49 protein-coding genes and 1 pseudogene (1 of these 50 running past the window's edge) are annotated in these 57,671 nt (G+C 71.4%); 30 read left to right on the top strand and 20 right to left on the bottom strand.

Annotated features, from left to right (window positions below):
* The 4 genes from Msi02_RS22185 to Msi02_RS22170 all read right to left on the bottom strand — a co-directional run.
* Positions 1-2,260, bottom strand: the 5' portion of a protein-coding gene (locus tag Msi02_RS22185; protein ID WP_204050071.1) for a bifunctional YncE family protein/alkaline phosphatase family protein. 281 nt of this gene lie to the left of the window's left edge; only the first 2,260 of its 2,541 coding nucleotides appear in the window; the start codon lies at positions 2,258-2,260; the stop codon falls past the left edge of the window.
* 120 nt (positions 2,261-2,380) lie between these two features.
* Positions 2,381-3,799, bottom strand: a complete 1,419-nt coding sequence (locus tag Msi02_RS22180; RefSeq protein ID WP_204050070.1) for a pyridoxal phosphate-dependent decarboxylase family protein — start codon at positions 3,797-3,799, stop codon at positions 2,381-2,383.
* An 8-nt stretch (positions 3,800-3,807) separates the two neighbouring features.
* Entirely contained in the window at positions 3,808-5,190 is a 1,383-nt protein-coding gene (locus Msi02_RS22175; protein ID WP_239108599.1) for a sensor histidine kinase, read from the bottom strand.
* Between the two features lie 3 nt (positions 5,191-5,193).
* Positions 5,194-5,868: a response regulator transcription factor gene (locus Msi02_RS22170; protein ID WP_079314548.1), complete on the bottom strand. Its 675-nt coding sequence runs from the start codon at positions 5,866-5,868 to the stop codon at positions 5,194-5,196.
* 134 nt (positions 5,869-6,002) lie between these two features.
* On the opposite strand from Msi02_RS22170, the gene Msi02_RS22165 reads away from it, so the two are divergent.
* From Msi02_RS22165 to Msi02_RS22150, 4 genes are all read left to right on the top strand, one after another.
* Complete coding sequence (locus Msi02_RS22165; protein WP_204050069.1) at positions 6,003-7,160, top strand: LolA family protein; 1,158 nt, start codon at positions 6,003-6,005, stop codon at positions 7,158-7,160.
* Positions 7,157-8,212: an ABC transporter ATP-binding protein gene (locus Msi02_RS22160; protein WP_204050068.1), complete on the top strand. Its 1,056-nt coding sequence runs from the start codon at positions 7,157-7,159 to the stop codon at positions 8,210-8,212. The genes Msi02_RS22165 and Msi02_RS22160 overlap by 4 nt, the downstream gene beginning before the upstream one ends.
* Positions 8,199-9,146 (top strand): ABC transporter permease, encoded by a 948-nt coding sequence (locus Msi02_RS22155; protein WP_204050067.1) that lies wholly within the window; start codon positions 8,199-8,201, stop codon positions 9,144-9,146. The genes Msi02_RS22160 and Msi02_RS22155 overlap by 14 nt, the downstream gene beginning before the upstream one ends.
* Positions 9,147-9,210: 64 nt before the next feature.
* A complete protein-coding gene (locus Msi02_RS22150) occupies positions 9,211-9,684 on the top strand; it encodes a hypothetical protein (protein ID WP_204050066.1) in 474 nt (157 codons plus the stop codon).
* On the opposite strand, the gene Msi02_RS22145 is transcribed toward Msi02_RS22150, so the two are convergent.
* Genes Msi02_RS22145 through Msi02_RS22130 form a run of 4 tightly spaced genes read right to left on the bottom strand, consistent with a single transcriptional unit; the run spans position 9,611 to position 12,338 of the window.
* A complete protein-coding gene (locus Msi02_RS22145) occupies positions 9,611-10,414 on the bottom strand; it encodes an ABC transporter ATP-binding protein (protein WP_204050065.1) in 804 nt (267 codons plus the stop codon). The two genes, Msi02_RS22150 and Msi02_RS22145, sit on opposite strands and share 74 nt — an antisense overlap.
* A gap of 5 nt (positions 10,415-10,419) precedes the next feature.
* Positions 10,420-11,208 (bottom strand): ABC transporter permease, encoded by a 789-nt coding sequence (locus tag Msi02_RS22140; protein WP_204050064.1) that lies wholly within the window; start codon positions 11,206-11,208, stop codon positions 10,420-10,422.
* A 6-nt stretch (positions 11,209-11,214) separates the two neighbouring features.
* Complete coding sequence (locus Msi02_RS22135; RefSeq protein WP_308441823.1) at positions 11,215-12,015, bottom strand: ABC transporter permease; 801 nt, start codon at positions 12,013-12,015, stop codon at positions 11,215-11,217.
* Positions 12,012-12,338: a hypothetical protein gene (locus Msi02_RS22130; protein ID WP_204050063.1), complete on the bottom strand. Its 327-nt coding sequence runs from the start codon at positions 12,336-12,338 to the stop codon at positions 12,012-12,014. The genes Msi02_RS22135 and Msi02_RS22130 overlap by 4 nt, the downstream gene beginning before the upstream one ends.
* A gap of 176 nt (positions 12,339-12,514) precedes the next feature.
* Here Msi02_RS22130 and Msi02_RS22125 point away from each other — a divergent pair, with 176 nt between their 5' ends.
* The 4 genes from Msi02_RS22125 to Msi02_RS22110 all read left to right on the top strand — a co-directional run bounded on the left by Msi02_RS22125 (position 12,515) and on the right by Msi02_RS22110 (position 17,042).
* Positions 12,515-13,495, top strand: coding sequence for an alpha/beta hydrolase (locus Msi02_RS22125; protein ID WP_204050062.1), 981 nt, complete (start codon positions 12,515-12,517; stop codon positions 13,493-13,495).
* A gap of 67 nt (positions 13,496-13,562) precedes the next feature.
* Positions 13,563-14,267 (top strand): type 1 glutamine amidotransferase, encoded by a 705-nt coding sequence (locus tag Msi02_RS22120; RefSeq protein ID WP_239108598.1) that lies wholly within the window; start codon positions 13,563-13,565, stop codon positions 14,265-14,267.
* Between the two features lie 264 nt (positions 14,268-14,531).
* The gene (locus Msi02_RS22115) at positions 14,532-16,193 is read left to right on the top strand and encodes a serine/threonine-protein kinase (protein ID WP_204050060.1); all 1,662 of its coding nucleotides are present in this window, start codon (positions 14,532-14,534) and stop codon (positions 16,191-16,193) included.
* 45 nt (positions 16,194-16,238) lie between these two features.
* Positions 16,239-17,042 (top strand): ABC transporter ATP-binding protein, encoded by an 804-nt coding sequence (locus Msi02_RS22110; RefSeq protein ID WP_079318801.1) that lies wholly within the window; start codon positions 16,239-16,241, stop codon positions 17,040-17,042.
* 111 nt (positions 17,043-17,153) lie between these two features.
* Here the strand turns inward: Msi02_RS22110 and aceA are convergent, their stop codons facing one another.
* A complete protein-coding gene (aceA, locus tag Msi02_RS22105; protein ID WP_204050059.1) occupies positions 17,154-18,446 on the bottom strand; it encodes an isocitrate lyase in 1,293 nt (430 codons plus the stop codon).
* A gap of 244 nt (positions 18,447-18,690) precedes the next feature.
* On the opposite strand from aceA, the gene Msi02_RS22100 reads away from it, so the two are divergent.
* From Msi02_RS22100 to Msi02_RS22090, 3 genes are all read left to right on the top strand, one after another.
* Positions 18,691-20,163 (top strand): helix-turn-helix domain-containing protein, encoded by a 1,473-nt coding sequence (locus Msi02_RS22100; RefSeq protein WP_079318817.1) that lies wholly within the window; start codon positions 18,691-18,693, stop codon positions 20,161-20,163.
* Between the two features lie 132 nt (positions 20,164-20,295).
* A complete protein-coding gene (locus tag Msi02_RS22095; protein ID WP_204050058.1) occupies positions 20,296-21,381 on the top strand; it encodes an LLM class flavin-dependent oxidoreductase in 1,086 nt (361 codons plus the stop codon).
* A 29-nt stretch (positions 21,382-21,410) separates the two neighbouring features.
* Entirely contained in the window at positions 21,411-21,836 is a 426-nt protein-coding gene (locus Msi02_RS22090; RefSeq protein ID WP_204050057.1) for a winged helix-turn-helix transcriptional regulator, read from the top strand.
* A gap of 25 nt (positions 21,837-21,861) precedes the next feature.
* Here Msi02_RS22090 and Msi02_RS22085 read toward each other — a convergent pair whose 3' ends face one another.
* Together Msi02_RS22085 and Msi02_RS22080 are read right to left on the bottom strand one after the other, a co-directional pair.
* On the bottom strand, positions 21,862-22,779 hold the full coding sequence (locus Msi02_RS22085; protein WP_204050056.1) for an NADP-dependent oxidoreductase: 918 nt from the start codon (positions 22,777-22,779) through the stop codon (positions 21,862-21,864).
* Positions 22,780-22,930: 151 nt separating this feature from the next.
* On the bottom strand, positions 22,931-23,530 hold the full coding sequence (locus Msi02_RS22080; protein WP_204050055.1) for a TetR/AcrR family transcriptional regulator: 600 nt from the start codon (positions 23,528-23,530) through the stop codon (positions 22,931-22,933).
* Positions 23,531-23,646: 116 nt separating this feature from the next.
* Here Msi02_RS22080 and Msi02_RS22075 point away from each other — a divergent pair, with 116 nt between their 5' ends.
* The 3 genes from Msi02_RS22075 to Msi02_RS22065 are packed head-to-tail and all read left to right on the top strand — an operon-like array spanning position 23,647 to position 27,119.
* On the top strand, positions 23,647-24,849 hold the full coding sequence (locus Msi02_RS22075; RefSeq protein ID WP_204050054.1) for an MFS transporter: 1,203 nt from the start codon (positions 23,647-23,649) through the stop codon (positions 24,847-24,849).
* Between the two features lie 35 nt (positions 24,850-24,884).
* The gene (locus Msi02_RS22070) at positions 24,885-25,850 is read left to right on the top strand and encodes a glucosyl-3-phosphoglycerate synthase (RefSeq protein ID WP_204050053.1); all 966 of its coding nucleotides are present in this window, start codon (positions 24,885-24,887) and stop codon (positions 25,848-25,850) included.
* A gap of 57 nt (positions 25,851-25,907) precedes the next feature.
* Positions 25,908-27,119 (top strand): acyl-CoA dehydrogenase family protein, encoded by a 1,212-nt coding sequence (locus Msi02_RS22065; RefSeq protein WP_079318831.1) that lies wholly within the window; start codon positions 25,908-25,910, stop codon positions 27,117-27,119.
* Between the two features lie 275 nt (positions 27,120-27,394).
* Here the strand turns inward: Msi02_RS22065 and Msi02_RS22060 are convergent, their stop codons facing one another.
* Entirely contained in the window at positions 27,395-28,249 is an 855-nt protein-coding gene (locus Msi02_RS22060; RefSeq protein ID WP_204050052.1) for a patatin-like phospholipase family protein, read from the bottom strand.
* A gap of 82 nt (positions 28,250-28,331) precedes the next feature.
* Between Msi02_RS22060 and Msi02_RS44565 the strand changes: the two are divergent.
* Both Msi02_RS44565 and Msi02_RS43375 read left to right on the top strand, forming a co-directional pair.
* A pseudogene (locus Msi02_RS44565) lies at positions 28,332-28,454 on the top strand (TetR/AcrR family transcriptional regulator); the annotation flags it as partial.
* Positions 28,455-28,541: 87 nt separating this feature from the next.
* The gene (locus tag Msi02_RS43375) at positions 28,542-28,892 is read left to right on the top strand and encodes a hypothetical protein (protein ID WP_239108597.1); all 351 of its coding nucleotides are present in this window, start codon (positions 28,542-28,544) and stop codon (positions 28,890-28,892) included.
* Positions 28,893-29,210: 318 nt separating this feature from the next.
* Here the strand turns inward: Msi02_RS43375 and Msi02_RS22050 are convergent, their stop codons facing one another.
* Together Msi02_RS22050 and Msi02_RS22045 are read right to left on the bottom strand one after the other, a co-directional pair.
* Complete coding sequence (locus Msi02_RS22050; protein WP_204050050.1) at positions 29,211-29,585, bottom strand: hypothetical protein; 375 nt, start codon at positions 29,583-29,585, stop codon at positions 29,211-29,213.
* 119 nt (positions 29,586-29,704) lie between these two features.
* Entirely contained in the window at positions 29,705-30,178 is a 474-nt protein-coding gene (locus Msi02_RS22045) for a hypothetical protein (RefSeq protein WP_079318851.1), read from the bottom strand.
* 420 nt (positions 30,179-30,598) lie between these two features.
* On the opposite strand from Msi02_RS22045, the gene Msi02_RS22040 reads away from it, so the two are divergent.
* The 3 genes from Msi02_RS22040 (at position 30,599) to Msi02_RS22030 (ending at position 32,693) form a co-directional block, all read left to right on the top strand.
* On the top strand, positions 30,599-31,855 hold the full coding sequence (locus Msi02_RS22040; protein WP_239108596.1) for a hypothetical protein: 1,257 nt from the start codon (positions 30,599-30,601) through the stop codon (positions 31,853-31,855).
* Between the two features lie 57 nt (positions 31,856-31,912).
* Positions 31,913-32,080 carry a hypothetical protein gene (locus Msi02_RS22035; RefSeq protein ID WP_204050049.1) on the top strand — a complete coding sequence of 56 codons (168 nt, stop codon included), beginning with the start codon at positions 31,913-31,915 and terminating at the stop codon, positions 32,078-32,080.
* A 76-nt stretch (positions 32,081-32,156) separates the two neighbouring features.
* A complete protein-coding gene (locus tag Msi02_RS22030) occupies positions 32,157-32,693 on the top strand; it encodes an NUDIX hydrolase family protein (protein ID WP_256863026.1) in 537 nt (178 codons plus the stop codon).
* A 102-nt stretch (positions 32,694-32,795) separates the two neighbouring features.
* On the opposite strand, the gene Msi02_RS22025 is transcribed toward Msi02_RS22030, so the two are convergent.
* Positions 32,796-33,968, bottom strand: coding sequence for an ROK family transcriptional regulator (locus Msi02_RS22025; protein ID WP_204050048.1), 1,173 nt, complete (start codon positions 33,966-33,968; stop codon positions 32,796-32,798).
* A gap of 130 nt (positions 33,969-34,098) precedes the next feature.
* Here Msi02_RS22025 and Msi02_RS22020 point away from each other — a divergent pair, with 130 nt between their 5' ends.
* From Msi02_RS22020 to Msi02_RS21990, 7 genes are all read left to right on the top strand, one after another.
* Complete coding sequence (locus tag Msi02_RS22020; RefSeq protein WP_204050047.1) at positions 34,099-35,226, top strand: Gfo/Idh/MocA family protein; 1,128 nt, start codon at positions 34,099-34,101, stop codon at positions 35,224-35,226.
* Positions 35,223-36,725 (top strand): sugar ABC transporter ATP-binding protein, encoded by a 1,503-nt coding sequence (locus tag Msi02_RS22015; protein ID WP_204050046.1) that lies wholly within the window; start codon positions 35,223-35,225, stop codon positions 36,723-36,725. Before Msi02_RS22020 ends, Msi02_RS22015 begins: the two co-directional genes overlap by 4 nt.
* Complete coding sequence (locus Msi02_RS22010) at positions 36,722-37,747, top strand: ABC transporter permease (protein WP_204050045.1); 1,026 nt, start codon at positions 36,722-36,724, stop codon at positions 37,745-37,747. The genes Msi02_RS22015 and Msi02_RS22010 overlap by 4 nt, the downstream gene beginning before the upstream one ends.
* A complete protein-coding gene (locus tag Msi02_RS22005) occupies positions 37,744-38,751 on the top strand; it encodes an ABC transporter permease (RefSeq protein ID WP_204050044.1) in 1,008 nt (335 codons plus the stop codon). Before Msi02_RS22010 ends, Msi02_RS22005 begins: the two co-directional genes overlap by 4 nt.
* A 31-nt stretch (positions 38,752-38,782) precedes the next feature.
* Positions 38,783-39,982, top strand: a complete 1,200-nt coding sequence (locus Msi02_RS22000; protein ID WP_204050043.1) for a substrate-binding domain-containing protein — start codon at positions 38,783-38,785, stop codon at positions 39,980-39,982.
* Positions 39,979-40,842 carry a sugar phosphate isomerase/epimerase family protein gene (locus tag Msi02_RS21995; RefSeq protein ID WP_204050042.1) on the top strand — a complete coding sequence of 288 codons (864 nt, stop codon included), beginning with the start codon at positions 39,979-39,981 and terminating at the stop codon, positions 40,840-40,842. Before Msi02_RS22000 ends, Msi02_RS21995 begins: the two co-directional genes overlap by 4 nt.
* A gap of 96 nt (positions 40,843-40,938) precedes the next feature.
* A complete protein-coding gene (locus Msi02_RS21990; RefSeq protein ID WP_204050041.1) occupies positions 40,939-46,953 on the top strand; it encodes a ThuA domain-containing protein in 6,015 nt (2,004 codons plus the stop codon).
* Here Msi02_RS21990 and Msi02_RS21985 read toward each other — a convergent pair.
* Positions 46,932-48,200: an MFS transporter gene (locus Msi02_RS21985; protein ID WP_204050040.1), complete on the bottom strand. Its 1,269-nt coding sequence runs from the start codon at positions 48,198-48,200 to the stop codon at positions 46,932-46,934. The genes Msi02_RS21990 and Msi02_RS21985 overlap by 22 nt on opposite strands.
* 124 nt (positions 48,201-48,324) lie before the next feature.
* Between Msi02_RS21985 and Msi02_RS21980 the strand changes: the two genes are divergently transcribed.
* From Msi02_RS21980 to Msi02_RS21965, 4 genes are all read left to right on the top strand, one after another.
* Positions 48,325-49,347, top strand: coding sequence for an ArsR/SmtB family transcription factor (locus Msi02_RS21980; RefSeq protein ID WP_204050039.1), 1,023 nt, complete (start codon positions 48,325-48,327; stop codon positions 49,345-49,347).
* Between the two features lie 150 nt (positions 49,348-49,497).
* On the top strand, positions 49,498-50,484 hold the full coding sequence (locus Msi02_RS21975) for an ABC transporter ATP-binding protein (protein ID WP_239108595.1): 987 nt from the start codon (positions 49,498-49,500) through the stop codon (positions 50,482-50,484).
* Positions 50,484-51,839: an ABC transporter permease gene (locus Msi02_RS21970; protein ID WP_204050038.1), complete on the top strand. Its 1,356-nt coding sequence runs from the start codon at positions 50,484-50,486 to the stop codon at positions 51,837-51,839. The genes Msi02_RS21975 and Msi02_RS21970 overlap by 1 nt, the downstream gene beginning before the upstream one ends.
* A 3-nt stretch (positions 51,840-51,842) precedes the next feature.
* Positions 51,843-54,590: a bifunctional YncE family protein/alkaline phosphatase family protein gene (locus Msi02_RS21965; protein ID WP_204050037.1), complete on the top strand. Its 2,748-nt coding sequence runs from the start codon at positions 51,843-51,845 to the stop codon at positions 54,588-54,590.
* Positions 54,591-54,703: 113 nt separating this feature from the next.
* Here Msi02_RS21965 and Msi02_RS21960 read toward each other — a convergent pair whose 3' ends face one another.
* From Msi02_RS21960 to Msi02_RS21945, 4 genes are all read right to left on the bottom strand, one after another.
* Positions 54,704-55,879 (bottom strand): glycosyltransferase family 4 protein, encoded by a 1,176-nt coding sequence (locus Msi02_RS21960; protein ID WP_204050036.1) that lies wholly within the window; start codon positions 55,877-55,879, stop codon positions 54,704-54,706.
* Positions 55,876-56,763, bottom strand: a complete 888-nt coding sequence (locus tag Msi02_RS21955; protein WP_204050035.1) for a sulfotransferase family protein — start codon at positions 56,761-56,763, stop codon at positions 55,876-55,878. Before Msi02_RS21955 ends, Msi02_RS21960 begins: the two co-directional genes overlap by 4 nt.
* A gap of 76 nt (positions 56,764-56,839) precedes the next feature.
* Positions 56,840-57,349 (bottom strand): HAD domain-containing protein, encoded by a 510-nt coding sequence (locus tag Msi02_RS21950; protein WP_204050034.1) that lies wholly within the window; start codon positions 57,347-57,349, stop codon positions 56,840-56,842.
* Between the two features lie 123 nt (positions 57,350-57,472).
* A partial coding sequence (locus tag Msi02_RS21945; RefSeq protein WP_204050033.1) for a cellulose binding domain-containing protein occupies positions 57,473-57,671 on the bottom strand: 199 nt, incomplete at its 5' end.

The following is a 57,671-nucleotide window of genomic DNA, read 5'->3' as shown; positions in this document are numbered from 1 at the left end:
CGTACGCGTCGAACTGGGTCAGCGGGCGCAACCCGGCGAACAACTCGATCGTGCGGAGCATCGACGCGGTGCTGTAGAAGGTGGAGTCCACCCGTCCGGTCCGGGTGTAGGGGCTGATCACCAGGGCGACCGTGCGGTGCGCGTCGACGTGGTCGGGGCCGTTCTGGGAGTCGTCCTCCGTGACGAAGACGGCGGTCGACTTCCAGTATTTCGAGTGCGACACGGCCTCCACGAGCTTGCCGAGCGCCCAGTCGTTGTCGCCGACGTACGCCCGAGGGGTGGGCGAGCCGGCCCTGGTGCCGGCGGTGTGGTCGTTGGGCAGGCGCACGAACTGCACGGCCGGCAGACCGCCGTCGGCCACGTACCGGTCGAACTCGCGCTTCCACTCCGTGAACCTGTCGGTGGGGCCGCACGTGGCGGCCCGAGGCTCGAAGGAGCCGGGGCCGTCGGGGCAGCCCAGGGCGAACCCGGTGAAGGCGTGGTCGGTGTTCGCGTCGAGCACCGGGTCACCCGCGACGAACCTCCCCTTGGAGTCGCGGGTCACGTAGAAGCCGTAGTTCCGGAACGAGACACCGGCCGTGGCGAGCCGCTGCCAGATGTAGGCGTCGTCGGGCCTCTGGGGGGCGATGGCCGGGTCGTCGCTCTCCGAGGGATAGGAATGGTTGCGGCCCGAGTAGTTCGCGGGCCATCCCTGCTCGGAGTAGGGGTTGGAGTTGGCGGCCACCACCCAGTTCCAGCCCTGCGCGCTGACCTCGGCGTCGGCGTAGAAATTGTCGATCGTGACGAAGCGCCTGGCCAGGGCGCGGGCGTTCGGCGCCGACTCGTCGCCGAAGAGGTTCAGCGAGGGGTCGCCGTCGCCCTTGCCGATGCTGCCGAGCTCCTGGTCGAACGTACGGTTCTCGCGCACCACGTAGATCACGTGCTTGATGGGCGAGGGCTGCTTGGGCCAGCGGGGCACCACGCTGGCCCCCGGCGTCATGCCGCCGCCCGCGCCGTGGAAGCCGTTGTCGGCGGCGACCTGGCGGGTCCAACCGGCGAGCCGGTCCTGCCGGATCGGCAGCGATATCCGGGACAGCGTGCCGACGATCACGGAGCCGGAGTACCGGCCGGGGGAGGCGGAGGGGGCGTAGGGGTCGGGACGGCCGGGACCGTCGTCGGGCCCGGCTCCCAGGCCCTTGGCGTTCGTCACCAGCAACCGCCCGCCGAGGGACACCACAGCCGTGGGATACCAGCCCGTCGGGATCAGGCCCCTGACCCCGCCCCCGGCGGTGTCGACGACGGCGACGTCGTTGTTGCCGGAGTTGGCGACGTAGAGCGTTTTCCCGTCCGGGGACAGCGCGAGCGCGTCGGGGTTGCTCCCGACCTGCGCCCCGCGGTAGGGCGCCAGGCCGATGGTGCGGATCGTCCTGCCGGCCGTCGTGTCGACGACGCTCACGTCGTCGCTGTCGCCGTCGGCGACGTACAGGAGGTTCCGCGCCGGGTCCAGGACCGACTGGTTCGGGTGGGTTCCCACGGTGATCGTGGACAGGACCGCGGGCTCGGCCGCCGTCAGGTCGAGCACGGAGACGGTCTCGGCGCCCTGGTCGGTGACGTACGCCCTGGTGCCGTCCCGGCTGATCGTGACGCCGTACGGCGCGTGGCCGACGGCCACGGTCCTGCTCGTCCCGTCGGCGAGCGTGATCACGGTGGCCGCGTCGGCGAGCTGATCGGCCACGACCAGTCTCTCGCCGTCGGGGGTGACGGCGATCTGAGCCGGACAGGGGTTGATCGTCTGCCCGTCCGGGTTCGTGACGGGCAGCGGGATCGACGTGGTCTCGGTCAGCCGGTCTCCGGCGACGCTGTACACACGGATCTTGTTGTTGCCGCCGGCGCTGACGTACGCCTTCGTCCCGTCCGGGCTGAAGGCCGCCCCCGCGAACACCGCCTGGGGCGAGGCGTACCGGATGGTCTGCGACACGCCGCCGTCCCGTGGGGAGACCACCTGGACGGACTGGACGCCCTGGCCCGCGTTGACCACGAGCACCGCCCGCCCGTCCGGGAAGGGCGTGGCGACGAGCGGAAGCTCCCCGAGCGCGCTCTGCGACCCGGCCGGGGTGACCCGGTATCCGACGGGGACGACGGCGGTGCCGTCGTTTTCTCCGACGCGGGACCGCGGCCCCGCGTCGAACACGCCGGCACCGGCCGTCGCGACGCCGATGCCCAGCAGCGTGACCCCGGCCCCGGCGACGAGGGCGCGGATCACCGCTCCGCGACTCCACATACCGACTCCCTTCCCGATGACGCGCACGGGACGGCAGGGAGCACCGATGAGTACAACGAGCGGCCGGCTCGACAGCCGGGCATGACCCGCTAACGGTTCGGCGAAAAGTCGGTCGAATCCTCAGGAGTACAGGACCGACAGGAAGCGGACGAGGATGGCCTCGCGAGTCGCGGCAGGCAGCGCGTCGAGCACGGCGTTCACGACCGCCATCTCGGGCTGTCCCGTCGCGGTGAGGTCGATCCCCACCGACGCGGCGAGCTCGGCGAACGTCGCGTCGTCCAGCGCGTCGAGGTCGAGGGACGCGATGAGCTCGGGCAGGCCCTCGGGCACGTCGGCGGGCCCCCGCAGCCGGGCGGCCTCGGCCGCCTCCGCGATCACCTCCAGCATCGCGTCCACCCCCGCCAGCGTCACGCCGGTCACCGTGACGTGGATGTTGGCCGGGATCCCGGCGTACGACAGCTGCGGCTGGAGGAACCAGCCGAGCCTGCGCGCCTCGTCGGCGAGCACGAAGACGTCCACCTCGGCGGAGCCGGCGATGGCGACCAGCGCGGCCTCGGGCTCCCCGAGCACCCGCAGCCCGGGGATCTTCCGCACGCCCTCCACCAGCCGCCGGGTCGCCTCCAGCGTCCTGCGGCCGAGCTCCAGGTAGCCCTCCCGGCCGAGGGCCTGCAGGGTGGCCCAGGCGCCGCCGAGCGGCCCGGCCGACCGCGAGCTCTGCACGGTCGCGTTGATGATCGTGTAGCCGGGCCAGGCCGCCGAGGCGAAGTAGGCCCGGCGGCGCAGGTCCGCGTCGCGGAACAGCAGCACCGACGCCCCCTTCGGCGCGTACCCGAACTTGTGCAGGTCGCACGAGATCGAGGTGACGCCGGGCACGCCCAGGTCGAAGGGCGGGATCGCGGCGCCCGCCTCACGCAGCCACGGCAGCAGCCACCCGCCGACGCAGGCGTCCACGTGGCACGGCACGCCCCGCGCGGCGGCGAGCGCGGCCACCTCCTCGACCGGATCGACGACGCCCTGCGGGTAGGAGGGGGCCGACACCACCGCCAGCGCCGTACGGTCGTCCAGGGCGGCCTCGAACGCCGGGACGGAGGCGCGGTAGGTGACCGGGTCCACCGGGACCGGCACGATCTCCATGCCGAGGTAGTGCGCCGCCTTGTGGAACGCCGGGTGCGCGGTGACCGGCAGCACGACCCGGGTGGCGCCGGGACGGGCGTCGCGGGCGGCCTTCACCGCCAGCAGGATCGACTCGGTGCCGCCGCTGGTGAAGACGCCCGGCGCGCCGGGCCGTCCGAGCAGCTCGGCGACCGCCCCGACCACCTGCCGCTCCAGCGCGACCATGCTGGGGAAGGCCGTCGGGTCGAGCATGTTGACTTCGAGCATCTCCGCGTACGCCCGGTGGGCGGCCTCGTGCACCTCCGGCAGGCCGGTGTCGTAGACGTAGGCCGTCACCTTGCCGCCGCGCACCGGCAGGTCGGCCTCCTTCAGGGCGGTCAGCTCGGCGAGCAGTTCGGTGACGGGCCTGCCGTATTCGGGAAGCATGGAACTCCTCAACATGCCAGGGGGAGCCGGACGACGGCACGCAGTCCGGGGGAGGCGTCCTCCAGGTGGACCGTACCGCCGTGGGCCTCGACCGTGGTGCGCACGATCGCGAGACCGAGCCCCGCGCCGCCGTCGTCGCGGCTGCGCGCGTCGTCGAGCCGGGTGAACCGGTCGAAGACCCGCTCGCGGTCCTCGGGCGGGATGCCCGGCCCGTCGTCGGTGACGGTGAGCTCGGCGGCGCTTCCCTCGGCGCGTACGCCGATCCGGACCGCCGACGCCGCGTGCCGCAGGGCGTTGTCGACCAGGTTGGCGAGCACCCGCCGCAGATCCAGCGCGTCGCCCAGCACGACGGGAGACGAGCCGGGCGCGAGGTCGAGGCCGAGCCCGTACCGCTCGGCCGTACGGCGGGCCAGCTCCGCCAGGTCGACCGGCTCCCGCCGGCCCAGGCGGCCCTCGTCGAGCCGGGCGAGCGCGAGCAGGTCCTCGGCGAGGCGGGACAGCCGGAGCGTGTCCTCCAGCACCCCCTCGGCCGTCTCCTTCCAGTCCTGCCCCTCGGGGTGGCTGAGCGCGACCTCCAGCTGGAGCCGGATGCTCGCGAGCGGGCTGCGCAACTCGTGCGCCGCGTCGGAGACCAGCGCCCGCTGCCGCGCGTCGGCCTCCTCCAGCCGCCCGAGCATGTCGTTCAGCGTCGTGGCGAGCGCGTGGACCTCGTCGCGTGCCTCGGGCACCGGCAGCCGCCGCGACCGCGCCGTGGCGCCCACCTCGGCCGCGCCCCGCCGCAGCAGCGCGATGGGCCGCAGTGTGCGCCCGACGACCAGCCACGAGACCGCCGCCAGCAGCGCGAGCAGGAGCGGCATGCCGGCGATCAGCACGTGCCCGGTGGTCACCAGGCTGCTCTCCACCTCGGCGAACGACCGCGCCACGATCACCGTCACGCCGCGGTCCGCGCTGAGCGCCCGCACCCGCAGCGGCCCCGGCAGCGCGTACGGCCGGCCGTCCAGGAACCGGGCCGCGCCGGTGCGCACGGCGTCATCCCGCGCCTCCGCCGGCAGCAGGGGGACCAGGCGGTCGGTGTTCGGGGTGGCGTCGACGATCCGCCCGTCCCGGTCGAGCACCTGCACGATCGTGTTGTCCACCGAGACGACCGGGTCGGACAGCCGGTCCGCGTCGGACAGCGCGACGATCTCACGTCCCCGCTGGTAGATCCGGTCGTCGATGCCGCGGACGAGCGCCTCGCCGAGCACCGCGACGAACATGTACGCCGACACGGCGAGGGCGAGCGCCAGCACGGCCGTCGCCGCGGCGGTGACCCGGAACCGCAGGCTCTGCCGCCGCCACCACGTCACCGGGCGCGCGAGCACGGCCAGACCGGATGCGGCTGTACCCGGCACGACTCAGCCTCCGTCGCTCGCGAGCCGGTATCCGGCCCCGCGCACGGTCTGCAGGGCGGCGCGGCCGAAGGGGGTGTCGATCTTCCTGCGGAGATACCCGACGTACACCTCGACCACGTTCGGATCGGTGTCGTAGGTGTCCCACACGTGCTCAAGGATCTCCGGCTTCGACACCACCTCGCCCGGCCGGCGCATCAGGTATTCGAGCAGGGCGAACTCCCTGGGCGTCAGCTCGATCGGCGTCTCGCCCCGCGTGACCAGCCGCGCCGCGGGATCGAGCGACAGGTCGCCCGCGCACAGCACGGCGGGCCTGCGGCCGCCGCCCCGGCGCAGCAGCGCCCGCAGCCGGGCCACCAGCACCACGTACGAGAACGGCTTGGTGAGGTAGTCGTCGGCGCCGAGGTCGAGCCCGTCGGCCATGTCGTACTCGCCGTCCTTGGCCGACAGCATGAGGATCGGCACCCAGTTCTCCTCCGCGCGCAACTGCTTGCAGACGTTGTAGCCGGACAAGCCGGGCAACATGATGTCGAGCACGACCACGTCGTAGTCGCCGACGCGGGCCAGGTGCAGGCCCTCGTTGCCGTCGTGCGCCAGGTCGACGGCGAAGCCCTCCGCCTGCAGCCCGCGGCGCAGCGCCGCCGCCATCCGCCGCTCGTCCTCCACCACCAGAACCCGCATTGCCCCAGTGTGGACCCTTTTCGCGGATGCGGGAGAGGCGAGGCTGAGAGCCCTCTCAGCCTCTCAGCGTCGGCACAGGAACGTCCCGGCAGTCTCGGGTCGTCAGGTTTTCCGCCCATAGTGGGAGATGTGAGATGGCGAAGAGAGCCCGCGCCGTGAGGTGGGGAGTGCCGGTGGCGGCGGTGGCCGTGGTCGCGGCGGCCGTGGGGACAGGACCGGTGATCGCGGCGGTGCGCAGCGACCCGTCCCTGCCGGACCGTACGGCCGAGCAGTTGCTGGCCGACGTCGCGCGCACCTGGCAGAGCGGCCGGATGCCGCAGATGTCCGGCACGATCGTCGAGACGGCGTCGCTCGGCCTGCCCGCGCTGCCCGGCCTGTCCGGGGCGCCGGGGCCGTCCGGGGCCTCGGCGGCGTCGCTGCTGTCGGGGTCGCACCAGCTCAAGATCTGGTACGCGGGGGAGGACCGGTTCCGCCTCATGCTGCCGGGGGAGATGAGCGAGACCGACGTCGTCGCCGACGGCGGCACGGTGTGGCTGTGGGACAGCGCCGCCAACAAGGCGACTCGTCTCACCGCCCCGGCGGCCTCCGGCGGCGGACCGGACCACGCGTTCCCGCTGCCCTCCGGATCCACGTCGCCGTTCGCGACTCCGGAGCAGGCCGCGCGGCAGGCACTGCAGACGGCCGGGACCGACACCGCGATCAGCGTCGGCGACGTTGTCACGGTCGCGGGCCGCGCGGCCTACCAGATCGTGCTGACGCCGAAGTCGCCCGACTCGCTGATCAAGGACGTCCGGGTGGCGCTCGACGGCGAGAAGCTGATGCCGCTGCGCGTTCAGGTGTACGCCAAGGGGGCGGCCGAGCCGGCCTTCGAGGTCGGCTTCGAGTCGCTGTCGTTCACGGCCCCCGCGCCGGAGAACTTCTCCTTCACTCCGCCCCCCGGCGCGAAGGTCGAGCAGGGGACGGTCACGCCGCCGACCGGCCACCGGCCGGAGGCGGCCGCCGAGGCGCACGACCGGGGCCGCGTCGTCGGCGCCGGCTGGGACAGCGTGCTCGTCACCTCCCTGCCCGACGTTCCCGCCCAGAAGCAGGAGGGGAAGGGGCGTGACGGCGTGGACCTCGGCGCGCTGCTCGACGGCGTGAAGTCGTCGGCCACCCCCGTCAGCGGGGAGTGGGGCAGCGGCCGGCTGCTGCGCACGAAGGTGGTGTCGATCCTGATCACCGACGACGGCCGCCTGCTCGCCGGCGCCGTGACCCCGGAGGCCCTCTACCGGGCGGCGGGTGTGAAGGAATGACCGAGCCCACGCACCGCGGACGAGCGGGGGTCGCGGTGGACGCGGTGGCGGTGGGCACGCGCGCGGGGGCGTCACGGGAGGACACCGGGGCGCCCCCGCCCTCCCCCGAGGGGGCGGGCGCGCACGCCATCGTCACGTCCGGTCTCACCAAGCGCTTCCGCGGCGGCCAGGTGGCGGTCGACGACGTCGGCCTGGCCGTGCCGCGCGGATCGGTCTTCGGCTTCCTCGGCCCCAACGGCTCGGGCAAGACCACGACGATCCGCATGCTGCTCGGCCTGGTCGCCCCGACCTCCGGCACGTGGTCGCTGCTCGGGACGTCCATGCCCGCCGGGCTGGCCGGGGCGCTGCCGCGCGTCGGCGCGGTGGTCGAGGGGCCTGCCTTCTATCCGTACCTGTCGGGCGAGGCCAACCTGCGCCGCTTCGACGCGGCCGACCCGGGGGCCGACGCGCGTACGGCGCGGGCCAGGATCGGCGCGGCGCTGGAGCGGGTGGGGCTGACGGCGGCGGCGGGAAAGCGCTACCGCGCCTACTCGCTCGGCATGCGCCAGCGCCTGGCCATCGCGGCCGCGCTGCTGGTCCCGAGGGAGTTGCTCGTGCTGGACGAGCCGACCAACGGCCTCGACCCGCAGGGCACGCGGGAGGTCCGCACGCTGATCAGGAGGATCGCCGAGGACGGCACGACCGTCTTCGTCTCCTCCCACCTGCTGAGCGAGGTCGAGCAGATGTGCACCCACGTGGGCGTCATGCGCACCGGCAGGCTGGTCGCCCAGGGCCCGATCGCCGCGCTGCGCGCCTCGGGCGAGGAGCCGCGCCTGCGGGTGGAGACGCCGGACGCCGGCGCGGCGGCCGCCGTGCTGGCCCGGGCCGGGCTCGGTGACGTGCGCGTCGAGGACGACGAGGTCACGGCGGTCGTCGGCGCCCGGGCGCCGGAAGAGATCTGCGCTCTGCTCGTCGGCGAGGGCGTGGCCGTGCGCGGGTTCGGCGTGGTCCGGCCCACGCTCGAGGAGATCTTCGTCGGCCTGACCGGGGAGGGGTTCGATGTCGGTGCATGAGAACGGGACGGCGGTGTCGGAGGTCCCGTCGCCGGCGCCGGAGGAGATCGGGCCGTCGCGGCAGGCGGAGACTCGGGAGGAGCGGTCGTCCGTCCGCGCCGGCGGGCCCGCGCCCGGCCACGTGCGGCACCTGACGCGGCTGCTGGCCTCCGAGATCGGGCTGACGTTCCGCCGCCCGCGCAACCTCGCGATGCTCGGGGTGCTCGCGGTCGTGCCCGTGCTGGTCGGCGTCGCGGTGCGGGTCGCGTCGGACGGCGACGCGGGCGGCTCGATCATCGGCCTGATCGCGGGCAACGGCCTGATGCTGACCTTCGCCGCGTTCACCGTCATGATGCCGATCGTGCTGCCGCTGACCGTGGCGGTCGTGGCAGGTGACGCGATCGCCGGCGAGGCGGCGCAGGGCACGCTGCGCTACCTGCTCGTCGCCCCGGCGGGCCGGACCAGGCTGCTGCTGGTGAAATATGCCAACGTCGTGGTCTTCTGCCTCGCGGCGTGCGCGCTGGTGGCGCTGTCGGCGCTGGCGGTCGGGCTGGTGCTGTTCCCGGTCGGGCCGGTGACGCTGCTGTCCGGCACGACGATCCCGGCGGCCGACGCCCTGCTGCGCGTCGGGGTGGTCGTGCTGTACACCACCGCAGGGATGGCCGCGCTCGGCGCGGTCGCTCTCGCCGTCTCCACGCTGACCGAGGCGCCGATCGGGGCGGTGGCCACGAGCGTCGTGCTGGTGGTGGTCAGCCAGGTCCTGACCGCGATCCCGCAGGTGGCGGCCGTACGGCCGTTCCTGCTGACCTCGTGGTGGACCTCGTTCGACGGGGCGTTGCGGGCGCCGGTGGCGTTCGACCAGATGGGGCAGGGGCTGCTGGCCTTCGCCGCGTACGTCCTGGTTTTCGGCTCCCTCGCCTGGTCGCGCTTCACGAGCAAGGACATCACGGCGTAAGTGCTGCCCTTTACCGTTCTTTGTCGCTAGTGTTGCCGCGGACCTCTCACCCAAGGCGGTGTTCATGCGGCACTTCTTCGGGCTGCTCCTGGGCGTTGTCGTCGCGGCGGCTCTTCTCCTCGGTGGCGGATGGGCGTCCCAGGAGGCGGTCCGGGGAGCGGCACAGAGCATCGATCCGGCAAAGGACACGCGGATGCTGATCGCCCTGGGCGTGATGGCCGTCGTGGGCCTGCTGCTCGGGCTGGTGCTGGTCGGCCGGGTGTCCCCGCTGGCGACGTTCGTCCCGTCGATGGCGCTGCTGGCCTGGACCGTGGTCTACGTCCTCGACGTGTCGCGCGCCGCGAGCCTCGTGCCCACCGGGCCTTCGGTGCAGGCCGAGCTGCTGCAGGCCGGCCGGGGCATGCTCACGCTGCTGTCCACCGGCGTGTACGGCCTGCTCGGCGTCGCACTGTTCCTCCCGGTGCTCATGCCGTCCCGCTGGGCTCGTCCGCAGCCGGACGAGGAGCAGGAGGAGTACGAGGAGTCGTACGGCTTCTGAGATAGAGGTCGGCCACGACGTCCTCGATCGACGCGCGCCCCGGCGCCGTCGCCCGCAGGCCCTCCACCGTGCCGTCGAAGGCCAGCCGGCCGTGGTCGATCAGCAGCACTCTCCGGCACAGCCGCTCCACGTCGCCCAGGTCGTGGGTGGTCAGCAGCACCGTCGTCCCGCGTTCGGAGTTCAGCCGCCGCAGGAAGGCGCGCACCTCCGCCTTGCTGACGACGTCGAGTCCGATCGTCGGCTCGTCGAGCACCAGCACGGCGGGGTCGTGCAGCAGCGCGGCGGTGATGTCGCCCCGCATCCGCTGGCCCAGGCTGAGCTGGCGCACCGGCGTCCCGAGGAAGCCGCCCAGGTCGAGCAGGTCGCACATCTCGTCCAGCCGTTCGCGGAACATCTTGCGATCTACTTTGTAAAGGAGCCGGACCAGTTCCAGGCTGTCCCGCAGCGGCAGGTCCCACCACAGTGTCGTCCGCTGGCCGAAGACGACGCCGATCCTGCGGGCGAGAGCCGTACGCCGCCGGGAGGGATCGAGACCGGCCACCCTGACCCGCCCCGACGTGGGCGTGAGGATCCCGGTCAGCATCTTGATCGTGGTGGACTTGCCCGCGCCGTTCGGGCCGAGGCAGGCGACGAACTCCCCGGCCGCGACGCGGAAGGTCAGGTCCCGTACGGCGTGCACGACCCGGCGGCGGACCGTGAAGGTCCTGCCGAGCCCGTCTGCCTCGATCACCGGTCTCAGCTCCCCGTCGATCGGTAGCGGCGGATCCCTGCCCGCCAGGCGAGCGCGGCGACGGCGGCCAGCGCGAGCGCGGCGGCGGGGGACAGCAGGCCCGTCCAGGATGGCAGCCCGAGCGGGTCGGGGCGGCCGAGCACGTAGAGGCCCGGCTGCCAGTTGACGAACGCCAGCGGGAGCACGAAGGTCAGCCCCCGGACGATGCGGGCGTCGTAGACGCTCAGCGGATACTGGTTGAGCATCGCCCCGCCGTAGGTGAACGCGCTCGCCACCTCGGTGGCGTCGGTGAGCAGGAACTGCAGAGCCCCGCCGAGCGTGAAGAGCGCCGCGAAGATCACGATGCCCGAGACGACCATGACGGGCACCATCCAGGCCCGGGTGAGCGGAATGTCCAGCCGCGCCAGCCCGATGCCCAGCACGGTTCCGGCCTGCACCGCGCGGCCGATCCGGTGCGGCGTGAACCGGTCGGTCGCCATCTGCACCCAGGGGGAGGCGGGCCGGATCAGCATCACGTCGAGCGTCCCGGCCCTGATCTGCTGGCTGATCCGGTCGACGCTGCCGAACAGCAGGTCGGCGAGCGCGAAGGCCAGTTCCGACGCGCCGTACAGGAACATGACCTCGGTCAGGCCGAAGCCGGCCAGCGAGCCGGTGTTGGCGAAGATGATCCAGATCACGGCGATGTCGAGGCCGCCGATCACGAACGCGCCCGCCGTCATGAGCGCGAACGAGACCCGGTACTGCGCCGCGGCTCGCGTCCATGCCCAGGCGAGCAGCGCGTACGTCCTGATCACCGGCGCTCAACCACCCTGGATCACGACCTTCCTGCGGGCGGCGCCGGTCATGAGCGCGCCCAGTGCCAGCAGGACCGCCGCCCACATGGCCTGGAAGGCGAGGGCGCGGGCGGGGCCGGCCGTGCCCAGGTAGACGTCGGCGGGCACCTGCGCCATCGCCGACCACGGCAGCGCCCGGGCCAGCGAGCCGAACCATCCTGGGAAGATCGCCAGGGGCAGCATCAGCCCGCTGAAGAACGTGGTGACGACCAGGGAGAACACCGCGAGGCCCCGGTCGTCCATCACCCAGCAGGTGGCCAGGGCGACGATGTAGCGCCACCCGAAGCTCACCACCACGCCCAGGGCGACACTCGCGAGGAACGCGGCCGGGGCGTGCGGGGCGACGATGCCGAACAGCAGCGCGCCCAAGAGGGTCGGCGGGGCGCCGCGGGCGACGAAGAGGTACGCCGCCCGGCCCAGGTCCTCCGACAGGCACCACAGCTGGAGGGACGCCGGGCGGACCAGGTCGAGCGCGACGTCGCCGGTGCGGATGCGCTGCGGCAGGTCCAGGCCGCCGCCGAACAACTGCATCGGGCCGATGCACGCCTGTGTGAGGAACGTGTAGGTGACCACGCCCGCCACGTCGTACCCGCCGAGGCCGGGGCGGGCCTGCCACAGCGCGATCAGCACGTACGCGCGGAGCACCCCGAAGACGGTGTTGGTGAACGCCCCGGCCAGCGCGGCGGCCCAGTAGGTCGCGTGCCTGCGGAAGCCGTACCAGGCCAGCCGCGGATAGAGGGAGACGGCGGCGCCGTGACCGAGGATCACCGGTCGGCGAGGCGGTAGACGAAGCGCAGCCCCGACCACACCTCGTCCACGGCGCACACCTTGTTGTCCACCAGGCCCTCGCCGAGCCCGAAGGCGCGGACGACCTCGCCCGACAGGTCGGTGGCGACGCCGCTCGACTTCTTGGGCCAGCCCACCCACAGGCCGCCGTCCCGCGCCAGGCGCTCGCGCGCCCGGGGGAACCCGGCCCGCAGGGCGGCCTCGTCGGGGCAGAACATCACGATCACGTCGTACGGCTCGGGGCTTCCGTCGTCCTTCTCATGGCCGTCGATGGGCAGATTTTGCGGAGCGTTTACCAGCAACACGCGGTGGCCTGGCTTGACACCGAGCTTCCGGGGCAGCGGAGCCCCGGAATATCCATTCATGGGTGCCTCATGTCCTGCGGCCGTTACCTTCTCGTAACACCGCTGTAAGGGGAGTGAAACATACCTACCGGTAGAACGGATGACCAAATGGGGAATGTCCCTTTTGGGAGGCTTGCATGGGGCATGAGCTGAATGTAGACATCCGTCCGGAATATCCGGTCAGCTGGCAGGCCGCCGCGATCAACGGGGTCCTGCGGGGCACCATGAAGCCGATCTCCACCATCCTCGTGCGCAACACCGCGGGCATGGCCGTGGCCAGCCGCATCATCTGCCTGGGCGAGCGGGTCCCCGGCATCCTCCCCAAGCACGTGTCCATCGTTCCAGACGAGTTCGGCTCGTGCACGGGGGAATGGGTGCACGGGGGGCCCGGCCTGGACGAGGACAAGGTGGTGCTCTACTTCCACGGCGGGGCGTACTTCGTCTGCTCCCCGGCCACCCACCGGCCCATCACGTGGCGGCTGTCGGCCGCCGCCGGCCGCCCGGTGTTCTCCCTCGACTACCGCCAGGGGCCGGTCCACTCCCTCGCCGAGTCGCTGTCGGACGCGCTCCAGGCGTACGAGTGCCTGCTCGACCTCGGGTACGCCGCCCACGACATCGTGCTGGCCGGGGACTCCGCCGGAGGCCACCTCACCCTCGCCACGCTGCTGTCCCTCCGCGACCGGGGCATGCCCCTCCCCGCCGCCGGAATCTGCCTGTCCCCCTGGGCCGACCTCAGCTCCAGCCGCCGCCGCGCCAACGTCTGGTCCGACCCCATGCTCCCCGCCGGTCGCGTCGACTGGCTCGCCCGCCGCTGGACCGACGGCCTCGACTGCTTCGACCCCCTCGTGTCCCCCGTGTACGGCGACTACACCGGCATCCCCCCGCTGATGATCGTCACCGGCTCCACCGAGGTCCTGCGCGACGAGGCCCGCCGGGTCGCCGTCAGCGCCCGCGAGAACGGCGTGCAGGTCACCTACGAGGAGTGGAACCGAATGCCGCACATCTTCCCCCTCCTCGCCGACGTCCTCCCCGAAGGCCGCCTGTTCTTCGAGCACGTCTCCCGCTTCCTCGACGCCGTCCAGGCCAACCACCCCACCTCCGGCATCGAGGCCGCCTGACCCGGGGGTCTCCCCGCCGAGGGGAGGGCATGCGGCGGGGCCGGTAGAGTCGGGCCTCATGCCGGAAATGCCGCGAGTGCTTGCCGTACAGAACGGAGCGAACGGGGGTCCTGGGCGGTTCGGGGAATGGCTGGCCGCCGCAGGGGTCGCCGTCGACGTGATCACCGCTTTCGACGGGTCCGCCCTTCCGTCACGGCTGGAGCACGACGGCCTGATCGTGCTCGGCGGCGGTTACCTGCCGGACGACGACGACAAGGCCCCCTGGCTGCCGGCCGCCCGCGCCCTCGTCGACCAGGCCCTCGCCCGGTCGGTGCCGTTCTTCGGCATCTGCCTGGGCGGGCAGATGCTGGCCTCGGTCGCCGGCGGGAAGGTCCAGGGCGACGCCGGGGCCCCCGAGCACGGCAGCACGTCCATCACCATCAGGGCCGAGGCGGCGGACGACGCGGTCTTCGGCGGGCTGCCCGCCGACGTGCCGGCGGTCGAGAACCACATCGACGCCATCACGGCCCTGCCGCCGGGCGCGGTCTGGCTCGCCGAGACCGACCGCTGCCCCTACCAGGCCTTCCGGCTGGGCGACCGCGCCTGGGGCGTGCAGTTCCACCCCGAGGTGGGGCCCGAACGCATCCTGCAGTGGGACGCCGAGCACACCCGCCGGCGGGGTCTCGACCTCGACGAGCTGTACGCCGCCGCCGTGGCCGACGACCCTCTCGCGCGGACGGCCTGGGGTGAGGTGGCGTTCCGGTTCGCCGCCGTGGTCGGGCAGGGCGCCTGAAAGCCTCGCGCCTGCACGATACGGACGCAACCGTACGACCCACGTCGGACACCCATGTGATCCACGAATCCGGCCGAACTCGGCATCCCTCGAGGAGGTCCTTTTGTGGCATATGAGACCTATGTGACCTGCGGTTTCGCCGTCCGGCCTAACCGCAAGGTGCCATTGGCCTTACCTCTCATGCCGCTTGGCGCTACTTGAGCGCGTGGCGCGTTCCAAGCGGCCACAGTGGCTGTGCGGCACTTCGAGAGAGGTAGCTTCCGTATGGCACGTGGCGGAACGGCTTCCCACAACGGCATGCCTCCCGGTGTGCGCCCGCTGACCGTGGGCGACCCGGTCGTCATCGGGCACTACCTGCTGCTCGGCCGGTTGGGCAGCGGCGGAATGGGCGTGGTCTACCTGGCCGAGCACCCGGGCGGGGGATACGTCGCGCTGAAGACGCCGCATCCGGTGCACCTGGGGGACCCGACGCTGCGGGCCCGCTTCGCCGAGGAGGTCGCGTTCTCCCGGCGCGTGGTGCCGTTCTGCACGGCCGCCGTCATCGAGGACGGTCTCGACGGCGAGCGGCCCTACCTCGTCACCGAGTACGTCCCCGGTCCCGCGCTCTCCCAGGTCGTCGCCGCCGGGGGGCCGCTCACCCCCGACCTCGCGTACGGCGTGGCCCTCGGCACGGCCGCCGCGCTCGTGGCCACGCACGAGGCCGGGCTGGTCCACCGGGACCTCAAGCCCGGCAACGTGCTGCTGTCGCCGCGCGGGCCGTTCGTCATCGACTTCGGGATCGCCCGCGACCTCGACGTCGCGATGGCGCACACGCAGGCCGGCCAGATCATGGGCAGTCCGGGCTGGGTCGCGCCCGAGCGGCTTCGCGGCCACCACGCCATCCCCGCCTCGGACGTCTTCTCCTGGGGCTGCCTGGTCGCGTTCGCGGCGACCGGGCTGCATCCGTTCGGCGCCGGCGACCTCGACGTGCTCACCCGGCGCATCCTGGTCGAGGAGCCTCGGATCGACGCCGTGCCCAAGCTGCTGCGGGGCGGCGTGGCGGCGGCACTGCGGCGCGACCCGGCCGACCGCCCGGACGCCGCCTGGCTGCTGGCCTCCCTGCTCGCGGCGGGCGGGGTCCACGTGACCGCCGACCCCCGGCGGGCGGTCGCCGCCGTGCTCGACGAGATCTGGCAGCCCGTGCCCTACCCGGCGGGGACCATTCCCGGCCGGGCCGCACGTGGTCAGCGCACGCGGGGCAGGGCCGCCCAGGAAGCGGCGCAGGGATCGGCGCAGGGGCTGACACAGGGCAGGGCGGCGCGGCGCCGGGCGGCGCGCTCGCGGGCCCAGATGTCCCACGCGGGCTTCGCGGCGCTCGCCACCGTGACGATCGCCGCGATGACGGTGATCGCGGCGGGCACCGGATCGGCCCACATGGAGAGCACGGCGGACCCGCCGCCCGCGTTGCCGGTGGTCATCCCCGGTGAGGACAGCGCGCTGCCGCCGGAGGACGTGCTGGCCACCACCCGGCCGCCGGTGGTGCCCATCGCGGACAACGCCCGGCCCAGGGTGACGGTGACGGCCACACGGACCATGCCGCCGCCCGGCTCGGTGCCAGGGCCGGCGACCGCGGACGGCGGGTGGACCACCCCGGTGCCCTCGCCGCCGGCCGCCGGGGTGACCCTTCGCCCAGGGGAGGGGCGCTGCGGCACCGGACGGCCGAGGGACTGCCGTTCCACCCGGCCCTCCTCACCGGGACAGCAGGGACAGCCGGGACACCCCGGCCAGTCTGGGCAACCGGGCCAGACCCACTCCCCGGTCCCGTCCTCGGGGATCAGCCAGGAGCCGCAGTGGGGCGACGGGGAGTCGCCACCGCCGAGTCCGAGCCCGCCGCCGGAGAGCCGGCCGCCCAGCGTGGTGGCCACCCCCGCGCCGTCCATACCCTGAAACGCTGTCGTGGGCAGGCGCGTCCATGCAGCATGCTGAGTGTTCATGAACGCAGCTCTCGAACTCGACGACGTGACCGTCCGCGTGGTCGGCCGGACCCTGGTGACCGGGGCCGACTGGCGGGTCGAGCACGGCCAGCACTGGGTGATCCTCGGCCCCAACGGCGCGGGGAAGACGACGATGCTCTCGGTCGCCGCGGCCGTACGGCATCCGAGCTCGGGGACGGCCACGGTGCTCGGGCGGCGGCTCGGCCGGGTCGACCTGCGGGAGCTGCGCCGGAGCATCGGCCTGGTCGCGGCCAGTCAGCGGCTCGTGGACGAGTCGCTGCTGGAGGAGGAGGGCGCCACCGCGCTGACCGTCGTGCTCACCGGGCACACCGGGACGAGCGCGCCGTTGTGGGACCGGTACGGCGACGAGGAGCGGGAACGGGCGCACCGGCTGCTGGCCGACCTCGGCTGCAAGGACCTGGCCGACCGCAGGTTCCAGGTGTGCTCGCAGGGGGAGCGGGCCCGGATCCGGGTGGCCAGGGCGCTGATGGCCGATCCGGCGATCCTGCTGCTCGACGAGCCGTTCGCGGGCCTCGACCTGCCGGCGCGGGAGGACCTGATCGAGGCGCTGGAGGACCTGGCGCGCACCCGGCAGGGGCTCACGACCGTGATGGTCACGCACCACCTGGAGGAGGTGCCGGCCACCACCACGCACGCCCTGCTGATGCGGGACACCCGCATCCTGACCGCGGGTCCCGTGGGGGAGGTGCTCACCGGGCCGAAGCTGTCCGAGTGCTTCGGCCGGAGGCTGCGCATCGACTCGCTGGACGGCCGCTGGTACGCCCGCGCGCTGCGCGTCTGACCGGCCCCGCGTACGGCGAGGCCCCGCCGCCGATCCGTCAGATCCCCGGGGGTGACCTGCGGATGGGCGGCGGGGCCCGCCACCGACCTGTGTCCGAGATGTCCGCTGTGGTTAGTGAGCCCCGGCGAACTGCGCCTCCTCCGTCGAGCCCTTCAGGGCCGTCGTGGAGGAGTCCGGCGCGACGGCCGTGCTGACCAGGTCGAAGTATCCGGTGCCGACCTCGCGCTGGTGGCGGGTGGCGGTGTAGCCGCGCCGCTCGGCGGCGAACTCGGCCTCCTGGAGCCCGACGTACGCCGTCATGCCCTCCTGCGCGTAGCCGCGGGCCAGGTCGAACATCGAGTAGTTCAGCGAGTGGAAGCCGGCCAGGGTGATGAACTGGAACTTGTACCCCATGTGGCCCAGCTCGCGCTGGAACTTGGCGATCGTCGCGTCGTCCAGGTGCTTCTTCCAGTTGAAGGACGGCGAGCAGTTGTAGGCCAGCATCTGGTCGGGGTACTCCCGCTTGATCGCCTCGGCGAACTCCCGGGCCACGTCGAGGTCGGGCGTGGAGGTCTCCATCCACAGCAGGTCGGCGTACGGCGCGTAGGCGAGGCCCCTGGCGATGCAGGCGTCGACGCCGTTGCGGACCCGGTAGAAGCCCTCGGCGGTGCGGTCGCCGGTGCAGAAGACGCGGTCGCGGGGGTCCACGTCGCTGGTCAGGAGGGTCGCGGCCTGGGCGTCGGTCCGCGCGATGACCAGTGAGGGGACGCCCGCCACGTCGGCCGCGAGGCGGGCCGCGTTCAGGGTCTTGATGTGCTGGCCGGTGGGGATCAGCACCTTGCCGCCGAGGTGGCCGCACTTCTTCTCCGAGGCGAGCTGGTCCTCCCAGTGCACGCCCGCCGCGCCGGCCGCGATCATGGCCTTCATCAGCTCGAACGCGTTGAGCACGCCGCCGAAGCCGGCCTCGGCGTCGGCCACGATGGGCGCCAGCCAGTGCGGGGCGTCCTCGTCGCCCTCCGCCCAGCTGATCTGGTCGGCCCGCAGCAGCGCGTTGTTGATCCGGCGGACCACGGCGGGGACCGAGTTGGCCGGATAGAGGCTCTGGTCGGGGTAGGTGTGACCACTGAGGTTGGCGTCGGCGGCCACCTGCCAGCCGGACAGGTAGATGGCCTTGAGGCCCGCCTTCACCTGCTGGACCGCCTGGTTGCCGGTCAGCGCGCCCAGGGCGTGGACGTAGTCCTCGTGATGCAGCAGGTCCCACAGGCGCTCCGCGCCGAGCCGGGCCAGCGTGTGCTCCTCCTGCACCGAGCCGCGCAGGCGGACCACGTCCTCGGCCGTGTAGGTCCGCTCGACGTTCGTCCACCGCGGATTGGTGTCCCAGTCCTGCTGCAGCCGCTGGGCGGCTGCGGTGAGGCGATCCGACATCTCCGGTCACTCCCTTGTTGCGTACGTTGTCGTCACCTGGGGCTTGCTTCCGAGTTTGTGTCGATATCAAGACACTCACAAGGAGGCGCCAGTGGAAAGAATGCCAAATCTTCCGCTTTCTGCAAGACTGGCGGGTATTCGACAGTGAAGAAACGCAGAGTTTTCGCTATGGACTAGACCAATCTGTGTGGTGTGGATCACGCATCGCTGGAAGAAACGCGGATTTTCCGCATAAGATCGGGTCATGACCTCCGTCCTGGGCGAAGAACCGCTGTCTTTGACGCACGAGCTCGATCTCCTGGCCTTCGGCCAGCGGCTCAAGCACCTGCGCAAGCAGCGCGGTCTCACGCTCTCCGAGCTCGGCGAGCGCGTCGGGAGAGCGCCCAGCCAGCTGTCGCTGCTGGAGAACGGCAAGCGCGAGCCCAAGCTCTCGCTGCTGAAGTCGCTGGCCGCCGCGCTGAACGTGCCGGTGGAGGAACTGCTGCGCAGGCAGGCGCCGAACCGGCGGGCCCAGCTCGAGATCGCGCTGGAGGAGGCCCAGCGCGACCCGCTCTACGCGGGGCTCGGGCTGAACCGGTTGAAGGTCTCCTCACGGGTGCCGAACGACGTGCTCGAGCACATCCTGGGCCTGTTCGAGGAGCTCAAGGCCAGGGAGGCGAAGGGCACGGCCACGCCGGAGGAGGCGCGGGCGGCCAACGCCGAGCTGCGGCGCAAGCAACGCGAGCTGGGCAACTACTTCGAGGAGATCGAGAAGGCCGCCGCCGAGGCCCTGACCGCCGTCGGCTACCGGACCGGCGCGCTGTCGGAGAGCACCGTCCAGGCGCTGGTGTCGCACTTCGGGTTCGCCGTGCACACCGCCCCCGACCTGCCGCGGTCGGCGCGGTCGGTGACCGACCTGCGCAACCGGCGCATCTACGTCAAACGCCAGCAACTGGGCATGCACACGCCGCGCACCGTGCTGCTGCAGACGCTCGGGCACATCGCGCTCCAGCACCACAAGCCGCGCGACTTCGCCGACTTCCTGCGCCAGCGGGTGGAGGCCAACTACTTCGCCGCGGCCGTCCTCGTGCCCGAGGCGGCGGCCGTGCCGTACCTGCGGGAGGCCAAGCAGGACAAGGCGCTGTCGGTGGAGGACCTGCGCGACGTGTTCGCGGTGTCCTACGAGATGGCGGCGCACCGCTTCACCAACCTCGCCACCCGCCACCTCGACATCGTCTGCCACTTCGTGCGCAACGACGCCGGAGGGATCATCTACAAGGCGTACGAGAACGACGGGATCGTCTTCCCGGCCGACGAGCAGGGGGCGATCGAGGGCCAGCGGATGTGCCAGCAGTGGTCGGGCCGCCAGGTGTTCCTCTCGCCCGACCGGTTCTCGCTGTACTACCAGTACTCCGACTCGCCCACCGGCACGTACTTCTGCGTCGCCCACGTGGACCCGTCGCAGGAGAAGGACTTCGCGATCACGCTGGGCGTGCCGTACCGGGAGTCGCGGTGGTTCCGCGGGCGCGAGACCACCCACCGCACGAAGTCGAACTGCCCGAACGGCGAGTGCTGCCGCCGCCCGCCGGCCGAACTCGCCCAGCGCTGGGAGGGCTACGCCTGGCCGTCGGCGCGCGCCAACTCCCACGTGCTCGCCGCGCTGCCGCCCGGGTCGTTCCCCGGTGTCGACGAGGCCGACGTGTACGCGTTCCTGGAGCGCCACGCCGCCCACGGCTGAGAGGCCCTGCCACGCCTGCAACCCCGACCAGGCCCTCGCCATCCGGGAGACAGCCGCGGTTCCCTCCGGGTGACAGAGGCAGAAAAAAGTGCCTTCTGCCGCCGGCCGCGGCACTCGTGCAAGATCGAGGCCGTGAGATTCCTTGCCGCCACCCTGCTGTCCGACGATCCGAGCCTGCCCGGGCACGTCCCGGGCGGCGAGCGTGAGCGGTTCCGGGAGGTCGTCGACCTGGCGGTGTGGGCCGAGCGGATCGGCTACGACGCCTTCGGGGTCGGGGAGCGTCACAACCCGGTGTTCCTGTCGTCCGCGCCGGCGGTGGTGCTGTCGCACATCGCTGCGAAGACGACCCGCATCCGGCTGGTCACGACCGTGGCGGTGCTGTCGCTCGCGGATCCCGTACGGACCGCCGAGGAGTACGCGACGCTCGACCATCTCAGCGACGGACGCCTGGATCTGATCATCGGTAAGGGGAACGATCCCGTCTCGCCCGGAATGTTCGGCGTGGCGGAGGACGAGCTGTGGGACCGTCTGGAGGAGAGCTACGAGCTGGTACGGCGGCTGTGGCGCGAGGAGCGGGTGACCTGGTCCGGACGGTACCGGCCCGAGCTGAAGGACGCGACGACCCGGCCGCGCCCGTTCCAGCGGCCGGCCCCGCGGGTGTGGCACGGCTCGGCGACGAGTGAGCGCTCGATCGACCTGGCCGCGAAGTGGGGGGACCCGCTCTACTCGGCCAACGGGTTCCGGCGCACCGAGCACTACCTCGGCCTGGTGCGCCGTTATCGGGAGCGGCTCGCCCGGTACGGGCACGACCCGGATTCCGCGCTGGTGGGCGTGGGGGCGCACTCGCCGGTCATCACCGATCGGTCCCAGGACGCCCTCGCCCTGGCCCGGCCCGCCTTCGAGTCCTTCCGGCGCATGCCCGTCGCCAGCCGCAACCACTTCCCGTTCGACTCGCTCGAGGACTTCCTGGCGAACGGGTCGGCGCTGGTGGGCACGGCCGAGCAGGTCACCGCCAAGCTGCTGGACCTGCACGCCTCCTTCGGCAACCAGGTCTTCGGGATCGGCCTGGAGGGGTTTTTCTTCGCCGACCCCGCCGTCACCCGGGCCCACCTGGAGCGTTTCTTCGCCGAGGTCGTTCCCGTCCTGCGCAGGGAGATCCCCACACCCGCCTGGGAGGCGGCGGCGGCCGATTCCCCACTGGACCTACCGGGAGGGTGAAGTAATATCGCCGTGGGGGTGGGGTGACCATGGCCGCGAGATCCTCCGACGGCGACACGCGACGGGAGTGGGTGCCCGCGGTCCTGGCCGCACGCGACGACACGACCTGCCGGGTACGCGAGGTGCTGGACCGGGTGGGCGAGAAGTGGGCGGTGACCGTCATCGCCGAGCTCGGCAGGAAACCGCGGCGCTACAACGAGCTGCGGCGTGCCATCCCGGGCGTCAGCCAGCGCATGCTGACCGCGACCCTGCGCGGTCTCGAACGCGACGGACTGGTGCGGCGCACCGTGCATCCGGTGGTCCCGCCGCGTGTCGACTACGAGCTGACCCCGCTCGGCGGGACCCTGCTGAACACCGTGTCGGCGCTGCTCGACTGGGCCGTGGAGCACATCGACGACGTCGACGGGGCCCGCGCCGAGTACGACGGCCGACAGGAGGTCGCGGCTCCGGGATGACGACGCCCGAGCGGGTCGGGACGGCTCAGGCGCCGACCTCGATCACGATCTTGCCGCGGGCGTGACCGTCCTCCACCGCCCGCAGCGCCGCGGGCGCCTGCTCGAAGGGGAACGCCTGCGTGACGAACGGCCGGAGCGCGCCGGTCGCGGCGAGGTCTGCCACCGCCTCCAGCACCGCTCGGTTACGCACCCGCTGGACCGGCGAGCCGCCGAGACGGGCGACCGTCTCCCAGTCGGCCGCCGTGATCAGCTTCGACCGGTCCTCGAGCAGGCCGGCCACCTCCTCCAGCGCGGTGCCGCCGACCAGGTCGTAGATCGCGTCGACGCCGTCCGGCGCCGCGGCCCGCACGCGGTCGGCCGCGCCCGGTCCCGGCTCGACGTGAACCACGCCCAGCGACTCGAGGAAGTCCTTCTTCCCGGCGCTGGCAGTGCCGATCACCGTCACACCGGTGTGCTTGGCGATCTGCGCCGCCGCCACCCCGACGCCCCCTCCGACGCCGGTGATCAGCAGGGTGGTGCCGGGCGGCAGACCCAGTTGCCGCACGCCGTCGTACGCGGTGGCGGCCGCGATGGGCAGCGTCGCCGCGTCGGCGAACGACAGGCCGGCGGGCTTGGGCGCGGTCAGTTCGAGCGGAAGCAGCGCGTACTCGGCGTACCCGCCGGCGACGGTGTTGCCGAAGACCTCGTCGCCGGGCGCGAACTCGCCGGCGCCGTTCCCCACCTCCTCGACCACTCCGGAGACCTCGCCGCCGAACACGGCCGGGAAGTCGACCGGAGCGATCTGCGCGAGGTAGCCGCTGCGCCGCTTCCAATCGACGGGGTTGACCCCCGCCGCCCGTACCGCGACCAGCACCTGCCCGGGACCGGGGACCGGCCGCTCCACCTCCGCGAACGTCTCCACCTCCGGACCGCCGTACTGCGTGAACACGTATGCCTTCGGCATGGGAACCTCCTGTCTCGGACATGTGCGACAGGAAATAACCTACTCAACATGTAGGGCTTATAGGAATAGGGGTTCGCGGTGAACATGAGGACATGCCCGGCGAGCGGTCGTCCAGGCGTTATGCCCGGCTCAACTCGTCGGCGGGCGCCGGTCAGGCCTCGACGGCGGCGCGGACGAACGCCATGAGGTGCTCGCGCAGCGCCTCGCGTCCCTCGGGGGTCGCCGCCTCCTCCCCGACCGTGATCCGGGCGAGCTGCGGCATGACGGTCGGCCACATCGCCATGCCCACCAGCGTGAACACCATCCGGGCGACCGAGGCGTCCGGCTCCCGGCCGAGGCCCTCGGCGAGCGATTCGGTCTTCGACCGGCACTTGTCCACCCGGAGCTCCTGGCCGGGCAGCAGGTCGTCCTCGCCCCGGTAGTGCAGGGCCTCCCACATCAGCAGGCGTACCAGGTCGGGGTGGGTGGAGTAGAAGTCGAAGAGGTTGCCGACGTACTCCTCGGGGTCCTTGCCCGGCATCGCCACCGCCGCGGCGACCTCGTCGAGGGCCGTCTTGATCACGGTGTCGAACAGCTTCTCCTTGCTGCCGAAGTGCCCGTAGATCCGCTCCTTGTTGACGCCCGCCCGCTCGGCGATGCGGTCCACCCGGGCGCCCGCCACGCCGTAGGCCGCGAACTCCGTCCGCGCGGCCTCGAGCAGGGCGGCCTTGGTGGCGGCGGTGGGGTCCTTGGCGTCTTTGCGGGGCGACATCGGCTTCCTCCGTGTTCATGAGCGGCAGGGGGCTCAGGGGTGGTCTCAGCATACCCGTCGCGGCCACCAACTAGTTGGTTGACAGCCAACTGGTTGGTTGGCTACCGTCCTCGGCCATGAGCACATCGACGTCCGTCCTCCTCCCGCCCGCCACGGGCGAGAGCCATGCCTCCGCGCGGCGTACTGTGGCCGCGTTCGTGCCGGCCGGGCTCCTCGCCACCGGGCACCTCTACGTCGTGATCCCCCTGCTGACCCGGATGTCGGCCGACTGGGGCGCCCCCGCCGCCGTCCTGACCTGGCTCGTCAGCGCCTTCGGCCTCGGCTACGCCGGCGGCTTCCTGTTGTTCGGCCCGCTGTCCGACCTGTACGGCAGGCGCCGCGTGATGACCTGGGGCATGGCGGCCACGGCGGTGACGACCGCGCTGGTCGCGCTGAGCCCCGGGACCGGGGCGGCAGTCGCACTGCGGGTGGTGGAGGGCGTCACCACCGCCGTCTTCGCCCCCACCGCCTTCGCCTACATCGCCGAGCGCGTCGAACCCCGCCATCGGGCGGTCACGATGACCTCCGTGGTGAGCGCGCTGTTCGCCTCGGCCGTGGTCGCCCAGCTCGCCGGCAAGGCCCTCGTCGACCTGCTCGGGTGGCGGCCGGTCTTCCTGCTCGGCGGCGCCGCGTTCGCCGTCGTGACCGTGGTGCTGCGCCGGGCGATGCTGCCCGACACCGCCCGCCGTGCCGGAGCGAACCCCTATGCCGTCGTCCCCGCGCTGCTGCGCGACCCGCGCCTGGTCCTGGTGTACGCCGCCACGCTGACGGTCCTCGGCGCGTTCGTCGCCCTCTACACCGCGTTGCAGCTCGAAGGTCCCGCGGGCATCGCCGGCGACCCCTCCGCGCTGCTGGCGCTGCGGGCCACCGCACTGCCGGCGATCATCGCCATCCCGTTCGCCACGCCGTACCTGGCCCGGATCTCCCCGGCCCGCAGGGCGGCGCTGGCGATCGGTCTCGCCGCGCTGCTCGCGCTGGTGGTCGGGCTGGCCGCCCCCGGCGTCGCCGCGCTGGCGGTGCTGCTGGCCGTCTTCGCCTTCGCGATCGGCGTCGCCGCCCCCGCCGTGATCGAGACCGTGGGCCTGCTGGCCGGTCCCGCGCGGGCCACGGCCGTCTCCCTGTTCACCTTCTTCCTGTTCACCGGGGCCAGCATCGGTCCGGTCGTGGCCTCGGCCGCCGCGCCGTACGGCTTCGCCGCCCTCATGTACGGCGTGGCGGGGGTGCTCGTGCTGGGAGGGGGACTCGTGCTGATCGCCTCCTCCGGCCGCCGCATAAGGTGATGCCAGTGAACGTGGCGGACAGGGGGAGGACGGGCGTGCTGCCTGAGGTGGAGGCCTGGCTGAGTCGGCGTACCTCGTCGGCGGCCGACTGGCCGGCCCGCGCCCTGCTGTCCGCCAAGGGGGGCGCCACCGTCTCGGTGGTGCTGCCCGCGAGGAACGAGGAGGAGACGGTCGGGGAGATCGTCTCCGCCGTGCGCCGCGACCTCGTCGAGGCCGTGCCGCTCGTGGACGAGCTGGTCGTGATCGACTCCCGGTCGTCGGACGACACGGCGGCCCGGGCCTTACGCGCCGGGGCGAAGGTCTTCGCGCAGGACGAGATCCTGCCCGAACTGCACGACCCGAGCTACGACGGCAAGGGCGAGGCGCTGTGGAAGTCCCTCGCGGTGACGACCGGCGACCTGGTGGTGTTCGTCGACGCCGACCTGCGCGAGTTCCGGACCTCGTTCGTGACCGGCCTGCTCGGGCCTCTGCTGGCCGACCCCGCCGTCGGATACGTGAAGGCGTGCTACGACCGGCCGCTGCTCGGCGCGACGGAACCGAACGCCGGGGGCCGGGTCACCGAGCTGGTCGCCCGGCCGCTGCTCAACCTGCACTGGCCGCTGCTCGCCGGGTTCGTGCAGCCGCTCGCGGGCGAGTACGCCGGCCGCCGCGCGGTCCTGGAACGGGTGCCGTTCGTCACCGGGTACGGCGTGGAGCTGGGACTCCTCATCGACCTCCTGGACATGGTGGGGCTCGACGCGCTCGCCCAGGTCGACCTGGGCCGCCGGGTCCACTCCCACCAGTCGACGGAGGCGCTCGGCGGGATGGCCGGGCAGATCATGCACACCGCCTGGGCGCGGCTGGAGCGCCAGGACAAGATCGTTCCGTTGCACGAGCCGTCCGCGCGGCTCGTCCAGTTCGAACGCGGCCCCGCCGGGCACCGCCCGCTGACGCGGGACGTCGGCGTGGCCGAACGCCCGCCGATGGCGACGATCCCGCAGTACGCGTCCCGGCTACGCTGAGCGGCTCCTTCCGCCGAGGTGTTACCGTTGGTAACACCAAGGAGAGGAGAGCCCCCGATGACCTTCTGCCCCGAGTTGAGCGACGACCTCCGCGAACTGCGCGACTGGGTCCATGAGTTCGCCCGGGACGTCGTCCGCCCGGCTGGGGCGGAGTGGGACGAGCGCGAGGAGACGCCCTGGCCGGTCATCCAGGAGGCCGCCAAGATCGGGCTGTACTCGCTGGACTTCTTCGCGCAGCAGTGGTTCGAGGAGTCGGGGCTCGGTCTGCCCGTGGCGTTCGAGGAGCTGTTCTGGGGGGACGCCGGGATCGGCCTGTCGATCGTGGGCACCGGCCTCGCCGCCGCCTCCATCGCCGCGAACGGCACCCCCGAGCAGATGGGGGAGTGGCTGCCCCAGATGTTCGGCACTCCCGACGACGTCAAGCTCGGCGCGTTCTGCTCCTCGGAGCCGGACGCCGGCAGCGACGTCGGCGCGATCAGGACGCGGGCCGTCTACGACGAGGCGAAGGACGAGTGGGTCCTCAACGGCGTAAAGACCTGGGCCACCAACGGCGGCATCGCCAACGTCCACGTCATCGTGGCCTCGGTCGACCCTTCCCTCGGCACCCGGGGCCAGGCGTCCTTCGTGGTCCCGCCCGGCACGCGCGGCCTGTCCCAGGGGCAGAAGTTCAAGAAGCACGGCATCCGCGCCTCGCACACCGCCGAGGTCGTCCTGGACGACGTACGGGTGCCCGGCCGGTGCCTGGTGGGCGGCAAGGAGAAGCTGGACGAGCGGCTCGCCCGGGTGCGCGCGGGCGCGCGGTCCGGCGAGCAGGCCGCGATGCGGACGTTCGAGACCACCCGCCCCCTCGTCGCCGCCATGGCCGTCGGCGTCGCCCGCGCGGCCTTCGAGTACGCCCGCGACTACGCCCGGGAGCGCGAGCAGTTCGGCCGCAGGATCGGGGAGAACCAGGCGGTCGCGTTCCTGCTCGCCGACATGGCCACCCGGGTGGACGTCGCCCGGCTGATGACGTGGCGGGCGGCGTGGATGGCCCGGCACGGACGGCGGTTCGAGCAGGCCGAAGGATCGATGAGCAAGCTGGTCGCGAGCGAGACGGCCGTCTGGACGACCGAGCAGGCCATCCAGATCCTCGGCGGGGCCGGCTACACCCGCGAGCACCCTGTCGAGCGCTTCCACCGCGACGCCAAGATTTTCACGATCTTCGAGGGCACCAGCGAGATCCAGCGCCTCATCATCGGCCGCGCCGTCACCAACCTGCCGGTTCGCTGAGTCGATCGCCAACCGCAACCTGACATTCAGGCCCCCTGTTCCGTACCTGTTCTGTCAGAGACGGAGCGCGGGCGGAACAGGCGGTCATCGATCGCCCGCCGCGCACGCTCGTGGGAGCCCGGCTGCATATGCGCGTAGACCCCGCAGAGTGTCGACGTGACCCGGTAGTGCCAAAGCCGGTGAAGCCCCTTCTTCGCGGCTGGCAGGCATCGCTGCCAACTCGTGCGTCTCGTTGGCCCCGCCCTCGGCGCACCACCCCGGAGATCGGGCGGCGCTCAGTCCGTGTCCGATCCGGTCTTCCACGCGAGACGGAGCTGCTCTTCGGCATCGGTGGCTTGGCGAAGACCCGCCTGGTAGGCCGGTCCCCAGGCCGTCCGGTCATTCAGGTCCGAGCCGAATGCGCGTGTTGATTCCGGACTGGGCTCGATGGTCACCACTGTTTGCGCCCCGGCGACCGCCAGCTCCTGGTGGAGCAACTCGCGAGGAAACAGATGCGCCTGCGGGTCGATCACGACGAGCGTGCGGGCTCCGGCCGCGAGTCCGGCGTTGGTCGCCGACCGCAGGGAGCCGTCCATGTAACGGCGGCCGTTGATGGTGATCGGTGGGTAGATGCCCGGGAAGGCGGTGCTTGCCGCCACGGCGGAGGGCAGTGGTGCGCCACTGGCACGGTCGAAGACCTCCTGCTCGCCGGTCTCGGCGTCCAGCGCGGTGATGAGCAGCTGGCGGTCCGGCCATTGGTCTGCGCCGGTCATGGCGCGCATCCGGGCGATATGTGCCTGCTCGGGGCCGGTCTCGGCGGCGAGCGCGATCTGGCCCACTCGGCGCCGGGCCTCGTCCGGGTTCGAGGCGGCACCGGCGAGCACCGCGAACGCCTCGCCCAGCCGGCGCCCGTCCACCTGGGGAGGAGTGCTGCCGGAGTCGGCAGGGCGCACTGGGGTGGCGAGCCGGTCGGGGTCCTGGCCGGTGGCCAGCAGTGCGGCGGTGATTGCGCCGGCCGAGGTGCCGACGATCAGATCGGCCTCGCCGAGATCCACCCCGGCGCGGCGCAGTCCAGAGGCAAGCCCAGCCATCCAGGCCATGCCGACGAGACCTCCGGCGCCCAGTACGAGTGCCCGGTCGAGTGAGTGCATGACTGTCTCCTCCCATTGTTGAAACAGTCGTACCATATACTGACGTAGGCTGAGATCGGTGCTGGCGAGAGGATGATCCACCGTGGGGCGACCCCCAGATCCCGCCCGACGGGAGGCCACGCTGGCGCGGGCGACCGATTACGTACTGGCGCACGGCCTGGCCGGGTTGAGTTTGCGGCCGCTGGCCGCGGCTCTCGGTACCAGCCCGCGAATGCTGCTCTACGACTTCGGCAGTAAGCAGGAGTTGGTGTCTTCCGTCCTTGCCGAGGCCCGCCGCCGCGGTGCGACACGGTTGGCTGAGAACCTCCCGTCGGAGGCGGGCTCTCCGGAGGAACGCCTTCGCGGCATCTGGGCCTGGATCAGCGCGCCCGAGCGCGCCCCGTACGTCCGGCTGATCTTCGAGGTGCACGCCGACGGCCTGGCTCACCCCGAGAACTACCCGGACCGAGCCGAGGCGATCACGAATTGGTTCGACACCCTCGGCGCCACGTTCCGCGACATCGCCACCACCCCTGACGACACCGTCACTCCCACGTTGGTCATGGCCGTCATCCGGGGCCTCCTGTTCGATCTGACGACCACCGGCGACCGCCACCGCACCGACCGCGCCCTGGACCGCTTCTGCGAACTCCTCCGGTATTGAACGAAAACAAATGATCACGCTGTTACCGCAGGTCACAGTGCAGACTCTGCCCGCTGGCAGGAGGCATTCGAGGCCTGATGGGCCGGATCGCGGGCCGGTTCACGCGGGTCGAACCCCGCCGGCGGATACGGCGAGCCCGGCCAGGCTCTTTCCGGACTGGAACGTCTCCTCCACTCGCCACCTTGTTCAAGCGACACGCACCAGGGGCGCCCCGTTTGGGGTGGCCTCCCCTGCCCACTCGGCGATGGTCCAGCAGTTCTTGCGGGGCAGATCCGCCGAGCACTGACTCGACGAGCACCAGGTCCGCCGCTAGAGGTCTCAGCAGAAAATGAGGGAGACGTCCTGCCGGACGCACACCTGCAGGACTTCGATCAGGTCTTGTCCCCGTTCCGCGTACGCCTGCCAGTGTTCCGAAGGCCTGGTACGCCATGACGAGACGATCTCCGAGAGGCGGGGTAGCACCTGGGCGCATTCAGCCGCCGTCAGATCGCCGCTGTCATCCGGATGATCCAGTAGGGAGGCAAGGCTTGTCTCCACCGTGTCCCATGAGCGGTCACCGCCAAATCCGACCATCGAATCGAGGTCGAATCCCTCTGCTGTCGCCAGTGCTCTTCGGAAGTGGCCGAACCAGGTGCACGACCAGCTTACGTTACTGGTGACATCGTCGTTGGCTGGAGTGAGTATCACGCCCACCCGAACACCCCCTACATCGTCCTGCCTCAGCCTGCCAGTAATACGACCTTGCCAATAAGAAACTGGATTGAAGCGGTCCTGTTCGGAATGGAAGCCGGCGTGTAGAGCCCCTCCATTGATCAGCCCTTCAGTAGCAGGCCCGTTCCGAAGACGACAATGACGACGGCTATTCGTATCACCCAGTGGAAGTGGCGCCGGTGACTGTCTTCGATCATCCCTGCTCGCTGGTAACTCTGCGCTACGGAGAGGGCTTGCATGGCGATTGTCAGGCCGATCCCGATCGAGACAACCGTCAGGGTCGCATCGGAGTTGATGATCGATTCGGCCAGCTTGTGTGATCCCGCTTTGCTGCCGGCGACCACCAGGGCCGCCATCTCGAGCACGGTGAGCACTGAAAGGAATATGGTTTGCACGGCCAGGATGACCAGGAATTGGTTGGCTAATCTCCGTCCCTGATCCGGGGACATCTTCTTCCGCGACTCCGTACCGACGATACGCCAGGCCTCGTAAGCGCCACGATATTCCACGATCACGGCAAGCAGAACCACCGGTATCACCTGTGCCAGCAGGCCTGCGTAAGCGGATGTGTCCATCTATGGTTTCTTCTCCCGATGTCCTGCCCGTGCGGGAACGGGAGCCTATCTTGCCAGAAAGGGGCGAGGCGGACGATCTTGCCCGGGATGGCTGATCGGTACGTTCGACCGCGGGCCCCTTTGCCGCCTCATCGCAATCGGGGTGCGAAGCCTTCGGCTTCGAGCAGCGATCTGGCGATGTGGTTCGTCAGGTTGCGGAACCCGAGAGCGGAGCCGCGGAGGTGCTCGAGCCGGTGGAACACGGCCAGGTCAGGGGCGCCGAAGGTAACGGGAGGTACGTTGCGGTCTTTCGCCGGACGGCGAGCGTGGGAACTCCTATCCTGGAAGATCTTGACCCCCGCCCCGCGAGCGCCGCGCGCACCCCGGCTCCACCCTTAACTGCGAAGAGCCGCTTCCGCGCCCATACTTCAGGAGCCGACGATGGATGACGAGATTCAGCTGATCAGTGACGGCGACGGACTGGCGGTCATCGGGAATCCGACGGCTGTCGAACGCTTCCTGGTCTCTGAGGGACTGCCGTCGAAGGACCTCGGACTGCAACGGCTCAGATCTGTTCTCAGCACCGGGGCCGGAGTCGCACAGGCAGGTTCCGAGATCGCCGCCAACTCAGGTCGCTGGGTGAAGCTGTCCAAGGAGTCCGCGCGGCTTGTCGACAAGTACGGGCTGAGGACAAGCTCGAAGTCGGGTCTCAGCTCCGGTGTGCTGAAGGGGAAAAACGGCCAGATCAAGGGATTCGTAGAATTCGCGAAGGGTCCCGGAACGCTTCTGACCAACCCGGCGCTTCTGGCCGGTGCCGCGGGGATCATGGCGCAGCTTGCGATGCAACAGACCATGGACGAGATCACCGACTATCTCGCCACGATCGACGAGAAGGTCGACGACGTGCTCCGCGCCCAGAAAGACGCCGTGCTGGCGGACATGATCGGAGTGGACCTCGTGATCGAGGAGGCCATGACCATCCGAGAGCAGGTGGGCCGGGTCTCCGAGGTCACGTGGTCGAAGGTGCAGGCCACGTCGGTGACGATCGCACGAACCCAGGCGTACGCGTTGCGTCAACTCGACGCGCTCGCGGAGAAGATGGAGCACAAGACCAAGATCGGCGATCTCGCGAAGACGTCCAAGGAGGCCGAGTCCAAGGTTCAGGAGTGGCTCGCCGTTCTGGCTCGTTGCTTCCAACTGCAGGACGCGATCGCCGTGCTCGAACTCGACCGGGTGCTGGACGCGTCTCCGGAGGAACTGGACCGGCATCGCCTCGGGCTTCGGGCCGCACGGCAGAACCGGCTGGAACTCATCTCCCGGAGCACCGAGCGTCTGATGGCCCGTATGGATGCGGCTGCCGGCGTGGCCAACACGAAGGTGCTGCTGCACCCGACCACGTCCCGGGCTGTGGTGCATTCGAGCGACCATGTCGCGATCGCCGTCGTCGACTTCCACGGGCGGCTCGGGATCGAGCGCGGTCGACAGGCATTGGAAGCGAGACGATGGGTGGACGCGGCCGCGGAGGTGAGGGACAAGGTGCTCGAGACGGGAGCAGAGGGCGTCGATGCCGCCAGGCACCTCGGCAACGAGACCCTCGACCGGGCCAGATCGGTGACGGGCAAGCTCTCCAGCGGGATTGCCGAGCGAGCGCTCCGCCGGCGCGGGAACGACGAGGAACGCGACAGGAAGGCTGAGTGAGACGCCGACCTGCAGCCACGGGTGCTCTCCGGTCGGACTCCGGCGACCATGCGCTGAATGCAGGTCTTCCGTGACTACCACCGCAAGGTGTCGGCGGCCCGGACCGCCCGCCGGGAGGTCCTCGCCGGTCTCCCGCCCGCCGCGCATCCCGACGACGTGAACCGCCTCGTATGGCGGCACGGCGAGACGGTCCGCGCGCGCCGCGGCCCCGCCGTCCGGGTCTGACGCCGGCCGCGGGAGGGCCGACACGGGTTGCGCCGACCTGCGAACCGCCCCCCGCCTGGGCAAGTACGATCGACCCGTGACCGAAATGACCGAAACGACGCCAGGCTGGCTCGCTCCCGACGAGATCGAGTCGATGCGGGGCCGGATGCCGATCCTGTACGTGGACGCTGTGCCGGTGCGCGTGGACGACACGGGCATCGTGACCCGCGTCGGCCTGCTGCTGCGGATCGGCGCCGACGGCACCGTGAGCCGGGCGCTGGTGTCCGGGCGGGTGTACTACCACGAGCGCATCCGCGACGCCCTCCTGCGCCACCTGGAGAAGGACCTCGGACCGGTGGCGCTGCCGAGCGTGCCGGTCTCGCCGACGCCGTTCACCGTGGCGGAGTACTTCCCGACCCCGGGGGTCACGCCGTTCCACGATCCCCGCCAGCACGCGGTCTCGCTGGCGTACATCGTCCCGGTACGCGGGGACTGCCGGCCCCGGCAGGACGCACTGGACCTGGAGTGGTTCACGCCCGAGGAGGCGGCCTCCCCGGTCGTGCAGCAGGAGATGACCGGCGGCCAGGGCGTGCTGCTCAAGCAGGCGCTCGCCCACGTCGGCCGCCTGACCTGATCGGTCACTCCTCGGCGAAGGCAGGGCCGAGCGCGTCGCCCAGGACCTGTGAAGAAGGTCGCGGGGCAGCGGGACGCGCTCGGCGTACCTCCCCGGCAGTCTCTAGGCCAGCTCGCGGTCCAGCACAGTGGGGGAAAGGGCGTGCTGGACGACCATCGCAGCGGCGCCGACGACGCCCGCGTTCTCGCCGGCCTGTGAGGTGACGATACGAAGGCGCTCCGTGGCCAGCGGCAGTGAGCGACGGTAGATCGACTCCCGCACGCCCGCCAGCAGCATCTCGCCGGCCTGTGCGAGCGCCCCGCCGACCACGATCAGCGATGGGTTGAACAGGCTGACGCCGGCGGCCAGCACCTCGCCGATCTCCCGGCCGGCCTGCCGCACCGCCTGGCCGGCGATCGGGTTGCCGGCCTGTAGGAGGGCCACGACGTCGGCGTTGGTCGTCGCGTCGAGGCCGGCGGCGCGGAGCTTGGCGGCGATGGCGGGCCCGCTGGCCACGGCCTCCAGGCAGCCGCTGTTGCCACAGCGGCAGCGCACGTCGCCGGCGTGCGGGGCCAGGATGTGCCCCAGGTCGCCGGCCGCGCCGACGTCGCCTCGATGCAACTGGCCGTTGCTGATCAGGCCGGAGCCGATGCCGGTCGCGACCTTGACAAAGATCATGTTCTCTTCGTCGGGGAAGCAGCGGACGTGCTCCCCGAGCGCCATCAGATTGACCTCGTTGTCCACCAGGACCGGCACGGCGAAGCCGGCGGCGATTCGCGCGGGCACGTCGTATCCGTTCCAGCCCGGCATGATGGGCGGGTGGGCCGGCTTGCCTGTTGAGTGCTCGACCGGGCCGGGCAGCCCGACGCCGACGCCGGCCACGGGAGCGGTGGGGGCGTGGTCGGCGCGCATCCGTCGCCAGGTGTCGATGAGCAGGCCCAGCACCGCGTCAGGGCCGTCGGCGATGTCCAGCGCGAGCCTCTCGACCGCCAGCGGCTCACTGGTCAGGTCGGCGATGGCGACGGTGGCGTGGGTGGCACCGACGTCGGCCGCCAGCACCACTCGCGCGCGGGCGTTGAACACGAACCTGCTCGCGGGCCGGCCGCCGGTGACCGCGCTGTTGCCCCACTCGGCGACCAGCCCGGCGTCCATGAGCGCGTCGAGACGCAGGCGGATGGTCGACCGGGCCAGTCCGGTCTCGGCTGCCAACTCGGTACGGGTGCGCGCCTGCCCGTCCCGCAGCAGCCGAAGCAGCTCGCCAGGCGACGTCGAGGTGGCGCTTTGCCCGTTCCGCACCCCCTAATTAAAGCGAAGCGACCATGATTCGTCGGCACCAGGGCCACTTGGCACACTGATCAAAAAGAGTTTTGGTGCCTGTGCGCGAACTTTCGTTGACCATCGACATAAGTCGACTTACGTTCATCGTATGTCTGTGACCGATCTATTACGGGCGTCCGGTGGGACCGGGTCCGAGCAACCGCCGCTGCGCGTGGCGGTCGTAGGCGCGGGGTTCATGGGACAGGTGCACGCGGAGGCGGCCCGGCGCGCCGGGGCGAGCGTCGTGGCAGCGGTGGCGTCCCGCCCCGAGGGGGCCGCCGGTGCGGCACGCGCGGTCGGCGCGGACGAGGGCTACCCGGACCTGACGACCCTGCTCGACGACGCCGAGGTCGACGTGCTGCATGTCTGTACGCCCAACGCATCGCATGCCCCCGTCGCCGCAGCCGCGCTCGCCGCCGGTGTGCACGTCATCTGCGAAAAGCCGCTCGCCACCGGGAGCGCGGAGGCCCTCGCGCTCGGTGAGGCGGCCGGCGATCGGGTGGCCACGGTGCCGTTCGTCTACCGCTTCCACCCCATGGTCCGTGAGTTGCGGGCGCGGCTGGCCGCGGGGGAGGCCGGCGTCGTCGCCAGCGTGACCGGCGGTTACCACCAGGACTGGCTGTCCCGCCCGTCGGACGACGACTGGCGGGTCGATGCCGCGCTCGGCGGGCCGTCGCGGGCGTTCGCCGACATCGGTTCGCATTGGTGCGACCTTTTCGAGTTCGTTACGGGCGACCGGATCGCGCGCCTGTCCGCGCGCACCGCGGTCGTGCACGAGCGCGCACGCGGGAACGGGAAGCCCACCGAGGACCTGGCCTCCGTGCACTTCACCACCGCCGCCGGCATGGTCGGCACTCTGGTGGTGTCGCAGGTCGCCGCGGGTCGCAAGAACCGGTTGCACCTGGAGCTCTCCGGCACCGAGGCGAGCTTCGGCTTCGACCAGGAGGACCCGGAGCGGCTGTGGGTCGGCCGGCGCGAGGGCGGCCAGACGCTGCTGCGCGACCCCGGAACGCTGCACCCCTCCGCGGCGCGCTACGTCCGGCTGCCGGCCGGGCACGCGCAGGGCTACCAGGACTGCTTCAACGCGTTCGTCGCCGACACCTACCGGGCGGTGCGCGGCGAGGACGTGCCGGACGGCCTGCCCACGTTCGCGGACGGCCTGCGCGCCGTCCGGATCACCGAGGCGGTGCTGGCCTCGGCGGCCGCGGACGGCGCGTGGAGAGAGGTGCCGGCATGACGTCGGGCATCGCGACGAACGTGCGGCTGAAGGGGATCTCCAAGTCCTTCCTCGGCGTGCCGGTGCTGCAGGGCGTGGACCTGGAGCTGCGCGGGGGCGAGGTGCACGCGCTGATGGGGGAGAACGGCGCGGGCAAGTCCACGCTGCTCAAGGTTCTGGCCGGGGTGCACCGCCCGGACGGCGGCACCATCGAAGTCGACGGCGCCGAGGTGTCCTTCGCCGGCCCGACCGACGCGCAGCGGGCCGGCATCGCGATCATCCACCAGGAGTTCACCCTGCTGCCGCATCGCAGTGTCGCCGAGAACGTCTACCTCGGACGCGAGCCCGTGCGGGGGGTGCAGGTCGACCGGCGGCGCATGGTGGCCGACACCCGCGAACTGCTGGACTGGCTCGGCGAGGATGGGATCGATCCAACCGACGCCGTGTCGTCGTTGTCGGTCGCTCAGCGGCAGGTCGTGGAGATCGTCAAGGCGCTGTCGACCGACGCTCGGGTGCTGGGGATGGACGAGCCGACCGCAGCGCTCGCCGATCACGAGGTCGAACTGCTCTACGACCTGGTGCGCCGGCTGCGCGAGCGGGGCATCGCGATCCTCTACGTCTCGCACCGCATGCGGGAGGTGTTCGACCTCTCCGACCGGATCACCGTGCTCAAGGACGGGCGGTTCGTCACCTGCGCCCCGACCGGAGAGCTGACCTCCGAGGACCTCGTCCGGCACATGGTGGGCCGCGACCTGGGCGAGTACTACCCGGACCGGGCCGCCCCCGACGACCTCGGGCCGGTCCGTCTCGCGTTGCGCGGCGCCGGCAACGACCGCGTTCGTGAGCTGGACATCGAGGTGCGCGCCGGAGAGATCGTCGGGCTGGCCGGGCTGCAGGGATCTGGCCGCTCGGCGGTCGCACGCGCGGTGTTCGGCGTCGAGCCGTTCACCCGGGGCGTGGTGGAGGTGGACGGGGTGGCACAGCGGGTCACCCGGCCCCGGACTGCGGTGCGCCTCGGGATCGCGCTGGTCACCGAGGACCGCAAGGGAGACGGGCTGGCACTCCGCCAGTCCGTGCGCGACAACACGCTGCTGGTACGCCGCGCCGCGCTGCGTGGCGCACGCTCCCGCGCGAAGTCGGACGTCAAGGCGTTGCTCGACATGGTGACCGTGGTGGCCCGCGGCGAGCACCAGGAGGTGCGCTTCCTGTCCGGCGGCAACCAGCAGAAGGTCGTGCTCGCCAAATGGCTGGCGGTCGAGCCGAAGGTGCTGGTCGTCGACGAGCCGACGCGCGGCATCGACGTCGGCGCGAAGCGGGCCGTACACGAGCTGCTGCGCGATCTCGCGAGGCGCGGCGTGGCGGTGCTGATGATCTCTTCGGAGCTCCCCGAGCTGATCGGGATGAGCGACCGGATCCTCGTCATGCACGACGGTGCGCCGGCCGGTGAGCTGCCCGCCGGCGCGAGCGAGGAGGCCGTGATGGCGCTGGCCACCGGGCACCGGGCCGGTGAGGCGGCGTGAGCGCTCTCGAGGAGAAATCCGTACCGGTCACGCTGAAGGTCACGCGGCCGGCGGTTCACCGACGACTCACCCCGGTCGCCATCGTCTACATCGCACTCGCCGCACTTCTGATCGTCGGCAGTGTGCTCGTCGGGCTCCGCGGCGAGGTCCTCCTCGACCAGGGCGGCATCCTCAACATCCTCACCCGGGCCACCGCGCTCGGCCTCGTCGCGATAGGACAGACGATGGCGATCCTCACCGGATCCCTCGACCTGTCCGTCGCCTACCTGGTCGGCCTCACCTCACTGATCGCCGCGGAGACGATGGCCGGGCGGGACGGCATGGTCGTGCCCGGCGTGCTGCTCGCGCTCGGCGTGGCCGCCGGCGTCGGTCTGGTCAACGGGCTGGTCATCACCGTCCTCAAGGCCAACGCGTTCATCGCGACGCTGGGCGTGGCGCTGATCCTGCGCGGCTACCTCGAGGACAACTACACCGGCCCGGCCGGCGACGTACCGCGTGGCTTCCAGCACCTCGGCTACGACCGGATCGGCCCGGTGCCGGTCGCGGCGCTGCTCATGCTGGCCGTCGCCGCCCTGTCCTGGTGGTACCTGTCGCGGACCCGCCCCGGCTACCACATGTACGCCGTCGGCGGCGACATCGAGGTGGCCCGGCTGTCGGGGGTGCCGACCCGCCGGGTCATCGTCACCGCGCACGTGCTGTGCTCGGTCGCTGCCGGCCTCACCGGGATCTACCTCGCCAGCCGGCTCGGATCGGGCGCCCCGTACGTCGGCACCGACGCCGGGTACGACCTGGAGTCGATCGCCGCCGTCGTGCTCGGCGGGACGCTGCTTGCCGGTGGCCGGGGTGGCGTCGTCGGCACCATCGGCGGCGTCTTCATCCTGGCCACCTTGGACACGATCTTCGACGACCTCGAGGTCGATCCGTTCTTCAAGGACGTGGTGCGCGGCGTCGTGCTCGTGACCGCGGTCGCGCTCTATGCCCGGCGCATGATGGCCAATCGCGCCCGCGGGAGGTTGACATGACCTGGCGTCCTCGCCTGGCCGAGGGCACCGCGCCGGTGCTCGTCGTGCTCCTTCTGCTGCTCGTCGGGCTGGCGATCGTCGGCCCCGCCTACGACGAGCCGTCCGGTTACCTGGCGCTACTCAAACGTGCCGCGCCGCTCGTGGTCCTCGCGATCGGGCAGTACTTCGTCATCGTCTCCGGCGGATTCGACCTGTCGGTCGGCGCGCTGGTGACCGCGGGCGTGGTCATCGCGGCCCGGCTCATCAACGGGAGTGAGTCGGCGACGGTGTGGGTGATCCTGCTCGTGCTCGGGTTCGGCGTGCTGGTCGGCCTGGTGAACGGTCTCGTCACGACGAAGCTCCTGGTGCCGTCGTTCATCGTCACGCTCGGCATGCTGCTCGTGCTCGACGGCGCGATCTTCCTGTGGACCGGTGGCGCGCCACGCGGCGCGCTGTCCGCCGGGTTCCGGATGTTCGGGCGCGGTGCCGTGGATGTCCCGGTGCTCGGCAAGGTCCCGTGGTCGGTGCTCATCCTGCTGGCGGTCCTGGCGGCGGCGGTGCTGTTCATGCGCGGCGGCACCGGCCGGGCGCTGGTCGCGGCCGGCGACAACGAGGCCGCCGTGCGCCTTTCCGGTGGCCGGGTCGACCGGCTCCGGCTGCTCGCGTTCGTCCTCTCCGGACTGCTCGCCGCGATCGCCGCGATCCTGCTCGGCGGGTTCGCCAGCGTCTCGGCGCAGGTCGGCGACGGCCTGGAATTCCGGGCGATCACCGCCGTCGTGCTGGGCGGCGTGCTCCTCGGCGGTGGGCGAGGGTCGGTCGTCGCGGCCGCCGCCGGCGCACTGTCCCTGGAGGCTCTGTTCACGCTGCTGAACCTGCTCGGCGTCAGCGGCGCCCTCGAGTCGGCCGTGCAGGGCGTAATCATCATCGCCGCCGTCGCCTACGCCTCCCTCGGCAGCGGCGTACGGCTGCGGTTGTGGCCGAAACAGCGGAACCCCGTGCGACCGGCGCAACCCGAGTCCTCCTGAAGTCCCCCCGGTAGTAAGGAGATCAACGATAATGACCAGAAAATGGGCCATAGTGGTCGTGGCGGGCGCGCTCGCGCTCGCCGGGTGCTCGAGCGACCTACCCGACGACAAGGCGGCCCCGAGCGGGGGATCGGCCAGTTCGAGCGGGGGATCACCCAGTTCGGACGCGAGCAAGTCCAAGTTCTTCGACCAGGCCGAGTACGACCGCCAGCTGGCGTTCCGCAACGCCACGCCGGAAGGCCCGGACGGCAAGCCGTGGGAGCAGATGCTCCAGCCGGAAATGGTCGACACCGCGAAGTTCGCAAAGCCCGGCGGGAACTACACCCTCTGCTTCTCCAATGCCTCAGTGGACAACCCATGGCGGCAGGTGGGTTACAAGACCATGCAGCAGGAGGTGAAGCTACACCCGGAGATCACCAAGTTCACCGTGCTGGACGCGGAGGCGAAGGACGACAAGCAGATCAGTGACATCCAGTCGCTGTCCGGCCAGAACTGTTCCGCGATCATCATCTCGCCGAACACCACCGCCACGCTGACGCCGGCCGTCGAGCAGGCGTGCAAGACCGGCGTGCCGGTGATCGTGTTCGACCGAGGCGTCAACACCGACTGCCAGGCCACCTTCATCCACCCCATCGGCGGCTTCGCCTTCGGGGCGGACGGCGCGGAGTTTCTGAAGGAGAAGGTCAAGCCGGGCGGCAAGGTCCTCGCTTTGCGCATCCTGCCGGGCGTGGACGTGCTCGAGCAGCGGTGGGCGGCCGCCAACGAGATCTTCGCCGGCAGTGGGCTCAAGGTGGTCGGCGTGGAGTTCACCGACGGCGACGCGGCCAAGACCAAGGGCATCGTGACGGACTACATCCAGCGCGAGGGTCAGATCGACGGTGTGTGGATGGACGCCGGTGCCACCGCCGTCGCCGCCGTGGAGGCGTTCCAGGACGCCGGGGTCGATGTGCCCGCCATCGTCGGCGAGGACCAGCAGGACTTCCTGCGGCTGTGGGCCGACGAAGGCCTGACCGCGGTCGCGCCGACCTATCCCACCTACCAGTGGCGGACTCCGATCATCGCGGCGCTGAAGGTCCTCAAGGGCGAGCAGGTGCCGAAGGAGTGGGTGCTGCCGCAGCCGCGGATCACCGGCGACAAGGTCAAGGAGTACGTCAAGCAGGACATGCCGCCATTGCACTACGCGATGTGCGGGTGCGAGGACATGCCGGGCTACCCGGGGCCGTGGAAGTGACCAGACATCCGCTCGGGGTCAACACCTGGGTGTGGACCTCGCCGCTGACCGACGCGACCCTGGGCGCCCTCGCGGCCAAGGTCGCGGGTTGGGGCTTCGATGTGCTCGAACTCCCGGTGGAGAACCTGGGCGACTGGGAGCCGGGACGGGCCGCCCAGGTGCTCGCCGATCACGGTCTCGGCGCCACCGTATGCCTTGTGATGCCGGCCGGTCGTGAGCTGGCCGCAGCCGACCCGGCCACCATCCGGTCCACCCAGGACTATTTGTTCGGCGTGGTGGACGCCGCCGCGACGGTCGGGTCGCCGGTGATCGGCGGGCCGGCGTACGCCTCGGTCGGCCGGACCTGGCGGATGTCACCGGCCGAGCGGGCCTCCGCGTACGCGCAACTGCGGGACAGCCTCGCCCCCGTGGTCGAGTACGCGGGCGCGGCCGGCGTGACGGTGGCCGTCGAACCGCTCAACCGCTACGAGACGAGCCTGCTCAACACCATCGGCCAGACCCTCGATGCGATCGGTGACCTACCGCACTGCGGCGTCGCGCTGGACCTCTACCACCAGAACATCGAGGAGACGGACATCCCGGCGGCGATCCGCGCGGCCGCCGGCCGGGTGGCGCACGTCCAGGTGTGCGGCAACGACCGCGGTACGCCCGGCGCCGGCCACCTGGACTGGCCGGCCATCCTCGCCGCGATCGACGACGCGGGCTACGCCGGCCCGCTGTGTATCGAGTCGTTCACGGCGGAGAACGCGACGATCGCGACAGCCGCCTCCATCTGGCGCCCACTCGCCGTGAGCCAGGACGCGATCGCCGTGGACGGACTCGAGTTCCTGCGAGGGGTGATGCCCCGGACCCGACGCTAGACCCGACGGCCAACTCGACACCAGCCCGACGGCGCCGGCACGCCGCACGGTCACGACCCCCCAGTAGTTCCTCGCGTCATGGAGGTACCGCATCTCATGAACGTGACCTGGCGTCCCCGGTGGGGACGGTGGTTCGCGATGCCCGTGGCCGGCGCGCTGGCGCTGACCATGATGGGCTCGACGCCGGCGACCGCACACGAGGGCACGCAGGATGAAGCCCACGTGCTGATCTTCACGAAGACCACTCAGTTCCGGCACACCGAGGCGATCGAGCAGGGCGTTCCCGTGCTGGAGGCCGCCTTCGCCGACGCCGGCATCACCTCGCAGCACACCGAGGACTCGTCCATCTTCAACGACGAGGACCTCGCGCGTTTCGACGCGCTCGTGATGTTCCAGGCCTCGGGCGACCCGTGGACCGCCGACCAGAAGGCGGCCATGGAGCGCTACATGCGGGCCGGCCACGGCATCGTCGCCATCCACAACGCCACCGACATGCGTGGCAACTACGCGTGGTGGGACAACATGATCGGCACGCTGATGCCCGGTCACGCCGCCACCGGCACCAGCCCCGGCCTGCCCGGCACCGTCCGGGTGGAGGATCAGGTCCACCCGTCCACCAAGCACCTGCCGCAGCGGTGGGGACGCGCGGACGAGTGGTACAACTACGCGCTCAACGTCCGCGGCAACGCGCACGTGCTCGCCACGATGGACGAGACGACGTACGCCCCGGGCGGCAACGCCATGGGCTACGACCACCCGATCTCCTGGTGCAAGCCGTACGACGGCGGCCGCGCCTGGATGACCGGCATGGGTCACTTCGGCGCCCACTACACGGGCGAGGCGGCGCTGGTGCAGCACATCGTGGGTGGCGTGAAGTGGGCCGCCGGGATGGAGAAGGGCGACTGCGGCGGCACCACCTGGGACAACTTCGAGCGGGTCCCGCTGGACCAGAACACCAGCGCCCCGTACGCCATGGACGTCGCGCCCGACGGCCGGGTGTTCTTCACCGAGCTGGTGCGCGGCCAGATCCGCGTCTACGACCCGCGGACCAGGACCACCTCCACGGCGATCACGATCCCGGTGTACTCCGGCGGTGAGGACGGGCTGCTCGGCATCGCGCTCGACCCGGACTTCGCCAAGAACGGCTACCTCTATATCTACTACTCACCGGCGAGTGCGAATGACAGCGACCCGGCGAACTTCGTCAACCGCCTGTCCCGCCTCACCGTCGGGCAGGGCTCGCAGATCGACCGGGCCACGGAGAAGGTCCTGCTCGAGGTGCCGGCGCGCCGGCTCCCCGACGAGCCCGGTCACACCGGCGGCGGCCTCGCGTTCGGCCCGGGCGGGAACCTCTACCTGGGCGTCGGCGACGACGTGAACCCGCACTCCGAGCCGTCCGGCGGCTACGCACCGCTGTCCGAGCGGGACGGAACCTTCCACGACGCGCGGGCGACCTCGGCCAACACCAACGACCTCCGGGGCAAGCTCCTGCGGATCCACCCGGAGCCGGACGGCACCTACTCCATCCCCGCGGGCAACATGTTCGCGCCGGGCACGCCGAAGACCCGGCCGGAGATCTATGCGATGGGCTTCCGCAACCCGTTCCGGTTCTCGATCGACCCCAAGACCGGGGACGTCGGGCTGGCGGACTACTCGCCGGACAACAGCAGCGACAACCCGGACAACCGGGGCCCCGCCGGTATCGCCGAGTGGAACCTGATCACCGAGCCCGGGTTCTACGGCTGGCCGCTGTGCATGGGCAACAACGAGCCGTTCCGCGACGTCGACTACCGGACGAACCCGGTGACCGTCGGCCCGTACTTCGACTGCGCCAAGCCGATCAACGACTCGATCCGCAACACCGGCCTGACCGAGCTGCCGCCGGCCAAGCCGGCCACGATGTGGTACGGCTACAAGCGGTCCTCGGTGCCGTCGGTCATCCCGCAGGGCGGCGGCCTGGCTCCGATGGGCGGCCCGTTCTACGACTACGACCCGGACCTGCAGTCGGACACCAAGTTCCCGGCGTACTACGAGGGGAAGCCGTTCTTCTACGAGTGGTCGCGGAACAAGATGTACTCGATCATCCCGAACGGGAAGGGCGGGGTCGAGAAGGTCAATCCGTTCCTGCCGCAGCAGCAGTTCCTCGCGCCGATCGACTCCAAGTTCGGTCCAGAGGGCTCGATGTACGTGCTGGACTGGGGTGGCGGGTTCGGCCGCGACAACCCGGACTCGGGGCTGTACCGGATCGACTACATCTCCGGCTCGCGTTCGCCCACGGCGAAGATCAGCGCCTCGCCGGACTCCGGCCAGGCGCCGCTGCCGGTCCGCTTCGACGGCTCGGGCAGCACCGACCCGGAGAAGGAGCAACTGCGGTACGAGTGGGACTTCACCGACGACGGCGTCGTCGACTCGACCGAGGTGAAACCGGCCTTCACCTACACCGCGAACGGCGTCTACAACGCCCGGCTCACGGTGACCGACCCGGCCGGCAAGACCGGGATGACGACGGTGCCGATCACGGTCGGCAACACCCGGCCGGAGGTGAAGTTCAACCTGCCGCCCAACGGCGCGTTCTTCGACTTCGGTGACGAGGTGAGCTGGGACCTGTCGGTCACCGACGCCGAGGACACCAAGATCGACGACGCCGACGTGGTGATCCAGCCGGCGATGGGCCACGACGAGCACGCGCACCCGGCCGAGCCGCTGCACGGGCGCACCGGCTCGGTGGTAACCGCCCTCGGCGGCGGGCACGGCGAGGACATGAACGTCTTCTACGCGCTCGACGGCCGGTACTCCGACTCCGGCGGCGCGGGAGGCACCCCGAGCCTGACCGGTTCGCAAACCACGCTGATCTTCCCGAAGCAGCGGGAGGCGGAGTTCTTCGACGACTCGTCGAACGTGACGGTCGGCCCGTCGCGGGACATCGAGGGCCACGCGAACTCCATCTCCGGCCAGAACGGCGCCTGGGCGTCGTACGACCCGGTCAACCTGCACAACGTCGACCGGCTGGTCCTGCGCGTGTCGGCGGCCGGCGCAAGCAAGATCGAGCTGCGGCGGGGCGCGCCGGACGGTGAACTGCTCGGCACCGCGCAGGTGCCGGCGACCACGAGCGGCGGCTACGTCGACGTCCCGGTCGACGTGTCCGACCCCGGCGAGACGTTCAGCCTGTACGCGGTGTTCCCGGGTGCGGGTGAGCGGCGGCTGAACTTCATCGAGGCCGACGGCAAGGGCGTCTCACCGACGAGCAAGCCGAAGGTCGCCGTGACCTCTCCGACGCCGGCCGACGAGCTGGAGCCGGGCGAGATCCAGGTGACCGCGGACGCGAGCGACGCCGAGAACAAGATCACCAAGGTCGAGTTCTTCGTGGACGGCACGTCGATCGGCACCGACACCACAGCGCCGTACTCGGTGACCTGGAACGCCGCCGCCGAGAAGCGCTACCAGTTGACCGCGGTCGCGACCAGCGACAAGGGGTACCGCACGAAGTCCCGCGTCGTGCAGGTCGAGGTCGGCGACATCCTCGGCGCCTGGCAGACCTACGCCAACACCACCGCCGGCTTCGATCGGCCGGACCAGGACACCTGGATCGTCAAGGCCGGCGGAGAGAACATGTGGCAGGGCACCGACCAGTACGGCTCGGTGTACCTGCCGGCAGCGGCCGGCGACACCTGGACCGCCACGGTGAAGATCGAGAGCCAGACGAACACCAACAACTCCGCCAAGGCCGGCCTGATCGTCCGCAACGACATCACCCGTCCCGGCGTATCGCCCGGCTACGCGGCGATGACGATGCGGGCGGGCCTCGGGTTCGAGTGGCTGCGCGACACCGACGGCAACGGCCAGCTCGACGCCAGCACCGGCGCCAGTACGACGAGCTATCCGTCCTGGGTGCGGATCGTGCGGGACGGAGGGAAGTACTACGGGTACTGGAGCAAGGACGGGACGTCGTTCACCCTGGTCGGCGACCCGGTGACGCTGCCCGGCGCGGCCGGCACGCAGGACGTCGGCCTCGCGGTCACCGCGCACAACGCGTCCGCCACCAGCGAGGTGAAGTTCAGCGGCTTCTCGCTGGTCGACCGGGCCATCCACCCGGCACCGCCGGAGACCTCGCCGATCTGCGCGATCCGCGGCTCGGACACCTTCGACGGTGACGCGCTGAACACCAGCCGGTGGAGCACGGTGCGGAACGCGCCGAACCTGCCCGTACGGGTCGCCGACGGCGGGCTGGTGCTGCCGGTCACCAACGGTGACATCAACGAGGGTGCCGCCGGGCCGATCAGCTACGTCGGCCAGCGTGCCAAGACCGGGCCGTGGACGATCACCACGAAGGTGACCATCCCGCACGACCGCGAGTGGCAGCACGCCGGTCTGCTCATGCACGGCACCGACAACGACTACGTCAAGCTGGCGTTCACCCGTAACTCGTCCGGCGGTCGGATCATGGAATTCCAGACCGAGGCCGGCGGCACGCGGACCTGGCACGCCAACGTGGGCGTGCCGGCGGACTTCCCGTCCACCGCGCACCTGCGGCTGGTCAGCGACGGTCAGAAGCTGACCGCGGCGTACTCCGCCGACGGCCGGACCTGGACGGCGCTCGCCGGCTCCGCGAACGTCATCCCGAACGCGACCGTCGGCCCCATGGCCGCCGGGGACACCGGGGCGGCGCGGGTCAACGCCGTGTTCGACCACTTCACCATCACACCGGACGGCACGGACGACGGTGTCCGCGCGCCCGGCGACGAGTTCGACGGCAGCGCTGTCGACGGCTGCCGGTGGAACTCGGTGGTGCGATACGACTCGTCCAAGGTCGCGGTGAGCGGCGGTGCGCTGCGCGTCGAGACCCAGCCGGGCGACATCAACGGCACCGACAACGCCTCACCGCGGAACTTCATCCTGCAGAAGATCCCCGCGGACGTCGCCGCCGGCAACTGGACGATCGAGACCAGGCTGACGCCGACGATGCTGCACAAGTGGCAGCTGGCCGGCTTCCTGGTCTACAACAACGACGACAACTACGTGAAGTTCGACGTCGTCGCCGGCAATGACGCCGGATCGCCGGCCAACCTGCGTGCCGAGCTGGTTTCGGAACGCAACGCGCAGTTCGGCAACGGCGGCAATCGGTCGATCGACATCGCGGACTCGTCCGAGAGCGGCTGGTACTACCTGCGGCTGAGCCGGAGTGGGAACACCTACTCGGCCCAGATCAGCGACGGGGGGGTCAACTGGACCTCGCTCGGCCAGCCGGTCACCAACGACGCCGCGATGACCTCGTTCGGCTTGATGGCGATTGGTCCGCAGCAGGCGCAGCCGGTCACGGTCGCGTTCGACTACTTCCGGGTCCTCGACACGACGGCGCCGAGCCTGACCGTGTCGGTCGATCCGGCGCAGCCGAACGGCCGGCGTGGCTGGTACACCTCGCCGGCGACGGTCACCGCGTCGGCGAGCGACGACCGCGACGGCCCGGTGCGCATCGAGTTCGCCCAGGGCGACGGCGCCTGGGCCCAGTACCGCGAGCCGGTCCGGGTGACCGAGGACGGCCTGCGGGAGCTGCGGTTCCGGGCGATCGACGAGGCCGGCAACGTCTCCGCGCCGGCAGCGGTGTCCCTGCGCGTCGACACCACGGCCCCCGTCGTGAGCGTGGACGGCGTGGCGAAGGACGGCAAGTACGACGTCGGCACCTCGCTGCCGATCGCCGCCACGGCGCGGGACGCCACGTCGGGCGTCGACTCGGTGGCCCTCCGCCTGGACGGGGTGGCGATCGAGAGCGGTGCGGGTGCCGAGCCCACGGCGGGGGGTCACAAGCTGACCGCCGTGGCGACCGACCTGGCCGGCAACGACACGGAGGTGAGGGTCGCCTTCGAGGTCGTCGCCACCTATGCCAAGACCCAGGCGCTGGTGCGGCGGTACCAGGCGGAGGGTCTGCTGAGCGACGAGCTCGCCGACCGCCTGTTCGGCCAGCTCCAAGCGGCCAAGGCCACGTCGGCGGCAGGCCGGACGGACCAGGCCAAGGCTGCCCTGGACCGGTTCACGGCGGCGGCTCGTACCGCCACCGACGAGTCGGTCCGCGCGCAACTGCTCGCGGCCGGTGCCTACCTGCGCGCCCGCCTGTGAGTAGATGATGGGGAGCCGGTGCCGGCCGGCTCCCGACCGGTGCCGGAGCACGCCCCGCGTGCTCCGGCACTTGGTCTTCTGGGGCGGCACCGCGCACGCGCCAGGAGGTGGCGGGCCAGGGCGAGCGCGGCCAGCAGCGCGACGAGCGCGCACACGCCCCACCAGCCGGCCACGCCCCAGACACGGATCCCGAGCCAGGATCCTGCGCTGCCGCCGAGGTAGGCACAGGTCATGTAGGCGGTGTTGAGCCTGCCGCGGGCGTCGGGCCGCAGGGCGTAGACCCGGGCCTGGTTGGCGACCATGCCGCACTGCATCGCGACGTCGAGCAGCAGCGTGCCGAGGGTCAGCGCGGCCAGGCCCGCCGTGCCGCCCAGCGACCCGGCGGCCAGGACCGCCGCCGAGAGGAGGACCCCGAGCATGCAGACGAGGTTCACCGGATCCGGGCCCACCCGATCGACCATGCGGCCGGCGACGGGAGTGCACAGCATGGTCGCCGCGCCGACCAGGGCGAGCATCCCGACGGCCTGCGCGCCCAGGCCGTACGCCGGGCCGGTGAGCAGGAGCGCCAGGCAGGTCCAGACGGCCGAGAACCCGGCGAAGACGGCCGCCTGGTAGACGCAGGAGCGGCGCAACTCGGGCTCGGCGCGCAGCAGGCGCAGCGGTTCGGCCAGGAGGGCCGGGTAACGCCGGCGGGTGGAGGCTGCCGTGTCCGGCACCGTGACGGCCAGGCCCGCCGCGAGGAGCAGCGTCAGCGCCGCGGCCACCAGGTACGGAGCCCGCCAGCCCAGCCATTCGCCGAGGGTCCCGCTGAAGGTGCGGGCCAGCAGCATGCCGCCGGTCGATCCGCTCAGCAGCGTGCCGAGCACCTCTCCCCGGCGATCGGCCGCCACCAGACCGGTCGCCAGAGGGCCGACGACCTGCGCGGCCACGGTGGTGAGCCCGACCAGCGCGGCGGCGGCGACGAGCGGCGGCAGGGCCGGCGCGCAGCCCGCGGCGAGCAGGCCGAGGCCGGTGAGGGCGAGCAGGACCACGAGGAACGGGCGGTGCGGGAAACGGTCGCCGAGCGGCACCAGCAGGACGATCCCGGCCGTGTAGCCGGCCTGGGTGGCGGTCACCACCAGGGCGCCCGCGTCGGAAGGCAGATGCAGCCCGGCGGCGACCAGCGGCCCGATCGCCTGCGGGAAGTAGATGTTGCCCACGGCCACCGCGCAGGTGAGGGCCAGGATCGCGAGCATCCGGCGGCTCATGCCCCGACCACCGACTCACCCCGGCGCTGTCCGGTCATGTCGCTCACGACGACGAATGCGTGGGTCATGGACCGAAGTCCACGCCACGGGCCTTCCGCCGCCAATCGATGTAGCGTATGGCTTAATGATCAGCTTTGAGCTCGGCGTCGAGGATCTCGCGGACACGAGGTTCGCCCTCTCGCCCCTGACCGAGACGGTGCTCAGCCTGCGGGTGCTGCGCGACCCGGGCCTGTCCGCCGTGCATCTCCCGTGGCGCAGATCCGTCATCGGCAGGCTCGGCACGCTCGACACGGACCTGCTGATGTCCTTGGTGGCGGAGAGGTTCACCCTTCCCGATTTCCTGACCCCGAGGCCCGAGGTCTTCGCCCCGGGCTTCGACGAGGAACTGGCGGTGGTGCGCCGGACCCCTCCCGACCTGGTCCGCCGCGACCTGGCGGTCACGCACGCGCCGGCTCCGCTCCCCGAGCCGCTGCGCGACGCCGCCGCGACCGACGACGCGCCGGTCGTACGGCTCCGGGACGCCGTCTGCGATCTCCTCGCGCGCTACTGGGAGATCGCGGTCAGGCCGATGTGGCCGCAGATGCGGCTGGTGCTGGAGGCCGACATGACCTACCGGGCCCGGCAACTGGCCGTGGGAGGCGCCCGCCTGCTGTTCGCGGGCATGCACCCGAACCTGCGCTGGGACGACGGCGTGCTGCACGTCGACAAGATGATCAGCAGCTTCCGGGTCGCGGCGGCCGGGCGTGGGCTGTTGCTCGTGCCCTCCGTGTTCGCGCACAAGCCCGCGCCTCCGGTCGTCCCGGAGGAGCCTCCCACGCTGGTCTATCCCAGTCGCGGCGTGGCGACGCTCTGGACCCCGGCGCCCGTCGCGGACGAGACCGCTCTCGTGTCGCTTCTCGGCGCGCCGAGGGCGAGGCTGCTCGGCCTCCTCGGCGAGCCGCTGCCCACCGTCGAGATCGCCCGCCGTCTCAGGGTCACCCCGAGCGCCGTGTCCCAGCACCTGCGCGTGCTGTACGCCACGGGCCTGGTCACCCGGGCCCGCGACGGGCGGCAGGTCCTCTACCGGCGCAGTTCCCTGGGCGACACGCTGACCGGCGCGGGCCATCCGCGCGCCGCCGCCTCGGCGGCGCGACCAGAACGAACATGACCAAATAGATCACGATGTCTGTTCACGCGGCATAAACCCTTCGTTGTCGCGATGCACACCCTGCCGCGTCCTTAGCGTGGCTAACTTTCTCCGCTGCCGCACCGATCGCCGAATCCGCGACCGGGCGCCGGCTGCCGAGGAAGGACAGGGATGCGAAAAGGCGACATGCACGGGAGCCCGGCCGTCCGGGCCCGCGGAATCACGAAGTCCTTCGGTGACGTGGTCGCGCTCGACGGCGTCGACCTCGACGTGGCACACGGGCAGGTCCACGGCCTGGTCGGCCCGAACGGCGCGGGCAAGACGACGCTCCTCGGCCTGCTGCTGGGCTTGGCGGTCGCGGACGGCGGACGCCTCGAGATCCTCGGTACGCCGGTCGGGCGCACGCTCGCCGTCCCCGACGGCGTCGCGGGCTTCGTGGACGGACCAGGGCTCTATCCCTCGCTCACCGCGCGCCAGAACCTCTCGGCCCTGGCCGCACTGGCCCGGTACGACACCGGTGGCGCCACCGGCGTCGACGACGCGCTGGAGCAGGTCGGGCTCACCGACGTCGCCGGCGACCGTGTGCGGGGGTTCTCGCTGGGGATGCGCCAGCGGCTCGGGCTGGCCGCCGCGCTGCTCACCAAGCCGCGCCTGCTCGTCCTCGACGAGCCGGCCAACGGCCTGGACCCCGCGGGCAAGAACCACGTGCACCGCGTCATCACCGGGCTCGCCGCGGACGGGACCGCGGTGGTCCTCTCCAGCCACCGGATGGACGACCTCGCCGCGCTGTGCTCCGAGGTGACCATCCTCGCCGCCGGACGGGTCGTCTTCTCCGGTCCGGTGAGCAAACTCGCCGCCGAGAGCGGCGAGCTCGACTACCGGCTGCTCACCTCCGACCCCGCAGCCGCCCGCCGGCTGGTGTCGCAGACGCCCGGGCTTCGCGTCGCGCCCGGCCGCGACCCCGCGGCGCGACCCGACGCCGACGTACTCGTGGTCCGCGGGCCCGTGCCGGCCATCGACGAGCTGGTCGTACGGCTGGTGCGAGCCGGTGTGGCGCTCCGGGAGCTGGCGCCCGTGGTGACGCCGCTCGAGGCCGCTTTCCTCGCCCTGACCGGGACCGGCACCGTACCCACGAAGGCCGATCGGGAGGACCTGTGATGACCGCGACCGCCACCCGGCCCCGGGCCGGCGCCCGGCCGGCGCCCGTGCTGCCCGGCTACCGGTTCGAGTTGGTCAAGCTGCTCTCCCAGTGGCGCATCCGCCTGTTGCTGCTCGCCTGCTGGATCGCCCCGGCGGCCTTCGTGGCCGCCGTCAGCCTGCAGAGCTCGCTCCCCGCCGACACGGTGTTCGGCCGCTGGATGAACGCGACCGGCTGGGCGGGGGCGCTGGTCGTGCTGGACTTCTCGTGCAACTGGGCGCTCCCGCTGCTGACGGCGCTGGTCGCCGGCGACGTCTTCGCGGCCGAGGACCGGCTGGGCACCTGGCGCCACCTCCTCGTGGCGGTGCGCTCGCCGAAGCGGATCTTCGTGGCGAAGGGCCTCGCCAGCCTGACCGTGCTCCTGCTGCTGGTGGCCGGGCTGGCCGCGTCGGGCATCATCGGCGGCCTGGCCGCGGCCGGAAACCGGCCGCTCGCCGGCCTGGACGGCCATCTCCTCGCCCCGGCGGACGCTGCCGCCACGGTTCTGCTCGCCTGGGTGTGCGTGCTGGCGCCGACGGTGGCGTTCGCCGCCGTCGGGCTCCTCGGCTCGGTGGCCCTGGGCCGCTCGCCGATGGGCCTGCTGATGCCCGCACTGCTCGCCCTGGTGCTGCAGCTCGCCCAGCTGCTCCCGCTGCCGGTGGCGGTGCGGATGGCCCTGCCGAACGGCGCCTTCCTCGCCTGGCGCGGGCTGTTCACCAGCCCGGCGCAGGCGGGCCCCCTCCTCATCGGTCTCGCGGTGAGCCTGGTGTGGGCGGTCACCGCCACCGCGCTGGCCTACCGGCTGTTCCTGCGCCGCGACTTCACCGACCTGGCGTACGACGGGTCGGGCCGGCGGGTCGTCGTGGCGGCGATCCTGCCGCTGGCCGCACTGGTCGTCCTCACCGTGGGCGTGATCGCCGTCGCGGCCCCGGCCACGGGCTCGGGGATCGAGAAGGGGAAGCTGCAGGACTCGCTCGCCACGGCGTACGCCCACCTCTACCGACTGCAGACGCGGGAGCTCCATCGCCCCGACGTCACCGAGGCCCAGCTGCAGGCCACCGCGTCCTGCGACAAGGGTGACTCCCGCGTCCTCGACCAGGGACCGGGCAACGACTGGCGGTGCGTCGTGTCCTGGCACCTCCCCGGCGCGACCGCCGTGGGCACCGCCATCTACCAGCTCGACGTCACCGCAGACGGGCGGTACGTCGCCGACGGAGACGGACCCAAGGAGGTCAACGGCTACTTCCAGGTGCGCACCCCGGCCGGGGACGCGCCCAACCCCCTGTGGCAGTTCGACGGGAACGTCGACCTGCTCGCAAGCACCCCTAAGGAATGATTCATGCACGTCACGCGCCAGCGCGTCACGAAGGTCCCTCTCCGACTCCTGAACGGACGCACCGGCCGGCGGACCCGCCTCCTCGCGGCCGCCACCGCCGCCCTCGTCGTCGCCGGCGGCGGCATCGCCTACGCGTCCACCGACGGCTTCGGCACCCAGCAGGTCGGCCAGACCACCGACAAGGGCCTGGTCGTGTCCGACGCCCAGTACATCAAGCCGATCGGCGAGCGCCTCGTCATCAACAACGGCAAGATCATGTCGTCCTCGGTCAGCCCGGACGGCACCCACCTCGCGGCCTCGGTCACCGACGGTGGGATGGCGCTCGTCATCGTCGACCTGAAGAACTGGAAGGTGCAGCAGCTCGTCGGCAACAACGCGGCGGCGAACCTGCGCATCAGCGGCAACGACGTGGGCCAGGAAGGCCCCACGTACTCGCCGGACGGTTCGCAGCTGTGGCTGGGCCAGGCCGACGGCTACCGCAAGTTCACCGTGAACCCGGACGGCACCCTCGCCAACCCGACGTTCATCACCATCCCCGCGCAGGGCTCGAAGCGCGCGCTGGTGGGTGAGCCGGTGTTCTCCGCTGACGGCAAGACCGTCTACGTCGCCGTCAACGGCCAGAACCGTGTGGTCGCCATCGACTCGGCGACCGGGGCCATCCAGCAGAGCTGGGCCGTGGGCAACGCCCCGCGTGACATGGTCATGGTCGGGACCAAGCTCTACGTCAGCAACGAGGGCGGCCGCCCGGCGAAGCCCGGCGACACCACGATCAACTCCTACGGCACTCAGGTGGTGGCCGACCCGGTGACCGCTGCCACCACTACCGGCACGGTCAGCGTCATCGACCTGGCGAACCCGGCTGCCGCCGCCACGAGCATCGACGTCGGTCTGCACCCGACCGCCCTGTACGCCAAGAACGGGGCGCTGTTCGTCACCAACACCGCCACCAACGACGTGTCGGTCATCGACACCTCCAGCGACAAGGTCGTCCAGACCATCGCCACCCAGCCGTGGCCGCAGGCCTCGGTGGGCTACGAGCCCGACGCGGTGACGCTCACCGACGACGGTCACCTGCTGGTGACGCTCGGCCGCGCCAACGCGGTCGCCGTCTACCGGTACACGACGCCGCAGGAGCCGGTCGGCTACCTCGGCCTGCTCCCGACGGACTACTTCCCGGCGGAGATCACCACCGTCGGCGACCAGGTGCTGGTCTCCAACACCCGCGGCATCGACGCCCGCCGCCCCACCACCGCCGCCGGGCACGGCACCCACGACACGACGTCGAGCCTGCAGCGGTTCACGCTGCCGGACGACAAGGAGATCGCCAAGTCCACGGCCACGGTCTTCGCGCAGAACGGCTGGGGCAAGAACGACGTCAAGCAGGCCCAGGGCAACAAGCAGAAGGCCGAGGCGGTCCCGAAGCGCCTCGGCGACCCCTCGACGATCAAGCACGTCTTCCTGATCGTCAAGGAGAACCGGACCTACGACCAGCTCTTCGGTGACATGCCGCAGGGCAACGGCGACCCGTCGCTGGCCCAGTACGGCGAGAACGTGACGCCGAACCAGCACGCGTTGGCCAAGCAGTTCGGGCTGTACGACAACACGTATGCCATCGGCACCAACTCCGCCGAGGGTCACAGCTGGCTGATGCAGGCCAACAACCCGGAGTACACCGAGTCCTCGGCCGGCGAGTACCTGCGCAGCTACGACACCGAGGACGACGCTCTCGGCCACCAGCGGACCGGCTTCATCTGGACCGGTGCGCAGGCGGCCGGGAAGACCGTGCGGAACTTCGGCGAGTTCCAGCAGTTCCTGACCAAGCCGGCCGGCGCGAGCTGGCAGAACCTGTACTGCGACACCAAGAACATGGCGGCGACCGGGCAGGACACCGCCTACCGCATGAACTCGTCCTCGCCGATCCCGTCGCTCAACGACGTGTCGGTGCACGGCTACCCGAAGTACGACTTGAACGTCCCGGACATCTACCGGTACGAGATCTGGAAGCGTGACTTCGAGGCCAACGGGCCGGCGAACCTGAACATGTTCTGGCTCTCCAGCGACCACACCGGTGGTCCGCCGAACGCGGCCGCTCAGGTCGCCGACAACGACCTGGCCGTCGGCAAGATCGTGGACAAGATCTCGCACAGCGAGTACTGGAAGGACTCCGCGATCTTCGTCGTCGAGGACGACTCCCAGGCCGGCATCGACCACGTCGACGGCCACCGTGCCCCGATTCAGATCATCAGCCCCTGGGCCAAGCACGGCACCGTGGACAGCCACTACTACACGCAGATCAATATGATCCGCACCATCGAGCAGATCCTCGGGATCCAGCCGATGAACCAGAAGGACAGCGCCGCCACTCCGATGGCTGCGGCCTTCACCGACAAGCCCGACTACACGCCGTTCACCGCCCTGCCGAACCGCACATCGCTGACCTTGGGTCTGTCGACCCTGCCGGCCTGCGGCGCGGACACCCCGGCGCCGCAGAACCCGGCTGCTGCTGCGGCGCCGTCGGCGAAGGTGCCCGCGGACAAGCAGGAGATCGCGAAGAAGTGGGGCGCCTGGAAGTCGCACCAGGCGTTCAACGGCCCCAACGCCAGGGCCGACTCCGGCAACCCGGAGCAGATGAACCGCTTTTCGTGGTACGAGGCGCACGACTACAAGAAGCCCTACCCGGGTGACGACGAGATCTACGCGCCGGACCAGGTGCCGGGCGCCTACATCCCGTCGTCGGACAACGACGGCTGACGCGGGCTGATCAGACGGAAGGGCCCTTGACCGGCGTCACCGCCGGCCAGGGGCCTCTTCCGTCCCCCGCACGGGCGGCAGGCCGGCCGGGCGACACGTCCGCGCGAGCCGCGTCACCGCCGCGCCCGCGCGTCGCTGCCCGTCTTGGCCTGGAGAAGTTCGGTGAACAGGTTCTCCCACTGCGGCATGACGTTCTCCGGGGCGTACTCCCTGGCGGTGGCCGCCGCGGCGGCGCCCATGCGCAGCCGGAGGTCGCGGTCGGCGATGAGCCGGTTGAGCGCCGCGGCGAGGGCGTCCACGTCCTCACAGGGCACCAGGACGCCGTCGGTCCCGTCGGTGAGCACGTCACGGGGGCCGGTCGGGCAGTCGAAGGCCACGATCGGCAGCGCGTGGGTCATCGCCTCGATCATGACCATCGGCAGGCCTTCGAAGCGGCTGCTCAGCGCGTAGATCGAGGCCCGGGCGAGTTCGTCGTCGAGGCGGTTGGTGCGGCCCATCAACGTCACGTGGGCGGACAGGCCGTGCTCACGGATCAGCGCGCGCAGGGCGGCCTTCCTCGGGCCGGTGCCGAAGACGCGCAGGCGCCACTCCGGATGCTCCTTCACCACCTGGGCGAACGCCGGGAGCAGCAGGTCGAAGCCCTTCTGCCTGACCAGGCGGCCGGCGGCGACCACGACGGGGTGCTCCTGCCGGGACGGCACCTGGTTCACCGCGTGCACCGCGTTCGGGATCCGCACGATCCTCGTGCCGGGCAGCGCGCGCTCGTACTCGCGCCGGTCGCCGGCCGTCAGCACGGCGATCGCGTCGAACGCGCCGTAGTGCCGGACGATCTCCTCGCGCAGCGCGCCGGGATAGGTGCCGAGGTTCATGTGCTCCTGCGCCACCCGCACGACGTTCCCGGAGGCGCGGCGCGCGGAGATGAGGTTCAGCGCCGGGCGCGTGGTGACGAGGACCCCGTCGTCCACCGAGGCGACGTAGTCGATGACCGCCTTCTCGACCCGCTCGGTGAAGTAGCCCGCGGCGAACTCGCCGTACGGCACGATCTTGCCGCGCAGCCGCCGCCACACGCGCCGGCCGAGGGAGTCGGCCTGTACGCCGGTCCGCTGGTCCACGAGTGTGGTGAGCGCGACGTCGGGATGCAGGCGGAACTGCGGCTCGTCACGGCGGCGCACCACGCTGACGATGTCCACCTCGTGGCCGAGCGCGGCCATCGCGTTCGCCTGGTTGACCACGGTGCGGATCGTGCCGCCCATGCCGTAGGCGTGCAGGAGCAGGTAACGGATCCTCATCGGACCTCCTCCTTCGGGAGGTAGCCCCAGCTGCGGCAGATGGGTTTGAGCAGGTCGGGTATCTCGTCCGGCCCGGGCAGGTCGCGTCCCGGCTGCACGGTGCCCGACCGGATCTTGTCGCTCCAGTCGCCCAGGCCCTTCTGCACCACCTTCTGCTCGCCGTACGCCAGCATTCCGGGCTCCCACTCCACCTCGAGAAAGTCGCAGATGGCGCGGGTCGTCTTCTCCGGCTCGGCGGTCAGGTCCTCGTACCGCACGGTCAGGCCGGTGAGCGCCTTCCTGGCCCGCTGCACCGCCTTCATGTAGCGCAGCGCGTCGGCGGCGGCCTCCTCCCGGGTGCGCTTGACGGGGTCGGCCTCATACCACGAGGCGGCGATGGAGGCGGGGTGGCGCAGCAGGAAGACGTAGCGGGCGTCGGGCCAGCAGGCGGAGATCCGGGCGTACGCGAAGGCGTTGGCGGGGGTCTTGTCCACGATGGTCCGCTTGCCGCTCCGCACGAGTTCGCGGTGGAGCACCCGGTCCCACAGCATGTGCTCCAGGTCGGCCTGGTTGTGACCGAGCGCCTCCATTGCCTTGCGGGCCAGTGGCGTGCCGAACCCGACGGTCAGCCGCCTGACGTGCAGCTCGTGGGGGGCGTGCAGTTCGGGGTGGGCGTTCAGGACCGACCGCAGCAGAGTGGAGCCCGACCGCACCGGGGACATGATGAACACCGGAGCGACCAGAAGGCGGTCGGTGCGAGGGTCGGCGGGAGGACGCACCATTTCCTCCGGCGCCGGAGCCGGGGCGGGGCCGGCGGGCGAGGACTGGGCGGCGGGCCGGACGCGGGTGAGCTGGACTCCTGTGAACTTCACGAGTGCGCCGTTGATCCTCCGCTGCCATGTCATGGCCCGCGAGATTACCGGGGCTTCCGGGGAAATCCCTGAGAATCCACCCCCTGCTCACCTGTGACCCCGCCATGTCTCACCAGGCGGCTTGCGGCCGCCGCGCGATCAGCCACCGGCGGGCCGCGTCCAGGTGGGCGTCGCCCAGCCCGTCCCTGGGGTCGACGGCCACCACCAGGAACTCGCCGACGCCCGGATGGCCCCGCAGGAACTCCAGATCGGCCGGGCCGAGATCGTCGTCGAACCACACGAACGGCCGGCCCCGGACGTACTCGGCGACGTGCCAGGTCTTGATGTTCACGCCGGGCGGGCGGGGAGGGTCGCCGTCGATCGGGATCACCGGCAGCGGGGGCAGCCCGATCCTGGGGCCGATCTCCTCGTTCGCGCGCTCGCCCCAGGTCGTCGCCCAGGTCAGCGCCGCGCCGGTCTCCCGGCGCAGCGCGGTCAGCTTGGCGCCGTGCCGGGGATCGAGCAGCAGGCGGAACCACTCGCCCTCCGCCACGCACTCGAAGCGGCGGAAGCGCGGTGAGGAGCGCCGTGCGGGGTTGAGCACACCGTCGACGTCCAGCAGCAGCAGTGTCCCGTCCATCACGGCCATCATCCCGCCGTCCGGGTCCGCTCCTCCACCCCCGGACGCGCAGGTGCGACAACGCGAAACCGGACCCGGCCGGACATCGTCCGAACCGGATCCGGTTTCGTCAGGGGTTAGGGATCAACTGCAGGTGACGGACGGGGTGGCCGCGCTGCCGTTGGCGGTGAAGCCGAAGGTGGTGGACGAGCCGGCCGCGATGGAGCCGTTGTAGGGCGCGTTGCGGACGGTCACGCTGGAGCCGGACACGCTCTGCGTGCCGTTCCACAGGCTGCTGATGCTCTGCCCGCCGGGCCAGGTCCAGTTCACGGTCCAGCCGTTC

The sequence above is a fragment of the Microbispora siamensis genome, assembly GCF_016863095.1.
Lineage (GTDB): Bacteria > Actinomycetota > Actinomycetes > Streptosporangiales > Streptosporangiaceae > Microbispora > Microbispora siamensis.
This window is presented reverse-complemented; position numbering and strand designations above follow the sequence as displayed.

Excerpts from the sequence above, each read along its gene's own strand:
- Msi02_RS21965 (WP_204050037.1), top strand. The coding sequence starts at position 51,843 with ATGCACGTCACGCGCCAGCGCGTCACGAAGGTCCCTCTCCGACTCCTG.
- Msi02_RS22065 (WP_079318831.1), top strand. The coding sequence starts at position 25,908 with ATGACCTTCTGCCCCGAGTTGAGCGACGACCTCCGCGAACTGCGCGAC.
- Msi02_RS22035 (WP_204050049.1), top strand. The coding sequence starts at position 31,913 with ATGCAGGTCTTCCGTGACTACCACCGCAAGGTGTCGGCGGCCCGGACC.
- Msi02_RS22110 (WP_079318801.1), top strand. The coding sequence starts at position 16,239 with ATGAACGCAGCTCTCGAACTCGACGACGTGACCGTCCGCGTGGTCGGC.
- Msi02_RS21990 (WP_204050041.1), top strand. The coding sequence starts at position 40,939 with ATGAACGTGACCTGGCGTCCCCGGTGGGGACGGTGGTTCGCGATGCCC.
- Msi02_RS22060 (WP_204050052.1), bottom strand. The coding sequence starts at position 28,249 with ATGCACTCACTCGACCGGGCACTCGTACTGGGCGCCGGAGGTCTCGTC.
- Msi02_RS22020 (WP_204050047.1), top strand. The coding sequence starts at position 34,099 with ATGTCTGTGACCGATCTATTACGGGCGTCCGGTGGGACCGGGTCCGAG.
- Msi02_RS22015 (WP_204050046.1), top strand. The coding sequence starts at position 35,223 with ATGACGTCGGGCATCGCGACGAACGTGCGGCTGAAGGGGATCTCCAAG.
- Msi02_RS21955 (WP_204050035.1), bottom strand. The coding sequence starts at position 56,763 with ATGACATGGCAGCGGAGGATCAACGGCGCACTCGTGAAGTTCACAGGA.
- Msi02_RS22120 (WP_239108598.1), top strand. The coding sequence starts at position 13,563 with ATGCCGCGAGTGCTTGCCGTACAGAACGGAGCGAACGGGGGTCCTGGG.
- Msi02_RS22180 (WP_204050070.1), bottom strand. The coding sequence starts at position 3,799 with ATGCTTCCCGAATACGGCAGGCCCGTCACCGAACTGCTCGCCGAGCTG.
- Msi02_RS21950 (WP_204050034.1), bottom strand. The coding sequence starts at position 57,349 with ATGGACGGGACACTGCTGCTGCTGGACGTCGACGGTGTGCTCAACCCC.
- Msi02_RS21975 (WP_239108595.1), top strand. The coding sequence starts at position 49,498 with ATGCGAAAAGGCGACATGCACGGGAGCCCGGCCGTCCGGGCCCGCGGA.
- Msi02_RS22075 (WP_204050054.1), top strand. The coding sequence starts at position 23,647 with ATGAGCACATCGACGTCCGTCCTCCTCCCGCCCGCCACGGGCGAGAGC.
- Msi02_RS21980 (WP_204050039.1), top strand. The coding sequence starts at position 48,325 with ATGATCAGCTTTGAGCTCGGCGTCGAGGATCTCGCGGACACGAGGTTC.
- Msi02_RS22045 (WP_079318851.1), bottom strand. The coding sequence starts at position 30,178 with ATGGACACATCCGCTTACGCAGGCCTGCTGGCACAGGTGATACCGGTG.
- Msi02_RS22080 (WP_204050055.1), bottom strand. The coding sequence starts at position 23,530 with ATGTCGCCCCGCAAAGACGCCAAGGACCCCACCGCCGCCACCAAGGCC.
- Msi02_RS21985 (WP_204050040.1), bottom strand. The coding sequence starts at position 48,200 with ATGAGCCGCCGGATGCTCGCGATCCTGGCCCTCACCTGCGCGGTGGCC.
- Msi02_RS21970 (WP_204050038.1), top strand. The coding sequence starts at position 50,484 with ATGACCGCGACCGCCACCCGGCCCCGGGCCGGCGCCCGGCCGGCGCCC.
- Msi02_RS22170 (WP_079314548.1), bottom strand. The coding sequence starts at position 5,868 with ATGCGGGTTCTGGTGGTGGAGGACGAGCGGCGGATGGCGGCGGCGCTG.
- Msi02_RS22155 (WP_204050067.1), top strand. The coding sequence starts at position 8,199 with ATGTCGGTGCATGAGAACGGGACGGCGGTGTCGGAGGTCCCGTCGCCG.
- Msi02_RS22150 (WP_204050066.1), top strand. The coding sequence starts at position 9,211 with ATGCGGCACTTCTTCGGGCTGCTCCTGGGCGTTGTCGTCGCGGCGGCT.
- Msi02_RS22160 (WP_204050068.1), top strand. The coding sequence starts at position 7,157 with ATGACCGAGCCCACGCACCGCGGACGAGCGGGGGTCGCGGTGGACGCG.
- Msi02_RS22115 (WP_204050060.1), top strand. The coding sequence starts at position 14,532 with ATGGCACGTGGCGGAACGGCTTCCCACAACGGCATGCCTCCCGGTGTG.
- Msi02_RS22005 (WP_204050044.1), top strand. The coding sequence starts at position 37,744 with ATGACCTGGCGTCCTCGCCTGGCCGAGGGCACCGCGCCGGTGCTCGTC.
- Msi02_RS22090 (WP_204050057.1), top strand. The coding sequence starts at position 21,411 with ATGGCCGCGAGATCCTCCGACGGCGACACGCGACGGGAGTGGGTGCCC.
- Msi02_RS22000 (WP_204050043.1), top strand. The coding sequence starts at position 38,783 with ATGACCAGAAAATGGGCCATAGTGGTCGTGGCGGGCGCGCTCGCGCTC.
- Msi02_RS22085 (WP_204050056.1), bottom strand. The coding sequence starts at position 22,779 with ATGCCGAAGGCATACGTGTTCACGCAGTACGGCGGTCCGGAGGTGGAG.
- aceA (WP_204050059.1), bottom strand. The coding sequence starts at position 18,446 with ATGTCGGATCGCCTCACCGCAGCCGCCCAGCGGCTGCAGCAGGACTGG.
- Msi02_RS22165 (WP_204050069.1), top strand. The coding sequence starts at position 6,003 with ATGGCGAAGAGAGCCCGCGCCGTGAGGTGGGGAGTGCCGGTGGCGGCG.
- Msi02_RS22040 (WP_239108596.1), top strand. The coding sequence starts at position 30,599 with ATGGATGACGAGATTCAGCTGATCAGTGACGGCGACGGACTGGCGGTC.
- Msi02_RS22125 (WP_204050062.1), top strand. The coding sequence starts at position 12,515 with ATGGGGCATGAGCTGAATGTAGACATCCGTCCGGAATATCCGGTCAGC.
- Msi02_RS22100 (WP_079318817.1), top strand. The coding sequence starts at position 18,691 with ATGACCTCCGTCCTGGGCGAAGAACCGCTGTCTTTGACGCACGAGCTC.
- Msi02_RS21960 (WP_204050036.1), bottom strand. The coding sequence starts at position 55,879 with ATGAGGATCCGTTACCTGCTCCTGCACGCCTACGGCATGGGCGGCACG.